The organism is Bradyrhizobium algeriense, from assembly GCF_036924595.1.
GTDB classification, from domain to species: domain Bacteria; phylum Pseudomonadota; class Alphaproteobacteria; order Rhizobiales; family Xanthobacteraceae; genus Bradyrhizobium; species Bradyrhizobium algeriense.
The window spans coordinates 6340022-6396233 of sequence record NZ_JAZHRV010000001.1 but is presented as its reverse complement, the minus strand read 5'-3'; the positions used below and the strand labels follow the sequence as shown (position 1 = coordinate 6396233).

55 protein-coding genes and 3 pseudogenes (2 of these 58 cut by a window edge) are annotated in these 56212 nt (G+C 63.6%); 37 read left to right on the top strand and 21 right to left on the bottom strand.

Going from position 1 to position 56212, the window contains the following annotated elements; all coding sequences use genetic code 11:
* From V1286_RS30840 to V1286_RS30810, 7 genes are all read left to right on the top strand, one after another.
* Window positions 1-328: the 3' portion of an acyl-CoA dehydrogenase gene (locus V1286_RS30840; protein ID WP_334486066.1), read on the top strand. Its footprint begins 920 nt before the window's first position; only the last 328 of its 1248 coding nucleotides appear in the window; its start codon lies off the left edge, out of view; its stop codon occupies window positions 326-328.
* A 104-nt stretch (window positions 329-432) separates the two neighbouring features.
* Window positions 433-1677, top strand: a complete 1245-nt coding sequence (locus V1286_RS30835; RefSeq protein ID WP_334486064.1) for an acyl-CoA dehydrogenase — start codon at window positions 433-435, stop codon at window positions 1675-1677.
* A 2-nt stretch (window positions 1678-1679) separates the two neighbouring features.
* Window positions 1680-2387 carry a nitroreductase gene (locus V1286_RS30830; RefSeq protein ID WP_417021200.1) on the top strand — a complete coding sequence of 236 codons (708 nt, stop codon included), beginning with the start codon at window positions 1680-1682 and terminating at the stop codon, window positions 2385-2387.
* 202 nt (window positions 2388-2589) lie between these two features.
* Window positions 2590-2859 (top strand): hypothetical protein, encoded by a 270-nt coding sequence (locus V1286_RS30825; protein WP_417021199.1) that lies wholly within the window; start codon window positions 2590-2592, stop codon window positions 2857-2859.
* 13 nt (window positions 2860-2872) lie between these two features.
* Window positions 2873-3079, top strand: a complete 207-nt coding sequence (locus V1286_RS30820; protein WP_108512192.1) for a DUF6494 family protein — start codon at window positions 2873-2875, stop codon at window positions 3077-3079.
* Window positions 3080-3274: 195 nt separating this feature from the next.
* Entirely contained in the window at window positions 3275-3493 is a 219-nt protein-coding gene (locus V1286_RS30815; RefSeq protein ID WP_334486059.1) for an alkylphosphonate utilization protein, read from the top strand.
* A 64-nt stretch (window positions 3494-3557) separates the two neighbouring features.
* Window positions 3558-3818: a SemiSWEET transporter gene (locus tag V1286_RS30810; protein ID WP_247517153.1), complete on the top strand. Its 261-nt coding sequence runs from the start codon at window positions 3558-3560 to the stop codon at window positions 3816-3818.
* Window positions 3819-3909: 91 nt separating this feature from the next.
* Here the strand turns inward: V1286_RS30810 and V1286_RS30805 are convergent.
* Window positions 3910-4029 (bottom strand): annotated as a pseudogene (locus V1286_RS30805) (DUF1013 domain-containing protein); the annotation flags it as partial.
* 185 nt (window positions 4030-4214) lie between these two features.
* On the opposite strand from V1286_RS30805, the gene V1286_RS30800 reads away from it, so the two are divergent.
* Entirely contained in the window at window positions 4215-6680 is a 2466-nt protein-coding gene (locus tag V1286_RS30800) for an ATP-binding protein (protein ID WP_334486055.1), read from the top strand.
* Window positions 6681-6745: 65 nt separating this feature from the next.
* On the opposite strand, the gene V1286_RS30795 is transcribed toward V1286_RS30800, so the two are convergent.
* Window positions 6746-7444 (bottom strand): DUF1013 domain-containing protein, encoded by a 699-nt coding sequence (locus V1286_RS30795; protein ID WP_334486053.1) that lies wholly within the window; start codon window positions 7442-7444, stop codon window positions 6746-6748.
* Window positions 7445-7663: 219 nt separating this feature from the next.
* On the opposite strand from V1286_RS30795, the gene ispH reads away from it, so the two are divergent.
* Genes ispH through rnhA form a run of 3 tightly spaced genes read left to right on the top strand, consistent with a single transcriptional unit; the run spans window position 7664 to window position 10094 of the window.
* Window positions 7664-8647 (top strand): 4-hydroxy-3-methylbut-2-enyl diphosphate reductase, encoded by a 984-nt coding sequence (ispH, locus tag V1286_RS30790; protein WP_108512190.1) that lies wholly within the window; start codon window positions 7664-7666, stop codon window positions 8645-8647.
* A 5-nt stretch (window positions 8648-8652) separates the two neighbouring features.
* Window positions 8653-9633, top strand: a complete 981-nt coding sequence (locus V1286_RS30785; protein WP_334486050.1) for a homoserine kinase — start codon at window positions 8653-8655, stop codon at window positions 9631-9633.
* Window positions 9630-10094, top strand: a complete 465-nt coding sequence (gene rnhA, locus V1286_RS30780; RefSeq protein WP_065752206.1) for a ribonuclease HI — start codon at window positions 9630-9632, stop codon at window positions 10092-10094. Before V1286_RS30785 ends, rnhA begins: the two co-directional genes overlap by 4 nt.
* A 137-nt stretch (window positions 10095-10231) precedes the next feature.
* Here rnhA and V1286_RS30775 read toward each other — a convergent pair whose 3' ends face one another.
* The 6 genes from V1286_RS30775 to V1286_RS30750 all read right to left on the bottom strand — a co-directional run bounded on the left by V1286_RS30775 (window position 10232) and on the right by V1286_RS30750 (window position 17810).
* Window positions 10232-10717 (bottom strand): peroxiredoxin, encoded by a 486-nt coding sequence (locus tag V1286_RS30775; RefSeq protein WP_108512187.1) that lies wholly within the window; start codon window positions 10715-10717, stop codon window positions 10232-10234.
* Window positions 10718-10826: 109 nt separating this feature from the next.
* Window positions 10827-11378, bottom strand: a complete 552-nt coding sequence (locus V1286_RS30770; protein WP_334486042.1) for a DUF924 family protein — start codon at window positions 11376-11378, stop codon at window positions 10827-10829.
* 22 nt (window positions 11379-11400) lie between these two features.
* Window positions 11401-13083 (bottom strand): long-chain fatty acid--CoA ligase, encoded by a 1683-nt coding sequence (locus V1286_RS30765; protein ID WP_334486040.1) that lies wholly within the window; start codon window positions 13081-13083, stop codon window positions 11401-11403.
* A 175-nt stretch (window positions 13084-13258) separates the two neighbouring features.
* Window positions 13259-14680, bottom strand: a complete 1422-nt coding sequence (locus tag V1286_RS30760; RefSeq protein ID WP_417021198.1) for a D-alanyl-D-alanine carboxypeptidase family protein — start codon at window positions 14678-14680, stop codon at window positions 13259-13261.
* Window positions 14681-14891: 211 nt separating this feature from the next.
* Window positions 14892-16670 carry a glucan ABC transporter ATP-binding protein/ permease gene (locus tag V1286_RS30755; RefSeq protein ID WP_334486038.1) on the bottom strand — a complete coding sequence of 593 codons (1779 nt, stop codon included), beginning with the start codon at window positions 16668-16670 and terminating at the stop codon, window positions 14892-14894.
* Window positions 16671-16820: 150 nt separating this feature from the next.
* Window positions 16821-17810 (bottom strand): ABC transporter substrate-binding protein, encoded by a 990-nt coding sequence (locus V1286_RS30750; protein ID WP_334486036.1) that lies wholly within the window; start codon window positions 17808-17810, stop codon window positions 16821-16823.
* A gap of 352 nt (window positions 17811-18162) precedes the next feature.
* Here V1286_RS30750 and V1286_RS30745 point away from each other — a divergent pair, with 352 nt between their 5' ends.
* From V1286_RS30745 to V1286_RS30725, 5 genes are all read left to right on the top strand, one after another.
* Entirely contained in the window at window positions 18163-18588 is a 426-nt protein-coding gene (locus V1286_RS30745; RefSeq protein WP_108512182.1) for a hypothetical protein, read from the top strand.
* Window positions 18589-18711: 123 nt separating this feature from the next.
* Window positions 18712-19170 carry a phosphoribosyl-ATP diphosphatase gene (gene hisE, locus V1286_RS30740; protein WP_334486032.1) on the top strand — a complete coding sequence of 153 codons (459 nt, stop codon included), beginning with the start codon at window positions 18712-18714 and terminating at the stop codon, window positions 19168-19170.
* A 63-nt stretch (window positions 19171-19233) separates the two neighbouring features.
* A complete protein-coding gene (locus V1286_RS30735; protein WP_334490017.1) occupies window positions 19234-19815 on the top strand; it encodes a YqaA family protein in 582 nt (193 codons plus the stop codon).
* Between the two features lie 95 nt (window positions 19816-19910).
* Window positions 19911-20441, top strand: coding sequence for a hypothetical protein (locus V1286_RS30730; protein WP_334486030.1), 531 nt, complete (start codon window positions 19911-19913; stop codon window positions 20439-20441).
* A 234-nt stretch (window positions 20442-20675) separates the two neighbouring features.
* The gene (locus tag V1286_RS30725; protein WP_108512180.1) at window positions 20676-21644 is read left to right on the top strand and encodes an NAD(P)H-dependent flavin oxidoreductase; all 969 of its coding nucleotides are present in this window, start codon (window positions 20676-20678) and stop codon (window positions 21642-21644) included.
* A gap of 94 nt (window positions 21645-21738) precedes the next feature.
* On the opposite strand, the gene V1286_RS30720 is transcribed toward V1286_RS30725, so the two are convergent.
* Window positions 21739-23226, bottom strand: a complete 1488-nt coding sequence (locus V1286_RS30720) for an aldehyde dehydrogenase family protein (RefSeq protein WP_334486025.1) — start codon at window positions 23224-23226, stop codon at window positions 21739-21741.
* Between the two features lie 111 nt (window positions 23227-23337).
* Here V1286_RS30720 and V1286_RS30715 point away from each other — a divergent pair, with 111 nt between their 5' ends.
* From V1286_RS30715 to V1286_RS30705, 3 genes are all read left to right on the top strand, one after another.
* Window positions 23338-24426: a substrate-binding domain-containing protein gene (locus tag V1286_RS30715; RefSeq protein ID WP_334486023.1), complete on the top strand. Its 1089-nt coding sequence runs from the start codon at window positions 23338-23340 to the stop codon at window positions 24424-24426.
* Between the two features lie 97 nt (window positions 24427-24523).
* On the top strand, window positions 24524-25261 hold the full coding sequence (locus tag V1286_RS30710) for an SDR family NAD(P)-dependent oxidoreductase (RefSeq protein WP_334486020.1): 738 nt from the start codon (window positions 24524-24526) through the stop codon (window positions 25259-25261).
* 127 nt (window positions 25262-25388) lie between these two features.
* Window positions 25389-26162, top strand: a complete 774-nt coding sequence (locus V1286_RS30705) for a thioesterase family protein (RefSeq protein WP_334486017.1) — start codon at window positions 25389-25391, stop codon at window positions 26160-26162.
* 52 nt (window positions 26163-26214) lie between these two features.
* On the opposite strand, the gene V1286_RS30700 is transcribed toward V1286_RS30705, so the two are convergent.
* Window positions 26215-27783 carry an ABC transporter substrate-binding protein gene (locus V1286_RS30700; protein WP_334486014.1) on the bottom strand — a complete coding sequence of 523 codons (1569 nt, stop codon included), beginning with the start codon at window positions 27781-27783 and terminating at the stop codon, window positions 26215-26217.
* Between the two features lie 66 nt (window positions 27784-27849).
* Window positions 27850-28533 (bottom strand): hypothetical protein, encoded by a 684-nt coding sequence (locus V1286_RS30695; RefSeq protein ID WP_334486011.1) that lies wholly within the window; start codon window positions 28531-28533, stop codon window positions 27850-27852.
* Window positions 28534-29029: 496 nt separating this feature from the next.
* On the opposite strand from V1286_RS30695, the gene minC reads away from it, so the two are divergent.
* The 4 genes from minC (at window position 29030) to V1286_RS30675 (ending at window position 31414) form a co-directional block, all read left to right on the top strand.
* Window positions 29030-29731 (top strand): septum site-determining protein MinC, encoded by a 702-nt coding sequence (gene minC / locus V1286_RS30690; protein ID WP_334486008.1) that lies wholly within the window; start codon window positions 29030-29032, stop codon window positions 29729-29731.
* A 19-nt stretch (window positions 29732-29750) separates the two neighbouring features.
* The gene (gene minD / locus V1286_RS30685; RefSeq protein ID WP_108512175.1) at window positions 29751-30566 is read left to right on the top strand and encodes a septum site-determining protein MinD; all 816 of its coding nucleotides are present in this window, start codon (window positions 29751-29753) and stop codon (window positions 30564-30566) included.
* Window positions 30563-30859: a cell division topological specificity factor MinE gene (gene minE / locus V1286_RS30680; protein ID WP_334486003.1), complete on the top strand. Its 297-nt coding sequence runs from the start codon at window positions 30563-30565 to the stop codon at window positions 30857-30859. The genes minD and minE overlap by 4 nt, the downstream gene beginning before the upstream one ends.
* 66 nt (window positions 30860-30925) lie before the next feature.
* Window positions 30926-31414 carry a GFA family protein gene (locus V1286_RS30675; protein ID WP_334486000.1) on the top strand — a complete coding sequence of 163 codons (489 nt, stop codon included), beginning with the start codon at window positions 30926-30928 and terminating at the stop codon, window positions 31412-31414.
* Between the two features lie 151 nt (window positions 31415-31565).
* Here the strand turns inward: V1286_RS30675 and V1286_RS30670 are convergent.
* Window positions 31566-32008 (bottom strand): annotated as a pseudogene (locus V1286_RS30670) (AMP-binding enzyme); the annotation flags it as partial.
* A 159-nt stretch (window positions 32009-32167) separates the two neighbouring features.
* On the opposite strand from V1286_RS30670, the gene V1286_RS30665 reads away from it, so the two are divergent.
* Together V1286_RS30665 and V1286_RS30660 are read left to right on the top strand one after the other, a co-directional pair.
* A complete protein-coding gene (locus V1286_RS30665; protein WP_334485997.1) occupies window positions 32168-33148 on the top strand; it encodes an NAD(P)H-dependent flavin oxidoreductase in 981 nt (326 codons plus the stop codon).
* A 241-nt stretch (window positions 33149-33389) separates the two neighbouring features.
* Window positions 33390-35720 (top strand): mechanosensitive ion channel domain-containing protein, encoded by a 2331-nt coding sequence (locus V1286_RS30660; RefSeq protein ID WP_334485994.1) that lies wholly within the window; start codon window positions 33390-33392, stop codon window positions 35718-35720.
* 25 nt (window positions 35721-35745) lie between these two features.
* Here the strand turns inward: V1286_RS30660 and pdxR are convergent, their stop codons facing one another.
* A complete protein-coding gene (pdxR, locus tag V1286_RS30655; RefSeq protein WP_334485991.1) occupies window positions 35746-37179 on the bottom strand; it encodes a MocR-like pyridoxine biosynthesis transcription factor PdxR in 1434 nt (477 codons plus the stop codon).
* Window positions 37180-37274: 95 nt separating this feature from the next.
* On the opposite strand from pdxR, the gene V1286_RS30650 reads away from it, so the two are divergent.
* Entirely contained in the window at window positions 37275-38198 is a 924-nt protein-coding gene (locus V1286_RS30650; RefSeq protein WP_334485988.1) for a DMT family transporter, read from the top strand.
* Here the strand turns inward: V1286_RS30650 and V1286_RS30645 are convergent.
* Entirely contained in the window at window positions 38195-38848 is a 654-nt protein-coding gene (locus tag V1286_RS30645) for a hypothetical protein (RefSeq protein ID WP_334485985.1), read from the bottom strand. The genes V1286_RS30650 and V1286_RS30645 overlap by 4 nt on opposite strands.
* Before the next feature lie 151 nt (window positions 38849-38999).
* On the opposite strand from V1286_RS30645, the gene V1286_RS30640 reads away from it, so the two are divergent.
* From V1286_RS30640 to V1286_RS30630, 3 genes are all read left to right on the top strand, one after another.
* On the top strand, window positions 39000-39248 hold the full coding sequence (locus tag V1286_RS30640; RefSeq protein WP_334485983.1) for a hypothetical protein: 249 nt from the start codon (window positions 39000-39002) through the stop codon (window positions 39246-39248).
* A 128-nt stretch (window positions 39249-39376) separates the two neighbouring features.
* Complete coding sequence (locus tag V1286_RS30635) at window positions 39377-40072, top strand: hypothetical protein (RefSeq protein WP_334485980.1); 696 nt, start codon at window positions 39377-39379, stop codon at window positions 40070-40072.
* Between the two features lie 109 nt (window positions 40073-40181).
* Window positions 40182-40898 carry a hypothetical protein gene (locus V1286_RS30630; protein ID WP_334485978.1) on the top strand — a complete coding sequence of 239 codons (717 nt, stop codon included), beginning with the start codon at window positions 40182-40184 and terminating at the stop codon, window positions 40896-40898.
* 141 nt (window positions 40899-41039) lie between these two features.
* Here V1286_RS30630 and V1286_RS30625 read toward each other — a convergent pair whose 3' ends face one another.
* On the bottom strand, window positions 41040-41282 hold the full coding sequence (locus V1286_RS30625) for a cysteine rich repeat-containing protein (RefSeq protein ID WP_334485975.1): 243 nt from the start codon (window positions 41280-41282) through the stop codon (window positions 41040-41042).
* A gap of 243 nt (window positions 41283-41525) precedes the next feature.
* Here V1286_RS30625 and V1286_RS30620 point away from each other — a divergent pair, with 243 nt between their 5' ends.
* Window positions 41526-41816 carry a hypothetical protein gene (locus V1286_RS30620; RefSeq protein ID WP_334485972.1) on the top strand — a complete coding sequence of 97 codons (291 nt, stop codon included), beginning with the start codon at window positions 41526-41528 and terminating at the stop codon, window positions 41814-41816.
* A 9-nt stretch (window positions 41817-41825) separates the two neighbouring features.
* Here V1286_RS30620 and V1286_RS30615 read toward each other — a convergent pair whose 3' ends face one another.
* The gene (locus V1286_RS30615; RefSeq protein WP_334485970.1) at window positions 41826-43784 is read right to left on the bottom strand and encodes a sensor histidine kinase; all 1959 of its coding nucleotides are present in this window, start codon (window positions 43782-43784) and stop codon (window positions 41826-41828) included.
* A complete protein-coding gene (locus V1286_RS30610) occupies window positions 43781-44458 on the bottom strand; it encodes a response regulator (RefSeq protein ID WP_417021197.1) in 678 nt (225 codons plus the stop codon). The genes V1286_RS30615 and V1286_RS30610 overlap by 4 nt, the downstream gene beginning before the upstream one ends.
* Before the next feature lie 162 nt (window positions 44459-44620).
* On the opposite strand from V1286_RS30610, the gene V1286_RS30605 reads away from it, so the two are divergent.
* Complete coding sequence (locus tag V1286_RS30605) at window positions 44621-45886, top strand: threonine ammonia-lyase (protein ID WP_334485968.1); 1266 nt, start codon at window positions 44621-44623, stop codon at window positions 45884-45886.
* Window positions 45887-45934: 48 nt separating this feature from the next.
* Here V1286_RS30605 and V1286_RS30600 read toward each other — a convergent pair.
* Window positions 45935-46101, bottom strand: a pseudogene (locus V1286_RS30600) (transposase); the annotation flags it as partial.
* A gap of 288 nt (window positions 46102-46389) precedes the next feature.
* On the opposite strand from V1286_RS30600, the gene V1286_RS30595 reads away from it, so the two are divergent.
* Together V1286_RS30595 and V1286_RS30590 are read left to right on the top strand one after the other, a co-directional pair.
* Entirely contained in the window at window positions 46390-49725 is a 3336-nt protein-coding gene (locus tag V1286_RS30595) for an adenylate/guanylate cyclase domain-containing protein (protein WP_334485965.1), read from the top strand.
* A 173-nt stretch (window positions 49726-49898) separates the two neighbouring features.
* Window positions 49899-51284 carry an FAD-binding oxidoreductase gene (locus tag V1286_RS30590; protein WP_334485962.1) on the top strand — a complete coding sequence of 462 codons (1386 nt, stop codon included), beginning with the start codon at window positions 49899-49901 and terminating at the stop codon, window positions 51282-51284.
* A gap of 166 nt (window positions 51285-51450) precedes the next feature.
* On the opposite strand, the gene V1286_RS30585 is transcribed toward V1286_RS30590, so the two are convergent.
* Window positions 51451-51846, bottom strand: coding sequence for a hypothetical protein (locus tag V1286_RS30585; protein WP_334485960.1), 396 nt, complete (start codon window positions 51844-51846; stop codon window positions 51451-51453).
* Between the two features lie 155 nt (window positions 51847-52001).
* Complete coding sequence (locus V1286_RS30580; protein ID WP_334485957.1) at window positions 52002-52889, bottom strand: helix-turn-helix transcriptional regulator; 888 nt, start codon at window positions 52887-52889, stop codon at window positions 52002-52004.
* 88 nt (window positions 52890-52977) lie between these two features.
* Here V1286_RS30580 and V1286_RS30575 point away from each other — a divergent pair, with 88 nt between their 5' ends.
* The 4 genes from V1286_RS30575 to V1286_RS30560 all read left to right on the top strand — a co-directional run bounded on the left by V1286_RS30575 (window position 52978) and on the right by V1286_RS30560 (window position 55966).
* Window positions 52978-53670: an ABC transporter permease gene (locus V1286_RS30575; RefSeq protein ID WP_334485955.1), complete on the top strand. Its 693-nt coding sequence runs from the start codon at window positions 52978-52980 to the stop codon at window positions 53668-53670.
* Between the two features lie 2 nt (window positions 53671-53672).
* On the top strand, window positions 53673-54395 hold the full coding sequence (locus V1286_RS30570; protein ID WP_334485954.1) for an energy-coupling factor ABC transporter ATP-binding protein: 723 nt from the start codon (window positions 53673-53675) through the stop codon (window positions 54393-54395).
* Between the two features lie 19 nt (window positions 54396-54414).
* On the top strand, window positions 54415-55242 hold the full coding sequence (locus tag V1286_RS30565; protein WP_417021291.1) for an ABC transporter substrate-binding protein: 828 nt from the start codon (window positions 54415-54417) through the stop codon (window positions 55240-55242).
* Window positions 55243-55378: 136 nt separating this feature from the next.
* Window positions 55379-55966, top strand: a complete 588-nt coding sequence (locus V1286_RS30560; RefSeq protein WP_334485952.1) for a hypothetical protein — start codon at window positions 55379-55381, stop codon at window positions 55964-55966.
* A 22-nt stretch (window positions 55967-55988) separates the two neighbouring features.
* On the opposite strand, the gene V1286_RS30555 is transcribed toward V1286_RS30560, so the two are convergent.
* A protein-coding gene (locus V1286_RS30555; protein WP_334485950.1) for a patatin-like phospholipase family protein crosses the window boundary here: on the bottom strand, window positions 55989-56212 show its 3' portion. 952 nt of this gene lie beyond the right edge of the window; only the last 224 of its 1176 coding nucleotides appear in the window; the start codon falls outside the window, past its right edge; it ends in the stop codon at window positions 55989-55991.

Below are 56212 nucleotides of genomic sequence, written 5' to 3'. Positions count from 1 at the left end.
GCGCGCGATCTCGGCGCTGTCGAAAGGCGAGCGTCCGGGGCCGGAAAATTCCATCGGCAAACTGGTTGCGGGATCGATGGTCCAGGAAGTCGCGATGTATGCGCTCGACCTGCAGGGCGCCGCTGGCGTGCTGAGCGGGCCTGAAGAGGCCGAGGTTGCAGGCAAATTCCAGGCGATGCTGCTGCGCGCGCCGGGCACCCGCGTCGAGGGCGGTACCGACGAGATCATGCGCAACATCATCGCCGAGCGCGTGCTTGGCCTGCCCGGCGACATCAGGGTCGACAAGGACGTGCCGTTCAACAAGATCCCGACCAAGGGAAGAGCGTAAAGATTCGTAGGGTGGATAACGCGCAAGCGTTGCCCACCGCGTCACACTCAGATGGTGGGCTCGCTTCGCTTAGCCCACCTACGAAGAACAAAAAGGAAGCCGCCATGAACTTCGATGACACCCCGCAGGAAGCCGAATTCCGCACTACCGCGCGCAAATGGATCGACGCCAACGCGCCGAGGCAATACGAGGCGGAGCTGTCAAAGTCCTCGCTCGGCCGTATCCGGCTGGAGAAGGAAGAGATCGTCGATGTCGGCAAGGCCTGGCAGAAGAAGAAGGCCGAAGGCGGCTGGGCCTGCCTGCACTGGCCGAAGGAATATGGCGGCCGCGGCGCGACCCCGATCGAGAAGGTGATCTGGCAGCAGGAAGAGGGCGTCTACGGCAAGCTGACGCAGCCGTTCCAGATCGGCGAGGGCATGTGCGGCCCCACCGTGATGGCGTTCGGCAGCGAGGAGCACAAGCGTCATTATCTGCCGAAGCTTGCTTCCGGCGAACATATCTGGTGCCAGCTGTTCTCCGAGCCGGCCGGCGGCTCCGACGTCGCAGGCTTGCGCACGCGAGCGGAAAAGCAGGGCGACAACTGGATCGTCAACGGCCAGAAGATCTGGACCTCGGGCGCGCACTACTCTGATTACGGTCTTCTGATCACGCGCACCGATCCCAATGTGCCGAAGCACAAGGGCCTGACGATGTTCTTCCTCGACATGAAGAGCAAGGGCGTCGAGGTGCGGCCGATCAAGCAGGCCAACGGCATGCAGGAGTTCAACGAGGTCTATTTCACCGATGTGGTGATTCCCGATCACCAGCGTCTCGGCGCCGTCGGCGACGGCTGGAATGTGTCGCTGACCACGCTGATGAACGAGCGCATGTCGATCGGTTCGCGGCTCGCGACGGGTTTCCCCGAAATGTTCGAGTTCTGCTCGAACCTGATGACCGATGACGGGCTCGCGATCGACGATCCGGCGACGCGTTCGAAGCTTGCGGGCTGGGCGGTGAAGGCGAGCGGCTTGAAATACACCAGCTACCGCGCGATTTCGTCGCTCTCCAAGGGCGAGCGTCCGGGCCCGGAAAATTCCATCGGTAAACTGGTCTCCGGTTCGATGCTGCAGGATATCGCGACTTACGCGATGGATCTTCAGGGTGCGGCCGGCGCGCTGACCGGCGCTGACGAGCAGGAGGCGAGCGGGCAGTTCCAGCAGATGCTGCTGTCTTCGCCCTCGATGCGCATCGCCGGCGGCACCGATGAAATCCTGCGCAACATCATCGCCGAACGGGTGCTCGGCCTGCCCGGCGATATCCGCGTCGACAAGGACGTGCCGTTCAACAAGATCCCGACCAAGGGGCGATGACCATGGACGCTGCGGCAAAGGCGCGTTACGAGACGGACGATCGCATCGGCGTGCTCAAGGAGCTCTTGAACGAACGCTATTCCGTTCGCGCCTTCCTGCCGCAGGAGGTACCGCGCGAGACCATTGAGCACGTATTGAACGTGTCGCAACGCACGGCGTCATGGTGCAACAGCCAGCCCTGGCAGGTGCTGATTGCGAGCGGCGAGGCCAAGGAGAAGTTTCGCAAGGCGATCTATGCCGAGGCCGCCTCCGGCGCCAAGGACGATCATGATTTCGCGCCGCCGCGCGAATATCTCGGCGTCTATCTGGAGCGCCGCCGCGAGAGCGGGTTTCAGCTCTACAACACGCTCGGCATCGCGCGCGGCGACAAGATGGCGTATGCGAAGCAGGCGCTGGAGAACTACAATTTCTTCGGCGCGCCGCATGTCGCGATCATCCACACCGACGAGCCCCTCGGTATCTACGGCGCGGTCGATTGCGGCGCCTATGTCTCCAACTTCATGCTGGCGGCGCAGGCGCTCGGCCTCGGCACTATTCCGCAGGCCGCACTGGCGCGGCATTCCGGGCTGATCCGGCGGCACTTCAAGCTCGCCGACGATCGCAAGGTGGTTTGCGGTATTTCGTTCGGCTACGCCGACCATTCCCACAAGGTGAATAGTTACCGCACCTCGCGGGCGAGCGTTGCCGATACCGTGACGTTCATCGATTAGAGGGCAACAAAAAGTGGAACACAGAAGAATCAACGTCATGCGCCTCGTCTGCAAACATTAAAACAGGACAGCCGCGGGCTTGACCCGGGCATCCATCGGCTTCAAAGCAGGCTGCCATCTTTTCGATGGATTGCAGGGTCATCCCCGATCAGGTCGGGGACAGGTGCCCGGCAATGACGAGATGAAAAACGGAAGGCCTGCAATGAAATTTGGACCCGCAAAGCACTTCATCGCGCTCCTGCTGGCAGCCCCATTGCTCACCGGTTGCCTCGAACGCGGCCAGCCGACCATGGTCGACACCAGCGCCGACGACGACGCATTCTGCCGCGCCAACAATGTCGCCGCAGGTTCAAACGATTATGTCATCTGCCGCAAGAACCGCGACGTGCAGCGCGGCAATGCCAACGCCCGCACCGATCGTGCCCAACGCAATCTCGCCGAGCAGATGCTGAACAATCCGACCAGGCCCTAACCAGGAGGCCCTCATGAACGAAGACGTCTTCAATGCCAGCCTGCGCGGTTTCCTCAAGAAGGTCGGCATCACCTCGCAGCGCGAAATCGAAAAAGCCGTGCGCGACGCCATCGAGGCCGGTAAGCTCAAGGGCAATGAGAAGCTGCCGGCGAAGATGGTGCTGACGATCGGAGGCGTCAGCCTGTCGCATGAGATATCCGACGAGATCGAATTGGGTTGAGGAGGGTCCCTTCCCCTCTTCCCTTGTGGGAGAGGGGTGGATCGAATGAGCGTCAGCTCATTCGAGACGGGTGAGGGGTCTGTCTCCGCGGATAGAGACCCCTCATCCGCCTTCGCTCTCGCGAAGGCACCTTCTCCCACAAGGGGAGAAGGAAAGAAGCGAGCGCCTCGCGATCATTCCAAAAGAAAGCATCACATGGACATCAAGGTCAGGGATTCCAACGGCGCGCTGCTCGCCGAAGGCGACAGCGTCACGCTGATCAAGGATTTGAAGTTGAAGGGTTCGTCCACCGTGCTCAAGCGCGGCACCGTCATCAAGAACATCCACCTCACGGACGATCCCGACGAGATCGAAGGCCGCACCGACAAGGTCAAGGGCCTGGTGTTGCGCACGGAGTTCTTGAAGAAGGCGTGAACCGTATCGGCTCACCCGGTCGTCGTTCGCAAATCCATCTTCGAATCGATGCTATAAGCGCGGCATGGAACAACTTGCTATCAAGCTGCTGGGGTTTGCGGCTGCAGCGTGCACGACCCTCGCTTATGCGCCGCAGTTCGTGAAAGTCTGGAGAACCCGCTCCACCGAAGACATTTCGCTTGGAATGTTCCTCGTCATGGTGCTCGGCATTCTGCTTTGGCTGTTGTACGGCCTGCTTTCCGGAGATGCGCCGCTGATCGTCGCGAATGCGGTTACGATCGTCCTGGCCGGCGGAATCCTCTGGATGAAGTTGAAGTACGGTTGAAGCGCGGCCAGCCGGCGGTATTCGCCGCAAACAAAACGCGGCGGGATGAACCGCCGCGTTCGAAATCTGGCAACCCGAATAGGGGCAGCCGTTGTTCCTCGTCGCCCTGCTTCTCGCCGCCGATGGTCTTGAACTTGGCGAACACAGCGTCGACGTTGAGATCGTCGCGCTGCTTTTCGGTCGGCCCCAATTCCGGTTCCTTCTTCGTGGTAACGCGCTACGGCGCGCGTGAACTGCACCAGCAGCTGGATTGCACTTGTCAGCCCACCACAGACACTGGATACTGAGCGGTCAAGCCATTTAATTACAAGGAGCGGTCGAACGAAGAAGCGAGACTCGAGCGGCAATTTAAGCTGAATTGCGTATGCTTGGCGGGTATGCACGATGAGCTTGGATATGGCCACAAGTGATGCGCCTCCAACGCACTCGACTCTGGCGTGGCCGCCGTGGGCCATCTCCATCTCAGTCGTGATTGTTTATTTCCTCGCCGCGCGCCTTAGCCTCGCTCTGATCGACAAGGCGGACGGCGTCGCAGTGTTCTGGCCTGCAGCGGGCGTAGCCACCGGTATCCTAGTGGCGTTCGGGCCGACCGTTCGGTGGCCGGTCGTCATCGGCGTGGTCGTTGCCACTTTTGCAGCCAATCTGCTCGGCGACCGCAATCTTGCCAGCACGACGTTTTTTGCCGTGGCGAATGCGGGCGAACCCGTCATCGTCGCAGGGCTTATCCAGCGATTCTATGGCGCACCATTTGAGCTCAATCAGCTGCGTCGTGTCTTTGGATTGTTCGGCGCCACGATAGTTACAGCCTTTATGAGCGGTATCGTAGGCACGCTTGGATTTATGTACTTTCACCCCTCAGCCTCATCCGCCGTAACGATATGGCGTCACTGGGTCGCTTCCGAAACACTGGGTACTATTACGGTCGCACCGCTGGTGATTGGGCTCGCGTCGTTCTTGCGCAAGGCTCCGCCACGGCGCGAAATTGCGGAGGGGACCTTCGCGCTTGCGATCGTGGCTACGCTGTGTTTGCTCCTGGTCTTTCTGCCCCATGAGCCGTGGACTCGCGAACTGGCGATTGCCTCGCTCTGTCCGCTGTTTGTGTGGATCGCCGCCCGCGTTCGCGCCGCCTTTACAGCTGTGGCAACGTTCATGTGCGCAATGACGATTGTATGGACGACAATATTTGCCATTGGCCTCTTCGGCGATACCCGCTTGCCGCTTGAGGAGCGTATCCTGTCTGCTCAGGCGACCATTCTGGCCACTTCGTTCGGCGCGCTTGTGCTGGCGGCTCTGTTCAGCGAGCGACGGACACACGAACTCGCGATCCTCGAAAGAGAGCATCGACTGGAAGAAGCGCTTCGGGCCGGCGGTGTGATAACCTTTGATTGGGACCTTCGCATCGGCCTGATACGGCTGAGCCAGAACGCGGCCGAAATCCTGGGTCTTGGCCCGAGACAATCTCTCAGCAGCGCGGAATGGGTAAGACAAATCCATCCCGATGATCGCCCGTCGGTCACCACTCGCTTGAACACGGCCCGTCCGGACGAGCATTCACATTCGATGACGTTCCGATTTCTGCGGCCGGATGGACGCGGCGAAGTGTGGCTGGAGCAAATTGCAGTTACGCATTTTGACGCAAGCGGAGTGCCCACGCGTATCAACGGCCTGACGACCGACGTCACGGAGCGGATGCGATTTGAGGAAGAGATTTCCCGTGCCTGGAAATCAGCGGCGTTGGCAGATCAGGCAAAAACCAGCTTCCTGTCTGCCGCCAGCCATGACCTGCGACAACCGCTGCAAACGTTGAGATTCCTGCAAGCGGCACTTGAGCCGCGCCTCCCGGATGGAGAGGGACGCAACCTTGTCGGCGGAATAGCGCGATCTCTCGACACCATGTCCAGCATTCTGTCGAGCCTGCTCGATGTCAATCGTCTGGAGGCCGGGGACCTCCGTCCGTCGAAGCGCGACTTCGCGATCAATGAAGTGTTTGATTCCCTGGCAGCCGATTTCCTCGATTCCGTTGCCGAGAAGGGGGTGCGGTGGCGCCTGGTCCGTTCGAAACTCCTGGTCCGTAGCGACAAGGGAATGCTCGAAGCAATGTTGCGAAATCTGCTGTCGAACGCGGTGCGATATACAGATCGGGGAACAATTCTGCTGGGCTGCCGCCGCGCGGGCGACAAAATTCGGATCGAGGTCTGGGATAGCGGCGTCGGCATCTCGCAGGATCAACTGCCTCATATATTTCAGGAATACTATCAGGGCGCGCATGGTGCGGAGCGCGGCGGTTTCGGATTAGGTCTGGCCATCGTCAGACGTATGGGGAAGATACTGGAGCACAGGATCGATGTGCGCTCTACCTCCGGCAGGGGCACCGTGTTTTCGATTGAGGTTCCGCGCGGAGACTCAAGCCGCGATACGATGGAAAGAGCGCGGACGCCTAGATTTGAAAGGGAGGACTTCCCCGATATCATTCTTGTCGTTGAAGACGAGAAGAGTGTCCGGGCCTCGCTAAGTCGCCTGCTGAAAACGAAAGGCATAGACGCGATCGTGGTCGCCACTGCGAATGACGCGCTGGCGCGAATCAACCGGCAAGAAATCCGTCCCGACTTGCTGATATGCGACTACAATCTTCGCGGATCGGCCAACGGCGTTGATACTGTTAATGCCCTGCGCGCAGCACTTGGCTGGAACATCCCGGCCATTGTCATGACTGGCGACATCCGGTCGGAGGTCGTGGACTCGGTTACTGCACATGGCATTTCTGTCCTGATCAAGCCGTTCCTGGCGGACGAACTGCTGCAGCACATTACGCGGCTTTACCGGAGATCCAATCCCGACAATCCAACTGGCCCGGCCTCCTAAACAAAAACGCGGCGGGATGAACCGCCGCGTTCGAATTCTCTCCAGCCGAAGCCGCCGAGAAATCTTTACTCCTCTTCGTCGTCCTGCTTCTTGCCGCCGATCGTCTTCAGCTTGGCGAACACGGCGTCGACGTTGAGGTCGTCTTCCGTCTTCTCGCTCGGCTCGAATTCCGGCTCCTTCTTGGTGGTCTCGGAGGCCGGCAGCAGCGTCGCGCCGCCGTAGGCCGCAGGCACCGGCTTTTCCTTGGCGGCGCGCTGCACCTCGAAATCGAGCTCGATCTGCGAGCACAGGCCGAGCGTCACCGGGTCCATCGGGGTCAGCGTGGAGGCATTCCAGTGGGTGCGGTCGCGGACGCTCGCGATGGTGGTCTTGGTGGTGCCGACCAGGCGCATGATCTGCGCGTCCTTCAATTCGGGGTGGTTGCGGACCAGCCACAGGATCGCGCTCGGCCGCTCGTGGCGGCGCGACACCGGGGTGTAGCGCGGGCCCTTCTTCTTGGCAGCCGGCGGCAGCACAACCTTGCTCTCGCCGAGCTTGAGGCGGTAATTCGGGTCCTTTTCGCCCTTTTCGATCTCGTCCCGGGACAATTGGCCGGTCGAAATCGGGTCCATGCCCTTGATGCCCTGGGCGGCGTCGCCATCGGCGATGGCACGGACCTCAAGGGGGTGCATTTTGGTGAAATCGGCCACTTGGTCGAAGGTCAGCGCGGTATTGTCAACCAGCCACACGGCAGTCGCTTTTGGCATCAGCGGTGCATTGCTCATGGCAAATCTCCTTTGTGCCTCGCCCACCTCTTTTGGAGGCGAAGCCTATGGTCATCGGTGATGACGGGAATTAGGGCGCTATATACGCCTTCCCGGGGTATTGGCGCAATGGTCTGCTAAAGTGCCTTGACAGAGCCCGAAAGCAGTCCCAAGTCCTTATGCGAATTGGCCGTTCCCAGCCCGCCGGCTAGGGGTGATTCGGTCTCCGAGATAGCCCCGATGCCTTCTGTGTCAACGTCAGCGAAACCAGATCTCAGAATCGTGCTTTGTTCCCCCCGAGGCTTCTGCGCCGGGGTGGTGCGGGCCATCGATACCGTCGAACGGGCGCTCGCCATCTATGGCGCCCCGGTCTATGTCCGCCACGAGATCGTGCATAACCGCTACGTGGTCGACAGCCTGAAGACCAAGGGCGCGATCTTCGTCGAGGAACTCGCCGAAATTCCCGACAATACCAACGCCCCGGTGGTGTTCTCGGCCCACGGGGTTCCCAAATCGGTTCCGGCCGACGCCCGCGCCCGCAATTTCTTCTCGCTGGACGCGACCTGCCCGCTGGTCACGAAGGTGCACCGCGAGGCGGCGATTCATTTCAAGCGCGGCCGCGAAATCCTCCTGATCGGGCATTCCCACCACCCCGAGGTGGTCGGCACGCTCGGCCAGTTGCCGGCCGGCGCGGTGACGCTGATCGAGACCGCGGAAGACGCCAAGACGTTCACGCCGAAGGATCCCAACAACCTCGCCTTCGTGACCCAGACGACGCTGTCGATCGACGACACCGCCGAGATCGTGGCACTGCTCAAGGAGCGCTTCCCGAACATCAACGGGCCGCACAAGGAAGACATCTGCTACGCCACCACCAACCGCCAGCTCGCGGTCAAGAAGGTGGCGCCGGTGGTCGATGCGCTGATCGTGGTCGGCGCGCCGAACTCGTCGAACTCGCAGCGGCTGCGCGAGGTCGCCGAGCGCGAGGGCTGCAAGATTGCGATCCTGGCACAGCGTGCCTCGGATCTCGACTGGTCGCGGTTCGAGGGCATCAAGAGCCTCGGCATCACGGCGGGTGCATCCGCGCCGGAAGTGATCGTCGAGGAGATCATGGGCGCCTTCGCCGAGCGGTTCGAATTGCATGTGGAGACGGTGTCGGCCGCGGAGGAGAACGAGTTCTTCCCGCTGCCGCGTTCGCTGCGGCCCGAAGCTGCCGCCGAGTAGTCGCGATGGCGGTTTACACCGACGTCGCCGCCGAAGACCTCGCGGAGTTCCTTAAGGGCTACGACATCGGCGAGTTGCTCTCCTACAAGGGCATCGCCGAGGGCGTCGAGAATTCCAACTTCCTGCTGCATACCAGCAAGGGCGCGTTCATCCTCACGCTCTATGAAAAGCGCGTGGCGGTGGACGATTTGCCGTACTTCCTGTCGCTGATGGCGCATCTGGCCGAGCGCGGTGTGCGTTGCCCGCAGCCCGCCCGCAATCGCAAGGGCGAGGTCTATAGCGAGCTTGCGGACCGTCCCGCGGCGATCATCAACTTCCTCGAAGGCGTGTGGCCGCGGCGGCCCAACGCCGCGCATTGCACCGGCGTCGGCGAGGCGCTGGCCAGGATGCATGTGGCGGGACGGGACTTCCCGATGTTCCGCAAGAACCCGCTGTCGGTCGAGGGCTGGCGGCCGCTGTTCGATCTCGCCGCGCCGCGTGCCGATAGCGTCGCGCCCGGCTTGCAGGATTTCATCGCACGCGAGCTCGATCACCTCGAAGCGTGCTGGCCGAAAGACCTGCCGCCCGGCGTCATCCATGCCGATCTGTTTCCCGACAACGTGTTCTTCCTCGGCGATAAATTGTCGGGGCTGATCGACTTCCCGTTCTCCTGCAACGACATGCTGGCCTACGACATCGCGATCTGCCTGAACGCGTGGTGCTTCGAAGCGGATCATTCCTTCAACGTCACCAAGGCCCGCGCGTTGCTCAACGCCTATGGCCGCGAGCGCCAATTGTCTGAAGCCGAGCAGGAGGCGCTGCCGCTGCTGGCGCGCGGCGCGGCGCTGCGTTTCCTGCTGACGCGGCTGGTCGATTTCCTCAACGTGCCGCCGGGCGCGCTGGTCAAGCCCAAAGACCCGCTCGAATATGTCCGCAAGCTGCGCTTCCACCAGAACGTCGCGAGCGTGCGCGATTACGGCCTGACCCAGCCGGGATGCGTCGCTTGAGCGAACTGCCCCACGTGACGGTCTTCACCGATGGCGCCTGCTCGGGCAATCCCGGCCCCGGCGGCTGGGGCGCCATCCTGAGATTCGGCGACAAAGAGAAAGAACTGAAGGGCGGCGAGGCCCACACCACCAACAACCGCATGGAGCTGATGGCGGCGATCTCGGCGCTGGAAGCGCTGAAAAAGCCGTGCGTGGTCGACCTCACCACCGACAGCCAGTATGTGCGTCAGGGCATCACTGGCTGGATCCACGGCTGGAAGAAAAACGGCTGGCGCACCGCCGACAAGAAGCCGGTCAAGAATGTCGAACTATGGCAGCGGCTCGATGCCGCGCTGAAACCGCACCAGGTGCGCTGGCACTGGATCAAGGGCCATGCCGGCCACGCCGAAAACGAGCGCGCCGATCAATTGGCGCGTGAGGGCGTGGCGATGGCGCGGTTGCAGGAGAGGGTGGGGAAGTAGGCCCGCCGGGCGACGACAGCTTTGATAGGCGCGAGCGCCAACAACCGTCATTGCGAGGAGCGTAGCGACGAAGCAATCCATGCTTCAGCACACCCGGTGAAATGGATTGCTTCGCTTCGCTCGCAATGACGTAGAGCTCAGAGCTGCCCCAGCAGCGTATCGCCGCCGGAAACCTCGACCTTGCCGGGCGCCGGCTCGAGGTTGAGCTTCTTCACCACGCCGTCGTCCACCAGCATCGAGTAGCGCTTGGAGCGGATGCCCAGCCCGTTGCCGGAGGCGTCGAGCTCCATGCCGATCGCCTTGGTGAAGTCGGCATTGCCGTCGGCGAGGAATACGGCTTCGTCGCGCTGGTCGGTGTCGCGCTTCCAGGCGTTCATGACGAAGGCGTCGTTGACGGAGACGATGGCGATGGTGCTCACGCCCTTGTCCTTGATGGCATAGGCGTTGAGGAAGATGCTCGGCAGATGCATCTTGTGGCAGGTACCGGTATAGGCGCCGGGCACCGCAAACAGCGCCACCTTCTTGCCCTTGAAAATATCGTCGGTGGTTTTGACCTGCGGCCCTTCCGCCGTCATCACGCGAAACTTGGCTTCCGGCAGCTTGTCGCCAACTTGGATCGTCATCGTCAATTCTCCCTCAATGAGCAGATAGTTTCTTAGACCGGGCAGGCGGCCGGTACAATATTCAGAGCAGGCGAAACGGCAACGGTTGAGGCCGTTCACGCTTCCGTCATCACGGCGAAAAGCCCCCTTCGTCCAGGAAGGCCTGCTCGTCCGGCGTGGTCGCGCGGCCCAAAATGTGGTTGCGGTGAGGAAAGCGCCCGAAGCGGCGGATGATCTTGGCGTGGTGCTCGGCCCATTTCAGGCTTTCGGTATGGCCGGCCGCGCGCGACAGCTCAATGCAGCGCAAGTGGTCGACCAGATGCTCCGAATGCATGAACGGCAGATAGAGGAATTCACGTAAAGCGCCATCGATCCGCGCGTCCACGCCGCGTTCGATGGCGCGATGCGCCACCTCACGCGCCTCGGCATCGCTGGCATAGGTCCTGATGTCGCCGCGGAACATGTTGCGGGGAAACTGGTCGAGCACGATGACGAGCGCGAGCGCGCCGTCATCGCTTGCTTCCCATGACGACAATTCGCCGGCTGTCGCGTGCTGCCACAGGCTGAAAAAGCGCCGGCGCACCTCTGCGTCGAACGCTTCATCGGGCGTGTACCAGCGCTTGGGACCGGCGTCACGCCAGAACGCCAGAATCCCGGCCGGCGTGACGGAATCTTCGACCATTGACAGCAAGTCCGTACGGCTTTTAGGCCGCGGCCTTCTTCTCGTCGCGCAATTCGCGGCGCAGGATCTTGCCGACATTGGTCTTGGGCAGATCGGTCCTGAACTCGATCTGCTTGGGGACCTTGTAGGCCGTGAGCTGCGTGCCGCAATATTTGATGACGTCGTCGGCCGTGAGGTTTTGATCCTTCTTGACGATGAAGGCCTTCACCGCTTCGCCCGATTTCGAGTCGGCTACGCCGATCACGGCGCATTCGAGCACGCCTGGATGGCTCGCGATCACTTCCTCGATCTCGTTCGGGTAGACGTTGAAGCCCGAGACCAGGATCATGTCCTTCTTGCGGTCGACGATCTTGGTGTAGCCCCGCTCATCCATCACGCCGATGTCGCCGGTGCGGAAGAAGCCGTCCGCGGTCATCACGTTGGCGGTCTCTTCCGGCCGGTTCCAATAGCCGGCCATCACCTGCGGGCCCTTGGCGCAGATCTCGCCCGGCTCGCCGAGCGGCACCTCCTTGCCGTCGTCGTCGCGGATCGAGATGTAGGTCGAGGGTACGGGAATGCCGATCGAGCCGGAGAACTGGTCGGTGTCGGCGGGGTTGCAGGTCAGCGCCGGCGAGGTTTCCGACAGGCCGTAGCCTTCCGCCAGCGGGCAGCCCGTTATCTTCAACCACTTCTCGGCAACCGGTCTTTGCACCGCCATGCCACCGCCGTTGGAGACTTTCAGCTTGGAGAAATCGACCTTGTCGAAGCCCGGCGTGTTGAGCAGGCCGTTGTAGAGCGTGTTGACGGCCGGGAAGAAGCTGACCTGGTATTTCATCAACTCCTTGACGAAGCCGGCCATGTCGCGCGGGTTGGGAATCAACAGATTGGTGCCGCCGGCGCGCACTCCCAAGAGGTAGCACGCGGTCAGTGCAAAGATGTGATAGAGCGGCAGCGCGCAGACGATGATCATCTGGTCGACGATCGGCGGCTTCTTCAGCGCCGGCTGCAGCCAGGCGTCGTTCTGCAGCACGTTGGCGAGGATGTTCTTGTGCAGCAGCGTCGCGCCCTTGGAGACGCCGGTGGTGCCGCCGGTGTATTGCAGGAAGGCGACGTCATCGAGCGTGAGCTTCGGCTTGTCGAGCTTCTTGCCGCGGCCGGCGGCGAGCGCATCGTTGAACGAGACCGCGCCCGGGATCGACCAGGCCGGCACCATCTTCTTCACCTTGCGGACCACCAGATTGACGATCACGCCCTTGAAGCCGAGCAGGTCGCCCATGCTGCCGACGATCACGTGCTTGACCGCGGTCCTCGCGATCACCTGCTGCACGGTGGTGGCGAAATTCTCCAGAACGATGATCGCCTCCGCGCCGGAATCCTTGAGCTGATGCTCGAGCTCGCGCGGGGTGTAGAGCGGGTTGACGTTCACGACCGCATAGCCGGCGCGCAGCACGGCGGCGGTCGAGACCGGATATTGCAGCACGTTCGGCATCATCAGCGCGACGCGGGCGCCCTTTTGCAGGCCTTTGCCCTGCAGATAGGCGCCGAGCGCGGCCGACATATCGTCGAGGTCGCGGTAGCTGATCGACTTGTCCATGCAGATGAACGCCTTGCGGTCGGCGAACTTCGCAAAGCTTTCTTCCAACAGCTCGACCAGCGATGAGTACTGGGTGACGTCGATATCGGCTGGCACGCCGGCCGGATATTGCTTGAGCCAGATCCGCTCCATGGTATTCCCCTCTGCTTGTTTCCCTGTTTCCTAGCCGGGCTCGCCTTGTTTTGGGCAGTATTGTGAATGCCGCCGCCGATGGCAAGCGGCTGCGCGTTATCGACGCATTCAGCGATCTGGAATAGTTCGGCCGAACGGCAGGAAAGCTGCCTAATTACGGTGGCTTCGCGGCCCGTTAACCAGCCGGCTTGGTTTCGCCTTTGGGCTTCGCGGTGGCCTTCGGCTTGGCCGGCTTCGGCGCGGGCTTGTCTCCGACGGCAGCAGGCTTGGCGGCTGGCTTTCTATCGGCCGCGGCGGCTGGCTTGGTGGCGGCAGCCTCCGGCTTGGCGTTCGCATGCCTGACCGTCGCAGGCTTGGCGGCCGGCTTCGCGCTGGCTTCAGCCTTGGGTGCTGCCGCGGCGTCGGGCTTCTTCGCTGCAATCTTCGACTTCTTGCCGCGCTTTGCCGAGGCCTGCTTCTGGGCCTCCGCCGCAACGGCCGCGATCAACGCGGCGCCGGTCTTGGTCGGACCGGTATAGACCGGGACGGGCTCGGACGGCACCGCCGCGGCAGCCATCAAGTCCGCGGGCTTGGCCATCGGCGGCTGCAGCCCGGCGGCGGTGAAGAACGTGACCGCGGTCTCGCCGCTCGACGCGCTGCCGTTGGTGGCGACGACGTCGGCGTCCTCGTCGGTGGCCGGCCGCTTGCGTTTGCCGTTGCACATCTCTTCGCGCAGGTTCGGCGGCGTCGCATCGATCGGAACCAGACTGTCGACGGTACCGAGCGAAGGCTTCAGCCAGCCCAGTCCGTTGCCGAAGCCACGCTCCAGCAACTGCGCGGCGCGCACCGCGCGTGCCTGGCCCGAGGACGCGCCGAGCACGACGGCGATCAGCCGCTTGCCGTTGCGCGTCGCAGACGCAACCAGATTGTAGCCGGAAGCGCAGATGAAGCCGGTCTTGAAACCGTCGGCGCCGGGATAGCGCCCGATCAGCTTGTTGAAATTCTGCGTCACCCTGCGACCGTAGCGGATCGAGGGAATGTGCATGAAGTATTCGTATTCCGGCAGGTCGCGAATGACGGCGCGCGCCAGGATCGCAAGATCGCGCGCCGAGGTGATCTGTCCATCCGCCGGCAGGCCGTTCGGATTGACGTAGCTCGTCTGCGTCATGCCGAGCCTCGCGGCGGTCTGGTTCATCATCGCCGAGAAACCGTCGATCGATCCGCCGACGCCTTCGGCAAGCACCACAGCCATGTCGTTGGCCGACTTCACCATCATCATCTTGAGCGCGTTGTCGACGGTGACCTGGGTGCCCGGAGGAAAACCCATCTTGGACGGCGATTCCGAGGCTGCGACCGGCGACACCGTCAGCAGCGTGTCGAGCGACAGACGCCCGTCCTTCACGGCCTTCAGCGTGACGTAGGCGGTCATGATCTTGGTCACCGAGGCGGGGTACCAGGGCATGGTGGCGTTGTCGGCCTGCAGCACCTTGCCGGTGTCGGCTTCAACGACCAGCAGCGCTTCGGCTTGCACGGCGCGCGGCGTCACGACGGCTAGCGCCGCCACGAGGAGAATCCAGTTCATCGACGAATGGCGTGGCAGCAGGCGAAGAAGTTGCACTTTTCCGTTCCGGTCCTTTGAGACCCGCCTTCGAAAAGGAGGTCCTTGAGAAGCTAACGTTCGGGTTTCAAGCGTGTCCGGCGCCGTCGCTTTGCGGCAGGCGCAAACCTATACCGGCTTGGCCGGCCAGAACAGAGCCCGGGCGATTAAATGGTGGACGAAATCGTCGCAAATTCGGCGATGTCCAAACCGTGATCGCGCTCACGCTAGCCTATTTGGCCTCGATTCCGGCGCGCGCATTCTCCTGCACCATGAACTGGGCCTTCGCGAGTTCCGCAAAGCGTCCGCCTTTGGCCACCAGTTCATCGAAAGTTCCGCTTTCGATCACGCGCCCATTGTCGAACACCAGGATACGGGTGGCGTTGCGAATGGTTGAAAGCCGGTGCGCGATCACGAAGGTGGTGCGGCCCTTCATGACCTCGTCGAGGGCGGCGTTGACCTTGGCTTCGGTGACGGCGTCGAGCGCGCTGGTCGCCTCGTCGAGGATCAGGATCGGCGGGTCCTTCAGCAACGCGCGCGCGATCGACAGGCGTTGCCGTTCGCCGCCGGACAGCATGCGGCCGCGCTCGCCGGCGTGGGTCTCGAATTTCTTTTCGCTGCGTTCGATGAATTCCAGCGCCTGCGCGCGGCTTGCGGCGATGCGCATTTCCTCGTCGGTGGCGTCCGGCTTGCCGACGCGGAGGTTGTCGGCGAGCGAGCGGTTGAACAGCAGCGCCTCCTGGAACACCACGCCGATGTTCCGCCGCAGCGCGGTCAGCTTCAGGCCGCGGATATCCATGCCGTCGATCTTGATAATGCCGGATTGCGGGTCGAAGGCGCGGTGCAGAAGCGCGATCGCCGTCGATTTGCCGGCGCCGGTCGGGCCGACCAGCGCGATGGTCTGGCCGGGCAGGGCGGTAAACGAAACGTCCTCGACCGCGGGCCGCTTGCCGTCATAGGAAAACGAGACGTCGTTGAATTCGACGAGGCCGGAGAGGCGGCCGGTATCCATCGCGCCGGGCCGGTCGCGCACCGCGGGCACCGCGTCCAGCACGTCGAAGAATTCCTGCAGGCGCGGCGCCTCCATGAACACGCTGTTGATGAAGCTCACCACCTGTTCGAGCTTCTGGATCAGCATGGTCGCAAAACTCACGAACATGACGATCTCGCCGACCGTGGTCTGCCCTTGTCCGTGCAGGTAGATGCCGACGGAGAAGATCGCCAGCACCGTGATGGTGGTGGAGGCGCGGGTGATGATGGTGACCAGCGCCCACCAGCCAAGCACCGGCATCTGAGCGGCGAGCAGCTTGTCGGCGACGAAGCGCAGGCCCTGAACTTCCGCATCGATCCGCACGAAGCTCTGCACCAGTGCGACATTGCCGAGCGCGTCGGAGGCGCGTGCCGAAAGGTCGCTGTATTGCGCTTCGACTTCGCTCTGCATGCCGTAGGTCTTGCGCACCACGAGCGTGGTCAGCACCGTGAACACCACGCACAGCACGAACAGGAGGATCGCCAGCCGCCAGTTGATGTAGAGCGCGAGCGGCAGCAGCACGACCAGCGACAGGATTGCGGCAAAATGCTCGCGGAAGAAACCGAGCCAGAGCCGCCACAGCGCATCGGTGCCGTTCAGCATCACCTTCATCAGCCGGCCGGAATGGGTGCCGGAATGAAAGGTCAGCGGCAACTGCATGATATGCTCGAAATAATCCGTCAGCACCACCTGGCGCTGGCGGTGCGCCAGCTTGTCGGCGTTGAGCGCGACCGCCGCGCTGCAGAGGATCGTGAACAGGCCGAACGCAACCCAGGCCGCGAGCAGCGGCCACGCCGAATTCGACGCCAGCGGCCCGGCCTGCGGTTTGCCGGAGAGCACGTCGACGATCTTGCCGAACAGCACCGGCTCGGCGAATTGCGCGCCGGCCAGCAGCAGGTTGGCGAAGGCCAGAATCCAGCCCAGCCGCGCCTCCTTGCCGAGCAGCTCGAGGACGCGGGTGTAGAGGCGCAGCATGGACATTCGGATCAAGGACTCAAAGGAAGCGATCAGCGGCCACTATACTAATCAGGGATCGCGGCGGAGAACCAGAGCGGGATGAATTTGTTCAATCGCTTTTATCTCTAATCGCTTGCGGATAACACGCCCACCTCTCCATGAAGGGGCACTGCCTCAATTGATCAAGCGGCCGTTGAGCGGCGGCAGGTACTGGTCGTCAAAAATGTCGGAGGCCTGCGGCCGCTTCTGAAACTTGAAATCTTCCGAGACCTGGTCGATCGAGCGTTCGAAGCGTGCCGGATCGATCGCGCCGATGCCGTTGCGTTTCACTTCGCTGGTCAGGATGTTGTCGCGCAGGATGGCTTGCAGGCGTTCGAGTTCGAGGTCCTTTGAGCCGCCGTCCATGCGATTGGCGACTTCGGTCGCAGCGCCTGCAGGGTCCTTGACGGTGAGATTCAGGCCGCCGATCGCGGCCCGCACGAATCCCTTCACCGTCTCGGGCTTGGCGGCTGCCAGCGCCGGATTGGCGATAACAGCGAAACCATAGGCCTCGCAGCCATAGTCGGCGAGTTTCAGCACCGCCAGATCGTCGGCCGGCACGCCGCGGTCCTTCAAATTGATCGCCGACAGATAAGAGAATCCGGTCACGGCGTCGATCTGGCCCGCCGAAAGCATCGGCTCGCGTACTGCGGCGCTGATGCTGCTCTGTTTCACGGTCTTGATCTTGATGCCGTTCTGGTGGGCTACCGCCGGCCACAGCCGGACCGACAGGTCGCCTTCGGCGACGCCGAGCGTCTTGCCCTCGATGTCAGTCAGCGCACGGACGCCGCGGCTTCTGCGGGCGATGATGGAATAGGGCGCCTTGTTGAACAGCACGAACACCGCCTTGATCCTCGGGCCGCCCTGCTTGTCCTTGTCGCGAAACCGCATCAATGCGTTGATGTCGACGAGGGCAAAATCGCTGGTGCCGGCCGCGACGCGCGCAATCGCATCCTGCGATCCGCTGGCGATGTTGGTCGTGACCGCCAGCGCTTCCGCGCTGAACAGGCCGCCGGTTGAGGCCATTACGAACGGGGCGGCTGCGGCATCGATCGGACGATCGAGCGAAAACTGGATCGCGAGGGGAGGCCGGGGTTCATCCGCGGCCAGGACATTGCTCGCCATCAAGCCCGCAATTGCGCACAGCCCGGCAAGGGAAGCCAAGAGAACCCTCGAGCGAACGCTCAAGAGAGCGCTCAGGCGAGAGCGGATGACGTTGGTCCTGACAGCACGCATCGAGGTTACATCAGCACGAGGTGGGACAAGTTGCCGCGCCGGCGATGACTGTTTCGTGACATCGCCAACGGCATGAATCGCTCTTGGGCGAGCCATTCTGCAGCATCTAACCTGAACGGTCGATGACTGCCATGATTTTGCCAGGGATCGTTCAGCTGCCGTTCGGATTCGGGAACCTAGTATCTGCTCAGTGGTTAGCCATCGGAGGCCTGTCGGGCCAGCTCCCACGGAGGATGTCGAGATGTTTGCGCGAAAGGGTTTGTTTTCATCGATCGGCCGCGCCGGCGCGGTGGCGACGATCGCGGCGGTGGCGCTGACGGCGGTCCAGCCATCGATGGCCTTCGCCGGCTCCGCGACTTCAGGCAAGGGCGTCACGGCATCGGCAGGGACCAGCGATGCGACCGATATCAGCGCGCGCCGCAGATATTATCGCGGCGGCGGTGGTGCCGCGGCAGCGGCGGCTTTTGCTGGCATCGTCGGCACGGGGCTTGCGATCGCGGCCGCCCAGAACCGGCGCGACTATTATTATGACAGCTACGGCTACTACGGTGGCGCGCCGGCGTATTACGGCGGACCGGTCTATTACGGAGGCGGCCCCTACTATGGCGGCGGTTATTATCGATCGGGCGTGCCCCACTATCGCGGGCATCCCCTCGCTAGCTGGTAATTGTGACCGCCGTTAAAGCAGTCGTTAAAGATAAATCCACCGGCCGTCCGGCCGGTGGATTTTTTTCTGGTTGCAGGCCTGGCCGTTAACACGCTCGCCACGGCTTTGCATTAGGTTGGCATGATGAGTGATTCGCTCGAACGGCTTTATCAGGCTGTCATCGCGGCCAGGGATCTCGATCCGGCCACGTCGCGAACGGCCCGGCTGTTTCAGCGCGGTCCCTCCAAGATGGCCAAGAAGCTCGCCGAGGAAGCCATCGAAGTCGTCATCGACGCCGTCAACGGCAAGACCGACGCGGTGGTCCGCGAGAGTGCCGATCTGCTCTACAACCTGATCGTCCTTTGGGCTTCGGCCGGCGTGAAGCCGGAGGATGTCTGGCGCGAAATGGGGCGCCGCGAGGATATGCTCGGCATCGCCGAGAAGCTGCCGAAGTCGGCGGTCAAAATGCCCAAAGTTCTCGCGAGCAAGGCACTACCCGCCAAGCCGCTATCTGCCAAGGCGTTGTCCAAGGCGACGGCGTCCCCCGCGGTCCGGCGGCGAATTGTCGCGCTGGAAGGCCGCTCTTCGCATAAACGGCACTAATTCCCCTCCAATTTCGTCCTTTTCCGGCATGGACAAATCCGCCGCATGATGGTTCATGCGGCCATGCTGAAACGGACCTACGATTGGTGCATCGACGCCGCTGACAAGCCTTACGCGCTCTGGATCATGGCGGCCGTATCCTTCGCGGAAAGCTCGTTCTTCCCGATTCCGCCCGACATCATGCTGTTGCCGATGTCGCTGGCGCGGCCGAAGAAGGCGTGGTGGTTCGCGACCGTGTGCACGATCTCTTCCGTCGCCGGCGGCGTGGTCGGATACGCGATCGGCGCGCTGCTCTACGATTCGATCGGGCACTGGCTCATTACCCTTTACGGCCTCAGTGACAAGGTCGAGACCTTCCGGGCCTCCTATGCCGAATGGGGCGCGGTGATCATCCTGGTGAAGGGCCTGACGCCGATCCCCTACAAGCTCGTGACCATCACCTCGGGCTTCGCGGGCTACAACATCTGGCTGTTCATCCTGTGCTCCATCGTCGCGCGCGGCGGGCGCTTCTTCGTGGTCGCCGTCCTGCTCAACCGCTACGGCGACGTGATCCGGAGCGAGCTGGAAAAGCGGCTCGGCCTGTGGGTCGCCATCGGGGCGGTTGTACTGGTGCTCGGTTTCGTCGTTGCGTTCAAGCTGGTCTAGCCGCTTTGCCGGCATGCCGGCTTCAGGCTACGTTCCGCGCCATGTCCGATCGAACCGGCCGTTTATTCAAGCTATTCGGGGCGCAACGCGCGGCCATGGGCCTCGTTGCATCCATGCTGGCGATCTCTCCCGAAGTTGCCTGGCCGCAGGCCGCGCCCCAGTCCTCGCTTGGCCTGCAGTCGCCGGCCCAGCAACCGGTGTTGGCTCAGCCTCGGCCGCAGCAGATCGAGCCGGCCCCGCCGCGACGCGAGGAAAATCCGGGGCTGATCAACGAAATCGAAAAACTGTTCGAGAAATCCAAATCGCTGCTACCGCTGAGGAGCCCGAGCGAGACCATCGACGATTTCAACGCGCGCACCAAGGACGCCGGCCAGAGTCTGTCGAACATGGCCAAGCCTTCGATCATGGTAAGCGGGCGGGCGGCGTGTCTGGTGTCCTCCAACGGCGCGCCGGACTGCAAGGCCGGCGCCGACCGGCTGTGCCAGAGCAAGGGCTACAAGGAAGGCAAGAGCCTCGACACGGATGCTGCCGAGAAATGCTCGCCGAAAGTGTATCTGCCGGGCTACAAGCGCCAGCCGGGCGACTGCAAGAACGAAAATTACGTGACGAGGGCGCTCTGTCAGTAGTGCATGATCCGGAAAAGTGGGCACCGGTTTTCCCTCGCGACAAACGCGGAACGCGTTTGCGCGGAGATCATGCGCAAACAAAAAGCTGGCGTGGAATGAGTTTTCGCAGAAAAGTCATTCCAAGCTAGCGACAAAACGCAATACTTGACACTGGAAAGATTGCCTTGTTGGTATGACGTCTGGCATCTCTACGGCGATGCCTCACCGCTTGAATAAACCGAAGGATCGTTTCGAATGTCCATGCCTGCCTTGTTCAAGGGCCGTTTGTCGCTACCCGTGATCGGTGCGCCGCTCTTCATCATTTCCGTGCCGGATCTCGTGATCGCGCAATGCAAGGCGGGTGTGGTCGGCTCGTTCCCGGCGCTCAACGCGCGCCCGCCGGCGCTGCTCGACGAGTGGCTGGCGCGGATCAAGGAAGAACTCGCCGCTTACGACAAGGCGCATCCCGAGCGGCCGTCGGCACCGTTTGCGGTGAACCAGATCGTGCACAAGTCGAACAACCGGCTCGATCAGGATCTGGCGCTTTGTGAAAAACACAAGGTGCCGATGATGATCACCTCTCTCGGCGCGCGCGAGGAACTCAATCAGGCCGCGCATGGCTGGGGCTGCATCGTTTTCCACGACGTGATCAACCAGAAGTTCGCGCACAAGGCGGTCGAGAAGGGCGCCGACGGATTGATCCTGGTCTCGGCCGGCGCCGGCGGCCATGCCGGCGAGATTTCGCCGCTGGCCTTCGTGGCGGAGACGCGGGCCTGGTTCGACGGTCCGATCGCGTTGTCAGGCGCGATTGCCAACGGCCGCGCCATCCGCGCCGCGCGCATACTGGGCGCCGACTTTGCCTATATCGGCTCCGCCTTCATCGCCACCACCGAAGCCAATGCGGTGGAGGGCTACAAGCAGATGATCACGGCCTCGGCTGCGGAAGACATCGTCTATTCCAACCTGTTCACAGGCGTACACGGCAATTATCTGAAGCCGTCGATCGTCGCGGCCGGCATGGATCCCGACAATCTCCCGACCTCGGATCCCTCAAAAATGAGCTTCGGTACGGACGCGTCGGGCGAGCGCGCCAAGCCAAAGGCCTGGAAGGAAATCTGGGGCTCCGGCCAGGGCGTCGGCAGCGTCGCCAAGGTCTTGCCGGCTGCCGAACTGATCGCGCGGTTCAGACGAGAATATGACGAGGCGGTCGACCCGGCATTGTAACGGCGGCCAGCGCCCTCTCCCTTACGAGGAGAGGGCGGCCAAGGTGAGGCCTTGAAAGTCGCCTTCGCGGTCCCTCGGCAGTCGCGTGTGGCGCTCACACGTTCAGATTCATCCAGACGGCCTTCGGCTCGGTAAAATTCTCCAGCGCGGCCGTGCCGTGTTCGCGGCCGAATCCTGAATCGCGCACGCCGCCCCAGGGCAGCCGCACGTCCGTGTAGCCATAGGTGTTGATCCAGACCGTTCCGGCCTTCGCCTGCTTGGCGAAACGCTGCACCCGTCCGATGTCGCGGCTCCAGACGCCGGCCGCAAGGCTGTAGGCCGTGCCGTTAGCGATGCGGAGCGCTTCGGCTTCATCTTTGAACTTGATGACGCTCACCACGGGCCCGAAGATTTCTTCCTGCGAGATGCGCATCTGGTGCTCGACGTCGGCAAACACGGCGGGGCTGATGAAATAGCCGCGGTCGCCAACGCGTTCGCCGCCCGTCGTCAGCCGCGCGCCTTCGTTGCGGCCGATATCCACGTAGTCGAGAATGCTCTTCATCTGCTTCTCGGAGATGACCGGCCCCATCGCCGTGGCGCGATCGGCGGGATCGCCGATGCGGATGGCCCTGGCGCGCTGCGTCAGCCGCTCGACCACCTCGTCATAGACCTTCTCATGAGCCAGCACGCGCGAGCCGGCCGAGCACACCTGCCCGGCATTGAAGAAGATTCCCGACGCCGCCGCCATGCTGGCCGTCTCGATATCGGCATCGTCGAAGATGACGTTGGCGGACTTGCCGCCGAGCTCGAGCGACACGCGTTTGAAATTGCCGGCGGCGCCGCGCAGGATGCCGCGGCCGACGCCCGGCGATCCCGTAAACGTCACCTTGTCGACGTCAGGATGATTGACCAGCGCGTCGCCGACCACCCGTCCGGGGCCGGTAACGATGTTCAGAACGCCGGGCGGCAACCCGGCTTCGAGTGCCAGCTCACCGATGCGCAATGCGGAAAGCGATGTCAGCTCGGCGGGCTTCATCACGATGGTGCAGCCGCAAGCCAGCGCCGGCGCCAGTTTCCACATCCCGATCATCAGCGGGAAATTCCACGGCACGATGGCGGCAACCACGCCAACCGGCTCCCGCATGGTGTAGGTGAGCGCGTCTTCCCGCGTCGAGACCACCTCGCCGCTGATCTTGTCGGCCCAGCCGGCATAGTAAGTCAGCGTATCGATGGCGGCGGGAAGATCCTGCCGCAGCACGCCCGCGATCGGCTTGCCGGCATCGAGGCTTTCAAGGGCTGCGATCTCGTCGGCGTGCTGTTTCATCAGTTCGGCCAGACGGAGCAAAATCTGGCCGCGTTCGGAGGCGCGCATGCTGCGCCAGGGGCCCTCGAAGGCGCGCCGCGCCGCCGCCACTGCGCGATCGACGTCGGCCTCGTTGCCTTCGGCCACCGTCGCGATGACCTGTTCGTTGGCCGGATTGAGGGTCTTGAACGTGCGGCCTGAGGCGGACGGGACGTGCCGGCCGTCGATCAGCAGCAGCCGGGGCTTGCCGGATGCGACGGCGGGGATGGATTCGCGGCCGTAATCATATGCAATAGACATCATATCCTCCGGTTGTTGTGCCTGAAATTAGGAGGAGATAGCGCTTTGTAAATATGATATGGTGTGCCTATGGTTTGCATGGATATGCAGTCGACTTCATAAGTTAGCGCGATGCATCACGTCGAGATCGAAACCGTCTGGCGATTTCACAAGGAAGGCAGCCCGGAGACGGCGGTGGTGATGCTCGGCGTTCTCAATGAAATCCGAAAGACCGGGAAACTCACCAGCGCGGCGAAGCACGCCCAGCTCTCCTATCGGCATGTCTGGAATCTGGTCGAGCAATGGTCCGATTTCTTCGGCGTGCCGCTGGTCGAGACCCAGCGCGGCAAGGGCACGGCGCTCACTGCCTTCGGCGAAAAACTGGTCTGGGCCGGAGAGCGCATGCAGGCGCGGCTCGGTCCGCAGCTCGAAAATCTTGCGCAGGAACTCGTCACCGAGATCAAGCCGTTCCTGCATCAGCGCCCGTCCGTTATCCGCGTACACGCCAGCCACGGTTTTGCGGTGTCGAAATTGCGCGAATTGCTGGACCGTGAACCCGGCATCGGCGTCGATCTGCGTTATGTCAGCAATCAGAATTCGCTGGTGTCGCTGGCGCAGGGCGCGTGCGATCTTTCCGGCGTGCATCTGCCGCGCGGCGAATTGCGCGTGCAGGGCATTCGGGCGTGCAGGGAATGGCTCGATCCGCGCGAGGACCGCGTGATCAGTTTCGTGACGCGGGAGATGGGCCTGATGGTCAAGCGCGGCAACCCGCTGAAGATCAGCTCTCTCGAGGATGTCGTCGAGCGCAAGGCGCGCTTCGTCAACCGCGACCATGATTCCGGCACGCGGCTGCTGTTCGATCAGTTGCTGGCGCTGCACAAGGTCGACGAGGCCAAAATCAACGGTGCGCAGCAAATGGAGTTCACCCACGCCGCCGTCGCGGCCTATGTCGCCAGCGGCATGGCGGATGTGAGTTTCGGCGTCGAGGCCGCCGCCCGGCAGTTCGGGCTCGATTTCATCCGGTTGCTGACGGAAGACTATTTCTTCGTCTGCAAGCGGGCATTTCTGGAAACCGAGCCGATGCGGCGCATCATCGACATCATGAAGGGCCGCGAGTTCCAGGAGGGGGTTGCGAGCCTGCCCGGTTATGTCGCGACCAACACCGGCAAGGTCAGTACCGTGAAGGAGTTTCTGGAGAGCGTGGGGTCGAACGCGATCTGATGTTCTGCCGGGGCGCTGTTCACATCGTCAGCGTTTCGACTCCCGCTCTTCCGCAGTGATATGATTGCATCCGCATTTGACGTCAGATGAGGTTTCGATGGCGACCGGACAGGATTTGAGCGGGCGTGTCGCGCTGGTGACGGGGGCGTCCCGCGGCATCGGTGCGGCGATTGCACACGTGCTGGCCGAGGCCGGCGCAGCGGTTGCGGTGAATTACCGCGAGCGGGCCGATGATGCCGATGCCGTCGTGGCTAAAATCAAATCCGGCGGCGGCCGTGCGATCGCAGTCGCGGCCGATGTCTCGCAGGCGGTGGCCGTGGCGGCGATGGTCGAGCAGGTCGCTTCCGCGCTCGGGCCGATCGACATCCTCGTCAACAATGCCGGCATGGCGATCGTGCGCGGCGTCGATGACCTCACCGAGGACGATTTCGACCGCACCATCGCGGTGAACCTGAAATCGGCGTTCCTGTGCACGCAGGCGGTGCTGCCCGCGATGCGCGCGCGCAAATGGGGTCGCATCGTCAATATCTCGTCGGGTGCGGCGCGCGGCGCCGGCGCCATCGGCGTGCACTACAACGCCTCCAAGGCCGGCATGGAAGGGCTGACGCGAGGCTATGCCGCGCGGCTGGTCAAGGAAGGCATCACCGTTAACGCGGTGGCGCCGTCGCTGATCGCAACCGACATGATGGGCGGCCGGACCGATCTCGCGCGCAACATCCCGCTCGGCCGCATGGGGCAGGCCGACGAGGTGGCGCAAGCGGTCGCGATGGTGCTGGGCAACAGCTACATGACCGGGCAGACCATCGTCCTCAATGGCGGCATGGCGTTCATTTGAAGCCTGCTGCTGTCCTGCTCTGCGTATCCCGCGAATGGCGCACGGCGCTCTGCCCGCCACGGCCTCGACTCGTTCCGCCGAAGCAGGCAAGAAGCTGTTCCCTTTGATCGACAGGACCTCCCACCCGATGGATGCCATCTTTCGTGTTGACGGCAACGACGTCGTCACCAGCCCCTTTGCTGCGGGTCCCTGGGACCCGAGCATGCAGCATGGCTCGCCGCCGGCGGCGCTGGTGGTGTGGGCGGCGGAGCGGATTCCGACGGCCATCCCGATGCGGATCGCCCGCGTGACCGTCGACCTGATGCGCCCCGTGCCGGTGGGGCCGCTGACCATCGAGAGCGAAGTCTTGCGCGAGGGGCGCAAGATCCAGCTCTGCGCCGTCAGGCTGCTCGCCAAAGGCGTCGTCGTGGTCGGGGCGACCGTGCTGAAGATCAAGGTGCAGGCGAACGAATTGCCGCCCGAGGCTGCCATCCTGCCGGTCGAGCTACCGGGGCCGGATCAATCGCGGGTCGAGCGGGTGGATTTTTCCTCCAGCCCATTCGTGACCGGCATGTCGCTGCGTGCCGCCCGCGGCCAGTTCGGCTCGCCCGGCCCCGGCGCGATCTGGTATCGCGTCGACCGGCCGATCGTGGAAGGCGCAGCCGTTTCGCAGGCGATGCGAGCGATGGCAGCGGCGGATTTCTGCAACGGCACCTCCGCCGTGCTGGATTTTCGCGAATGGACCTTTCTCAACGCCGACCTGACCGTGAATTTTTCCCGCGAACCGGCCGGCGACTGGATCCTGCTCGATGCCGAATCCTGGATCGGTCCCGACGGCGCGGGGCTCGCGATGGCGCGGCTCGCCGACGCGCGCGGCTATTTCGGCCGCGTCATCCAGAGCCTGGTGATCGAGAAGCGCTGAGCGCAGGCAGACGGCGTGGTGAGGCCGCGACACTGATATCGCGGCTGCCTGATCATTCGAGCTCGAGCGGCTGATAGCGTCCGCTCTCATCGAGCGCCGTGCCCCACACCTTGTTCGAGGCCTGGTGCTCGGAGCGGCCGAAGCTCAGCTGGGTCCCGAGACCGAGGTCGAGATTGCGCATGTTCTCCAGCGTGTCGATCAGCCTCTCGGTGTCGAGCTGGGGCCCGGCCCGCTTGATGCCCTGGATCAGGACGTTGGCGGCGACATAGCCCTCGAGCGAAACGTAGTCGGGCGCCTCGCCAGGGAAATATTTGGCGAGCGCGTTCTTGTATTCGAGCACGGCGGATGAATAGCCCGACACCGCCGGCACTACCTGCGTCACGATCACGCCGTTGGTGTAGCGCGGTCCCAAGAGCTTCAGTTCTTCGGCAAGCGCGGTGGAGCCGACGAACGAAACGTTGGAGTAGATCATCCCGGGATAGAGGTCGCGCGTCTTCTCGATGAACCTTGCCGCGGCCCGGTAGGTCGCGACCATGACGACCGCCTTGATCGGCGGCTTCGCGAGCTTCAACTGATTGATCGCGTCGTCCACGTCGACGGTGTTTCGCGCATAGTTGAGCCGGAGGATCGCGCCGTCGTTCACGCCCATCGAGCGGAACGCCTTTGCGACGCCCGCAAATCCGGAATCGCCGTAGGAGTCCTGTTGCGCAAAGACCGCGATCTGCCGGGGCTGCAGCCGGCGTATCTTGACGAGGTAACGAACGACCGCGTCGGTTTCCTGAACATAGCTGGCGCGATAATTGAAGACGTAGCGATCCGGCGGATCGTTGCGCAGGATATTGGCGCCGGTGAAGGCCCCGAAGAACAGCATCCGGCGTTCGAGCGCATAGGGGACCGCCACCGCCGAGGTCGGGGTGCCGACATTGCCGACGATGCCGAACACCTGGTCCTTTTCATAGAGCTGCTTCATGGCCTCGGCGGTGCGCGAGGGCTCGTAGCCGTCGTCGGCGGCGAACAATTTCAGCATCCGGCCGTCCACGCCGCCGGAATCGTTGATCCGGTTGAAGGCGGTTTCGATTCCGAGTTTCATCTGGCGGCCGAGCTCGCGGGCCGAGCCGGAGAAGGGGGCCGCGATGCCGAAGCGAATTTCCTTTTCGCCGATGCCGCGCGGCAGCGGGCCGGCCGGCACATTGGCTGTCGGCGCGGTCGCCGCGTTGGCGGCGGTCGCAGCGGCGGCCGGCGACGGGCCGATGACGCTGGAGAGGCTCGGTCCGGAGATCGAGCGTTCGAGATCGGCCAACTGACGGTCGGCCCGGATGCAATCGACCCTGCCCGAGGACACGGCGGCGCGTCCTTCGGCCACGGTGCGATCGAATGTCTGGGTGAGATCGGAACGCTCCGCCTCGTTCGACGAGGCTTCCCGGATCACCTGTGAAAACTTGTCGATAATGGTCTGGATGCGGGGCCGCGCAATATCGCGGCAAGCCTGTGCCGAGCCGATCACGGGGCCGACGCGGCCGGCAAGGTCGCGCACGATGGTGATGTCGCCGGCGGCCTGGGCACTGCCCGCGATGCCGAAGAGCATGGCCCCGACCAATAAGGTGACGCGGAGCGAGGTCATGGCAGACTCCTTGGGAACAAGATCGCCGAAAGTCGGTTCTCGGGCATGGTCAGCCCTCCGTCTGAATTATGGGTTGGTACGTTGTGGCGCGGCCGAATCCGGCTTCTCGCGCCACTGCATGAACTGCTTGAGCAATTGGCTGTCCTGCTCGGACGCCGCCGGAGCGCTCGGCGGGGTGGAGGCGAGCAGAGCCTGGAATTCGTTGATCGCAGGCTTTTGCGAAGCCTCTCCGGATTGAGACAGCGCGTTCTTGATCGACTGTGTGACGTTGGTGAATGTCGACGTCGACGGCTCACCATCGCCTTGCCGCGAGCCGGGCACGGCGACGACGAAGAACAGCGCCACGAGAGCCGCGACGCCGATGGCGGCAGCGAAGCGCGCTGCGATGGTCCACAATGCCTTTTTCGACTCCAGGTCGGGTTCGTGCATGAGCTCGGGATCGAGCGGATGGCGCAGCGCATCGGATACCGCGCTCTCGAGCTGGGAGTCGAACGACACCGGAGAAAACGGCGTCTCCGGGATTGCACCGCGGGCCGCCGACCGCTCACGGAGCGAGCGCGGCGCGTAGTACAGCGGATCGCGGGGATTGAGATGTTCCTGCTCACTGACACTACTCATACGCTTACTCCTCATGACACTTGGCGGATTGGCACTCGGCGGATGACCCGGCGGATTGGTTGGCGGCGAAACGGATGCGGACGTATTGGACAGGAGTTCCAGCTCATGGAGCAAGCGCGCGGAGGAATCCACGTCCGCTCCCCAGCCGCCGCTAAGTTTAGTCGGAAGATTTGAATCAAAATGTGGGGCGTCGTCCCTGCGTCCGACGACACCTTTCTGCGAGATCACTTCTCGCTGCGAGATCATGTCTCGCGGCCACACCTTCCCCACGGCTTCCACTGCCTTAAGTCCCCTGCCGGCAAATGTCCGTCTGCCCGACGGAATGGACTGCCAGACCCTTACAGCTGCCAGCACACATAAGTTTGTTGGAACCGCGCGAGGACTAATTTAGGTCGGAAACGTGACGAAAGTAAGTTGAGGTCTTGTTAACTACAACTCGCAAGACCCCTATAGGGATAGGGTTTGACGTGCGCTCCGCGCGGTTGGCAGCAAGAAACAGCCACAAATGCGCCGGATTCGCCGCCCGTTGCGGGCTTTTCTGCGCGTAGCGCGGGTTGCCGCATTAATTACTCGTTAACCAAGTTGGCCGATTGTTAACCATTCACTAAGAAAGGCGAGTCGAAACATCATGGACGTACGAGCGGATCCCACGCGTCAATTGGTCCGGCTGCGCGGCCGTTCCTATGTCGCGTTCGTATTCAGCCCTGTCGTGCCGATCGTGGAATGGCTCGCCGAAATCGACGCCACGCTGGCGCGCTCGCCGGGCTATTTCGTCGGCAAGCCGATCGTGCTCGATCTCGCATCCGTCGACCTCTCCGGCGCCGCCATCGCTCATCTCGTGAACAGCCTCAACGAGCGCGGCATTCGCGTCCTCGGCATCGAGGGCGTGGACGAAGAGCGGCTTGCGGCGAACATGCCGCCCTTGCTGACCGGCGGCCGCGCCTGCGTGATCACGCGAAACGAGCCGGTGCAGAAGCCCGAGCCGGAGGCCAAGCCGAAGCCGACTTCGCTGCTGCTCGATAGCCCGGTGCGTTCGGGCCAGTCGATCGTCTTCATCGAGGGCGACGTCACCGTGCTGGGCTCGGTCGGGTCAGGCGCGGAGATCGTCGCCGGCGGATCGATCCACATCTACGGGACGCTGCGCGGCCGCGCGATGGCGGGCGTCAACGGCAATTCCAATGCGCGGATCTACTGCCAGAAGATCGAGGCGGAGCTGCTCGCCATCGACGGCTACTACCAGACTGCAGAAGAAATCGACATCTCGCTCCGCAACCGCCCGGCGCAAGCCTGGCTGGAGGGGGACACCATGAAAATTACCCCGCTGAATTAACCGGTTAAGGAGATCGCGTATGGCCAAGGTGCTGGTCGTTACCTCGGGCAAGGGAGGCGTTGGAAAGACCACCTCGACGGCTGCGCTCGGCGCGGCGCTTGCGCAAAGCGGGCAGAGCGTTGTGGTGGTCGATTTCGACGTCGGCCTGCGCAACCTCGACCTCGTGATGGGCGCCGAACGCCGCGTAGTGTTCGATCTCATCAATGTGGTGCAGGGCGTCGCGAAGCTGCCGCAGGCGTTGATCCGCGACAAGCGGCTGGAAAATCTCTGGCTGCTGCCAGCCTCGCAGACAAGGGACAAGGATGCGCTGACCGACGAAGGCGTCGGCCGCGTCATCGCCGAGCTCAGGAGCCGGTTCGACTGGATCCTGTGCGACAGCCCGGCCGGCATCGAGCGCGGCGCGACGCTCGCCATGCGCTATGCCGACGAAGCCGTCATCGTCACCAATCCCGAGGTTTCCTCGGTGCGCGATTCCGACCGCATCATCGGCATGCTCGATTCGAAGACGGTGAGGGCGGAACGCGGCGAGCGCGTGGAAAAGCACGTGCTGATCAGCCGTTACGATCCGGCACGCGCCGCGCGCGGCGAGATGCTCACGATCGACGACATCCTCGAAATCCTCGCCACCCCGCTGCTCGGCATCATCCCCGAGAGCCAGGAAGTACTTAAAGCGTCAAACGTCGGCACCCCGGTGACGCTCAACAATGCCGAGAGCGCGCCGGCGCGCGCCTATATCGATGCCTCGCGCCGCCTGATGGGTGAGGAAGTCGCCATGGTCGTGCCCGCCGAACGCAAGGGCTTCATGGACCGGCTACTCGGACGGAGGGCTGCATGAGCATGAGGCTGCTGCGGCTGTTCGGCAGCCGCGCTGCAACCGCCCCGGTTGCCCGGGAGCGGCTGCAGATTCTGCTGTCGCACGAGCGCGGGCTGCTCGGCCAGTCCGACCTGCTCGTCACGCTGCGGGAGGAAATCCTCGCGGTGGTGTCGAAACACGTGCAGCTCGACCCCGACAAGGTGATCGTCAAGCTGGAGCGGGGCAAGACCGTCTCGACGCTCGAAGTCGACATCGAAGTGCCCAACAATTTCGACAAGGCGAAGGCGCTGGTGGAAAGGCGCATGGCCGGCTGAAGGGCGGTATCGATCGAGGATGGATTTACCGGTAGGATGCGGCGATCGTTTCGCTCGAGTCCGACCATGAAATCGACCCGACCTTCGCTTCCGATGACCGGCGGCTGTCAGTGCGGCGCGATCCGTTACGAGATCACGTCGTTTCCGTTGCTGCTCTACACCTGCAACTGCACGGATTGTCAGCGCCAGACCGGCAGTGCGTTTGCACTCAACATGCCGGTGAGGTTCAAGGACTTTCGGATTCTGAAGGGTGAGCCGCATGGCTGGCATCATACCTCGCCCAACGGCACGCCGGTCATTTCGCGGTTTTGCGGCAACTGCGGCACGCGGCTCTATGGCGAACGTGACGGACGGCCCGAAACCGTCAGTCTTCGTGCCGGAACGCTCGATGACACATCATGGCTGATGCCGGCCGCGCATTTCTTTATGCGGAGTGCGCAGCCATGGGTGCAACCGGCGCCCGGGGCGCAGTGCATCGAAACCCAGCCGAACGGCTGGGGAAGCCTGTTGCCGGCATGGCGTGCGATGTGGCCGGAGTTCTTTGCGTCGAAATAGCGTTCGTGTCCCGGATGAGGCGCAATGAGCCGCGATAGCGGAGTGGTGCGCTGCTGATCCGGGATCCAGCAAGCAACTCGTCGCCATTGTAGGTCCCGGCTCTGCGGAGCAGCGCTCCGCGCTGCACCGCGTCCGGGACACGAAGCAGTACCTACCCCATCATCCGTTCTCGGCCGGTCCAGAAGCCCGCCTTCAGCACCTTCTTGTCGACCTTGCCGACGCCGGTCATCGGCAACTCGTTAACGAACTTGGCGTGTTTTGGCGCGTGCGCCGAGGCCTTCTTGGCTTTCACCGGATTGATCAATTCGTCCGCGTTCGGCCGGGCACCTTCGCGCGCGACGATCACGGCGGTGACGGCCTCGCCCCATTTGTCATCGGGCACGCCGACCACGGCGACCGTCGCGACGTCGGCATGCTGCGACAACACATCCTCGACCTCGCGCGGGAGATGTTGAAGCCGCCGGAGACGATCATGTCCCTCTTGCGGTCGAGGATGAACATGTAACCGCGCTCGTCTGATCGTGCGATGTCGCCGGTGTGCAGCCAGCCGCTCCTCAGCGTCTCCGCCGTCGCGTCCGGCCGCTTCCAGTATTCGCCAGCGCCCGCAACGTCTGTTCGCATGCCGCCGGAAACGCGTAGAGCGGATTGCTCATCTTCTTCCTCCCGCTTGCTTTTGTAATTGGCCTTCGCCCGTGCCAATGTTCCGGCAACGCCAACACAACAAGAAGTCCGCTCAAGTCGGGAAGAAGCACTTTGCCAACAATCGATCCCCTCGCGCGCTTTCGCGACCGCCTCAGCCTGCCGCTGATCGCGGCACCGATGTTTCTCGTCTCCGGTGTTGAACTGGTCGTGGCCGCCTGCCGCAACGGCGTGATCGGTTCGTTTCCCACGGTGAATTGCCGCAGCTCCGAACAACTGGACCAATGGCTGACGGATATCGACATCAGGTTGAAGGCGCATGCGGATGCAGGCGGCAAGCCGTCGGCGCCGGTCTGCGCCAACCTGATCGTGCACCGCTCCAATGCGCGGCTGGAGCAGGATCTAATGGTGCTGCTGCGGCACCGGCCCGAAATGGTGATCACCTCGGTTGGATCGCCGGCGCCGGTAATTGGACCGTTGCATGATGCCGGTGCGCTGGTATTTGCCGATGTCGCCTCCATCCGCCATGCCGAGCGTGCCGTTGCTGCCGGCGCCGACGGCCTGGTGCTGCTGACGGCCGGCGCGGGCGGCCAGACCGGCTGGCTCAATCCCTTCGTGTTCGTGCGCGCCGTGCGGGCGTTCTTCGATGGACCATTGGTGCTGGCGGGCGGCATCTCCGACGGCCACGCGTTGCGCGCCGCGCAGGCGCTTGGCTGCGACCTTGCCTATATGGGCACAAAATTCATCGCTACCCGCGAGAGCATGGCGAATATCAGATACAAGGAGCTGTTGGTTGCCAGCACAGCCGACGATGTCCTGCTGACGTCGGCGTTCACGGGCCTGCAGACCAACATGCTGCGCCCATCGATCGAGGCCGCCGGTCTCGATCCGGATAATCTGCCGCTGCGCGGCGCGATCGATATCGGCAAGGATATCGACATCGGCGCGCGCGAAAGTCGTCCAAAACGCTGGAAGGATATCTGGAGCGCGGGGCATTCCGTTTCGGGGGTGACGGAGCTGCTTTCGGTCGATGAGCTTGTGGCGCGCACATCAGCGGAGTTTCGCGAGGCCGCCGCGCGCGTCAGGCCTGGCTAGGGCGTTACCGCTTCGCGCCTCTCGTCTTGCAGCATTTGCATCTTGCAGCATTTGCGAAGTTCCATGCGCTTGATCGCAGTCGCGTCGCTGTGATGCGAGCAAATGCCAAGAGAAAACCGTCGCAATGGCAAACTTCCGACACAGGAAGGCGGCGAAAACAGGCAATCCGACATGACGCAAGCACGAGGGCAAGGCCGATCCCGGTTTTGCCGTCGGGCGCATTTTTTCCAAAGAGGTCTTCGTGTCGCTCAAGCTCCTGCCGTCGATCCTTTTCGCCAGCGTCTTGTTCATCCTTCCGGCTTTCGCCCAGCCCGGCGGCGCGCCGACTGCGCCTGCCGCCGATAAGGCTGACGTGCTCTCGCCCGAGCAGGCGAAACGGGCGCTTGAGACGCTCTCCGACGACAAGAAGCGCGCGCAGGTGATCGAGACGTTGCGCGCGATCGCCAATGCCTCGCCGCAAGCGGCGGCGCCTGAGCCGAAATCCGCGATACCGCTGACGGCGGACAGCCTCGGCGCGCAGCTTTTGCTTTCGGTGTCCGAGCAGGTCGGCGAGATCTCGCGCGAGGTCGCCGATGTGGTGCGAACACTGACGCATTTTCGGGCGTTCTATTACTGGTTCGTGCGGACCGCCAACGATCCGTCCGCCTATCATCAACTGCTCGATATCGCCTGGAAACTGGCGCTGGTGTTCATCTGCGCTCTTGCTGTCGAGTGGCTGGTCTTCCGCCTCATCAAGCGGCCGGTGGCGCTGCTGGAAGCGCGGCTTCCGCAAACCGCGCGCGCCCCGGTGCAGACGCTGGCCGTGGTCGATCCGCCGTCGTCGGCGGCGGATGTCGTTGCGGAACCCAAGCTGCAGCAACGGCGCCTCAGCCTGGCGCGCACCTGGCAGTCGCTGATCAGGCTGCCCTTCGTGCTCGGACGTCTCGCGCTTGAATTGTTGCCGGTGCTCGTCTTCATCGGGGTGGCCACGATGTTGCTGGGCACAGGGATCGGCGATCTCTCAACCACCCGGCTTGTGATCCTCGCGGTCGTCAATGCCTATGCGCTGTCGCGCGCGCTGATTTGCGTCGTGCGGGCGCTGGCCGGGCCGTTCGGCCTGTTTCGGGTTCGCGCCGAAACGGCAGCCTATATCGAGATATGGGCGCGCCGCATCGTTACCGTCGCCGTCGCTGGGATAGCCTTCGCCAATGTGGCCCTGCTGCTCGGCCTGCACCGCGCCGGCTACGCAACGGTGCTGCGCCTGGTGATGCTGGTCGTGCATCTCTTTGTCGTCGTCGTCATCCTGCAGTGCCGCCGCCAGGTCGCCGACGCCATTCGCGCGCCGGCGGGCCGCGACGGCGCTGCGGCCAGGATACGCAACCGCGTCGCCGGCCTCTGGCATTATCTCGCGATCGCGCTCGATCTCGCTCTGTGGGCGGTGTGGGCGCTGAACATCCGCAACGGCTACGCGCTGCTGCTGCAATATTTCGTCGGCACCATCGCGGTCGTGCTGATCATGCGTCTCGCTACTATCCTGGTGTTGAGCTTGATCGACCGCGGCTTTCGCATCAGCCCGGATCTCCTGCAGCGTTTTCCGGGCCTGGAGACCCGCGCCAACCGCTATCTGCCGCTGTTGCGCAACATCGTCTCTACAGTGATTGCCTTCATCGGCCTCGTTGCGTTGCTGGAGGTATGGGGCGTCGACGCCGTCGTCTGGTTCTATGGCGGCCAGATCGGCAGCCGGTTGCTGTCGGCGGTGGTGACCGTCGGCATTGCCGCGCTCGCTGCGGCGGCAATCTGGGAAGTCAGCAACGCGTTGCTGGATCGCAAGATCAATGCGCTGTCGCGCGAGGGCCATTACGCGCGCGCGGCGCGGCTGCGCACGTTTCAGCCGATGCTGCGAACCGCGCTGTTGTGCGTGATCGTCATCGTCGTCGGCCTCACCGCGCTGAGCGAAATCGGCGTCAACGTCGCGCCACTGCTGGCCGGCGCCGGCATTGTCGGTATTGCCATCGGCTTCGGCTCGCAGAAGCTGGTGCAGGACCTCATCACCGGGCTGTTTCTGCTGCTTGAGAACACCGTCCAGGTCGGCGACAACGTCACGCTGTCAGGCTTGTCGGGCGTGGTGGAAAACGTATCGATCCGCACGCTTCGTCTGCGCTCCGGCGACGGCTCGGTGCACATCGTGCCGTTCAGCGCGGTGACGACGATCACCAATTCGAGCCGCGGCGCCGGCAACGCGGCCGTCAGCGTCAACGTCTCCTACAAGGAAGATACCGACCGCGCCGGCCAGATATTGAAGGACATCGTCGCCGAGATGCGCCGCGAGGCGGAATTCCAGCACCTGATCCGCGGCGATCTCGAACTGTGGGGCGTCGACAAGGTGGACGGCTCGATGGCCTCGATCGTCGGCCAGATTCGCTGCACCGATGCCGGCCGCTGGCCGGTGCAACGCGAATTCAACCGCCGCATGAAGCGGCGATTCCAGGAGTGCGGCGTCGAAATCGCGCCCGGTGCTCAAACCATTCTTGTGCAGGTGCCGGCGCCCGCCGATGTCGCCGCAACTGCAACGCCGAGGCGGGCGGCTGGCTAGTTCGCCACGAGTACGGCCATGAGACCTAGCGAACGATCCGGCCGAGGATGCGTGCGGCCTGATCGATCTCCTTTTCATTCCACGCCGCGAAGCCGAGAAACAGGCCCTGCTCACCCGTCTTGTGATACAGCATGCCCGATAGCGGACGGCTGACAACGCCGGCTTCGAGCAGCCGCGCCGACAATTGCCGGTCGTTGGCCTGGCACCTTGCCAGTAGTTGCATGCCGCCGGCCGGCGCTTCGATGCTGAGCCGGCCGCCGGCTTCCGCGGCAAGCGCCTGCAGCATGCGGTCGCGCCGTCCCTTGTAGAGGCGCATCATCCTTCTGATGTGGCCGAGATAGGCGCCCGCGCTGATGAATTCGGCCAGCGCATCCTGCATCGTGATCGACGCCAACATTCCCGTGTGGCGCTGCGCGATCTCGAACACATCGATCAGCGCTTCGGGAACGACGAGATAGCCGAAGCGGATGTCCGCATAGGTCGCCTTCGAGAAGGTGCCGAGATAGAACACGCGCGGCGACGCCGCGAGCCCCTGCAGCGCGGCCACCGGGCGCGCCTCATAGTGGAATTCGCCGTCGTAATCGTCCTCGATGATGCAGGCGCCCACAGCGTCGGCGAAGCGAAGCAGTTCAAGACGGCGGCCGATCGGCATCAGCCGCCCGGTCGGATACTGGTGCGATGGGGTGACGAAGATCAGCCGCGGCGCATCCTTAGGCGGGGAGATGGCCATGCCTTGCGCGTCGAGCGGGATGGCGGAAACGACGGCTCCGGCGGCATGCAATGCGACGTTGGCGCCGCCATAGCCCGGGCTTTCGATCCAGGCGTGGTCGCCGCGCTCGAGCAGCGCATTGGCGGCCAGCGTCAGGCCGGCTTGCGCCGTCGGCACGATCAGGATCTGGCCGGCTTTGGCCTTGATCCCGCGATGAACCACGAGATGCCCGAGCAGGGCTTCCTGCAGCGGTGGATGGTTGATCGGCCGGTCGCGGCGCAGCGGTGCATTTCGCGCCGCGCGGCGGAGGCAACGGCTCCACGCATCGTGCGGAAACTCGCGTTCGTCCGCCAGTCCGGGCTGAAACGGCCGCGGCGGTCCGTCATGAACAGGCGGCCAGTCGGCCCGGTGCAGGCCGCCTGCCCAGGCCGACAGGTTTATCCGCGGGCTTCCGGCGCGGTTGCTTCGCGGCGAAGTCCTGCGATCGAGTGACAGGCCCGCGGCTACCTCCGGACGGCGTCCGGCGGAAAGCGCGAGGTAGCCTTCCGCGGCCAATTGCTCGATCGCAAACGAGACGGTGTTGCGCGACACATCGAGCGACTGCGCAAGCTGCCGGCTCGACGGCAGGCGCTGGCCGGGCGCAAGGCGTCCCCTGGCGATGAGCCCTCGCAACTGATCGGTCAGTTGGCGCGTCAGCGTTTCGCTGCCGTCACGGGCGAGGTCGAGCATTCCGGGCAACAGGTCGTCCATAACTGGCACCACAAATCTGCCAAGACTGGTTCTTTCATTAGGGCCAGTCGAAGGGCTAGGCAATGCGGATCACTTCGTGACGGGACGCGTTCGAGATGGCCAGTGGACTTTCAACCCGCAGCGCAGCGGTGCTGCTCGCCGGTGTCGTGCTGGCGTGGGGAACCAACTGGCCGGTGACCAAGATGATCGTGCAGGACGTGCCGCCATTATGGGCGACGGCACTGCGCTGCATGATCGCCGCCGCGATGCTGGCGCCGATGTTGTGGGCGCAGGGGCAATTCATCGTTCCGAAGCGCGGCGACCTGCCGGTGGTATTCTGCACCTCGATCCTGCATCTGGTGGCGTTTTCGGCGCTGGTCGCGGCCGGTCTGCAGTTCGTGCCGGCGGGCAGGGCGATCGTGCTCGGCTACACCACGCCGCTATGGGTAGCGATCGGCGCAGCCATGTTGCTGTCGGAGCCCATCACGCGAAGGCGCGCCATCGGTATCGGCTGCGGCCTGGCGGGGCTTGCGGTCATCTTCAACCCGCAGACGCTGAACTCGGGCGACCGCGACGCGCTGTTCGGCAGCGGCCTGATTCTGCTCGCAGCGTTCTGCTGGGCCGGCAACATCGTCTACGTCCGGGCGCATAAATGGATTTCGACGCCCTTCCAACTCGTGTTCTGGCAGGTATTGCTGGCGGCCGCGCTGCTTTCGGCCATTGCCTGGATCACCGAAGGCGCGCCGCACATCGTGTGGACCGCGCGTCTTTCCGCCCTGATGCTCTATAGCGGAATCGTCTGCACGGCGTTCGCCAACTGGGCGATGACGATGGTGAACCGGAGCCTGCCCGCCGTCACCACGTCGCTGTGCCTGCTGGCGACGCCGCTGCTCGGAATCATCAGCGCGACCGTGATGCTGAACGAGCCGCTCGAGCCGTCGCTGTTTCTGGCGATGGCGCTGATAATCGGCGGCATCGCGCTCGGCACCGTCGCGGGCGGGTGGCCGCGAGCGACGATGCGCGTCAAGCCATCGTCCTAATTCGCCACGAAATACCAGTCCTTGTCGTAGTAGACGAGTTGGCTCGGCGGTTTGTCCTCGAACTCGAAGAATTTTTTGGCATCGCCGCCCGGCGGCACGTGCAGGAAGCCGGTGAAATAGCGTTTCAGGCCTCGCGAGGTCAGAAACAGCACGTAGGTGCCTTCGTCCGTCTCGTCGACGACGATGTCGTTACCGCCTGCGGAAACGTTGGGTTCGCGGGCGCCGAGCGCGATCAGGTTCTTGTTGTAGGAGACGTTGGGCTTCAGTTCGCCGGCCTCGACCTGCGCCACGATCCGTTCGCGGACCTGCCGGTGCCAGCGGAAATTCTGCTCGAGGGCGATCTTGTGCAGCGGTGCGTAGGCGAGAATGGCGAGAGTCAGCGCGCAGATCAGGAAAGGGAGGGCGAATTTCGCGCCGCCCGAGCGGATCTTCAAAAGCAGCGTCGCCGACCACACGATGCCGCCGAAGAACACGAGCGCTACCAGCGGCACGACGACGAGCAGGACGAAGCCGGACGGCCAGTCCGCCATCGACAGCTCGAATGTCGCGACCGACAGCGTGAAGGCTGAAATCGCGATGGCCGCCACCAGCGCGGCGCGAACCGACGGCCCGGTCGTGGCCGTTGTCGTCTGAGGCATCGCTGCGGCCATGCCGGGCTGTTCCGCTCCGCTGTTCGCTAAAGGTTCCGGCCCGTGCCCTTGCGAGGCTTAACGCGCCGTTAACCATATCGGCCCCAACAATAGCCCCAGAGGATGGTCGGCCGCCATGGCCGGCCGGACGGCAAATCGAAGGGGTAAAGGAATGGATCTCGATCAATATCTTGCTGCCAAAACCCCGGCGACCCTCCACGAGATCACCCGGCGGGTGATGTTTGCGCTCGATCGGCATCCGCTGTGCCGCGGTATCGAATTCGAGGTCGTCAGCCTGCCCCGCAGCCGCAAGAGCAACTGGACCGTCACCCTGCAGGCGATCGAGGCCGACGCCCTGTGGGAGGCGTCCGATATCGTTGCTGACATCCAGGAGGCCTACGAATTGGCCGCGGTGGCCTGATTCCGGCTGTTTCGGGACGATTTCCCCCGCTTTTTGATCGCGTTACGGCGCCGATTGGCATCGTAACGCCTCAATTGTCATCCAGTTTTCGACAAAAGGGCCAGACGTCGGCGGGAATGGAGACCTTTTTGACCAAAACGATGACCATCGTTGCGCTGATCTGCTTTCTCGTGGTCGGCGCTGCCGCCACGGCCATTCTCGGCCGCGACAGCGTACCTGCGGCGTCGCCCCAGCTGGCTGCCGCTTCCACGGCTGCCGTCCAGGCGCCGGTTTCGAACAGGGCCAACAAGAAGGACCGGCTGGCTGTCGTGACCTATGCGGTGGCCGCCTATGAGCCGCCGCAGACCACCGCGGCGCTGAGCGATTCGTTGCGCCAGGCCTATGCCTCGACCGGCCCCGCCGATACCGGGCTGCCGAAGGAAGTCGCGCCTGCCGCGCCGATGGCGCCCGCCGCATCATCGCCTGTGGCGCCGCCGAAGCCCAAGGCCGTTGCCAAGCCGCAGCCGCAACCCCAGAAGAACTACGCGCTCCTGAGCGACGTCCAGATCGCCGGAATCAAGGATCGCCTGAAACTGTCCGCGTCGCAGGAATCCTACTGGCCGCCGGTGGAGAGCGCGCTGCGCGCCGTCGCCCGCAAGATTCATGCGGGCCGGCAGGCCAACCCGACCGCTGCGGGCGTGCCGATCGATCCCGAATCCGCAGAAGTCCAGCAGTTGAAATCGGCGGCGATGCCGCTGCTGTTCCAGTTGCGTGAAGACCAGAAGAGCGAAGTCCGCTCGCTCGCCCGCATCATCGGCCTGGAAAAAGTCGCCGCGATGATTTGAGCGGCGAACACTGCGATTGCAGCGCCGCCAGTTCCAATTCCCTCACGCTGCCGTGCAGGAACATCGGCCCATGCCACGCGTTGCCCGCGTGGATTGAGGGAGTCGAGCCATGCGGATATCGACGGCTTATTTTGCCGGCGCGGGAACCGTGATCGTGGCAGTCGCCGCCGGTCTCGGTGGTGGCTATCTGGCTGCCAACATTACCAGCCCGCCCTTGCAGACGGTGTCCAAGCTGGAACGGAGGATGTCGGCGGAGCCGATACACGTCTCGACGGCGCCAGCGGAGCCGGTGCCGCACGTCGCGGCGACGACGAATACCGCTTCCGCGCCGCCACAGGAACAGCCGCAAGCGCAGCAGCCGCAGCAACAGCAGCCGCAAACGCAGCCACAGCTGCAAACACCACAGCCGCAGCCGCAGACAGAGGCGGCAGCGCTATCAGCCAATAACGCGCACGCCGAAGAGAAGACGGCCGACAACCTAGCGGCCGCGCAGCCCGTACAATCGCCGCCGCAACCTGCAAAACCTGCCGAACAGGCCGACGAAAAGACCGCCGCGCCTCGCGACGCCTTCGCCAGGAACCGCGATGCCGACATCAAACGCGCGGACGCCGAAAAGCGGCGCGCCGAGCGGCGCCAGCGCTGGGCCGACAAGCGCCGCTTCCAGCAACCGCGCGAGCAGGAGCTCGAGGCGGTCGAAGGGAGCGTACGCGAAGTGACCGAGCCGCGGCGGATCAGGATCCGGGAAGAAGGCGAGCCGAGAGAGATGTTCGCCGCGCCGGCGAGAGGCGAAATGCCCCGGATCCGGCTGTTCGATCAGGATGACTGATTGTTTTCCGGCGTTCGTCGCTACCTCTTGGGAGCGTGATGACTTTGAAACGTTATCGCGCTCCAACTTATATTTGAGCCCGATCTCCGGGCAATCGCTACGCGTTGGCGAACACCGGTGACGACTTTTCCAGATGCGGCATTATCCGCCGTGCGATTCCACCACCTTGCGGCAGCCATCCGACAGCTTCGGCTTGTTCGCGCGCAGGCAGGCATTCATCTGCGGCGGCTTGCCGATATGTTCGGCGCAGAATTTTCCGGCATCCGAGCGGCAGGCCATCTGCTCCTGCGGGGTGGGTCCGGATTGCGCTTGAGCCAGCGAGCCGGCGGCGAGCGACAGGATCAGCGCGGCGACTGCTGTGGCAGGGACGTGGATTGATTTCATCGTGGATCACCTTTGGACGGGAATCTGAGGGTTGAAAGCGCGCGGAAGCTCGTCGAGGTTGCGCCCCTGGTCCATGCCATGTTCATGGCGTCGGAAATCGGCCCGCAACTCCCGCGCGCACGCTCACACCATTTTCATGGGATGTTGCCGCGCGCATCAATGGACCATGTACATCTCGCGTCGGCTGCGGTGACCGATCGGCACATCGCAAAGAGCTGCACGCCCAATTTTCGGAGATGACACATGTTGAAGAAGACAGGTTGGCTGAGCGCTGGTCTGACGCTAGCGGCGTTCTCGGCCGTGGCTTCGTTCGCGCCGGGCGGTGTGGGTTCGGCCCAGGCCGCGGTGGTTTACTGCAAGACGGTCGGCGTGCCGAAGGGCTGCGTGGTACGGCCGACGCCGGTTGCGGCAGCGGTGGTCGCTACACCGGTCGTCGGCGTCGCCCGTGTCGGCGTCGGTGCTCCCGGCGTCGGCGTTCGTCCCGGCACCCCCATGAACCGCGGTGGCCCGGTCAATCGCGTCGGCCGTCGCTGAGGTAAAAAGCTAACCAGCAACGCCGTCGCTGTCGGGAAAGCGGTGAGGCAATGTCAGTCTCACGCGCGTGCCTTGATGGCTCTCTTGATCAGTCCCTTGGGCGCAGGAGCTCAGTTCCAGCTCCGCGCCACAGCGCGCAGCGCGGCTTCGCATGTTGCGCAAGCCGCGCGCCGCTTTTATCGCGCCTGCGGCCGCTCCATCCGATGTGATCTCAAAACCCTGGCCGTCGTCCTCGACGGTGATGCAGCCGCGGTCGAGGCCATCGGCGCCTGCGAGCGTTTCGATTCTTACCGTGATACGCCGCGCATTGGCATGCTTGACCGCATTGGTCACGGCCTCATCCAGCAGCCGCACGATCTGGATCACATGCCACGGCCGCAGTTCGGGATGCACCGGCAGGCCTTGCGCCGTGACCGCGCGCCAGTCGAGCGCGATGTCATGCGGACGCAGCTGCGCCGTGGCGCGCTCGCGCCACGAGCCCAGCGCCAGCATCAGATCGCCGCCGATGTCGTCCATCGAGTCGATGACGAGACGCAGATCCTTCAGCGCGGCGCGCGCCGCATCGCCGATTCCCGCGCTGCCATTACCGCGCTCGCTCAAGGCCACGATGCTGACGAGCTGGCCGCCGAGCCCGTCATGCAGGTCGCGCATCAGCCGCGTGCGCTCCCGCGCCAGCGCCGCAGCACGGGCGCGCTCCTCCTCGCGGACGAAACTGGCCTTCAGCTTTTCCTCGGCATCGCGCACCTGGGTGACGAGGTGGCCGGCAAAACCGTCAACCTCGTTCAGCGCGCGGGCGAACCGCCAGGTCAGCCCCGCGCCGATCGCAACCAGCATCGCTGAGTAGGACAGCCGCGCGGTGAAGATGCGATTGGGCATCATCTGGAATACCGAGAGCAGGTCGACAACCCAGCAGGTCAGCATGATCGTGACCGCGCAGCCGAGCAGGAGGCTGGCGACATTCCGCCGCTCCAGCATCGAGCGGGCGGTGACAACAGCTATGATGAGAAGGGATACGCCAACCATCGGCACGGCGAGATACAGGAACAGCGCGCGCACCATCGCCTGATTTCCGAACAGTCCGGCTAGCGCCAGCAGCACGCCGGGAATGAAAATGATCCAGCCGTAGCGCTGCCATTTCCAGCCCGAGAACAACAGCGCAAATGTCAGCACCAGCCCGCTTTCAATCGGCGCCGAAGAAATCAGGATCACGTTGAGTCGGGAAAACGGCGTCTCGCCCATCGGCGTTTGCAGGAACGCCTGCCCGACACCCACCGCCATCGCCGCGGCCAGAACGCCATAGGCCGGCTCATGGCGCCGCATCACCCACATGATGCCGAGAATGACCGCGAGGATCGCCTGCCAGGACGAGAACACCACCGGCAGGGTGACAAAGATCAAAGTTCTCAGATCATAGGTCGGACGCAACAATTCGTCCGGGCCGACCCAGATGCGATCGAGGAAGCCGGTAATCGGGCCCCAGATGAACAGCCGGATTGCAATCGCGTTGTCGCCGTCGCGCAGCACTGACGCCGGGATCACCGCAATCGCCGGCGTGTTGCGGTCGGGGCGGTTGGCGGCGGGATCGCGCCGGCTGTCGAGGATCACCACGTCGTTGACGCTGACCTCGACGCCGTTGGTGAAGCGCGGCAGGAACACCGACCAGGCGCGCGCTTCCCCGGCCGGGCGGACGAATTGTCCGCTGAAGCGGGGCGGATCGTTCATCGCATTCCGCAACGAGGAGAAATACGGCAGCGTCACCGCGCGCTCGACACGTGCTTCGGTGAGGTTGAACGCCGTGACCTGATACTGGGCGGGAGGTCCGGGAAGCGACTGCAGCAGCGCCAGGACGCAGGCGCCGGCGATCATCGCCTGCAGCAGGAGGTACTGGATCAGACGCGACGACTGCAGCCGCCGCCGTTCGCGGGCGGGCAGTTGTTCCGCCGTCGCGTCCTCGTCGTGGTCGTTCACAACTTTATCAAGCCTTGCTGGACCGCCTCGAACACCGCTTCGCCCCGGGTATGAACCTCGAGCTTGCGATAGATGTTCTTGATATGCCCGGGCACGGTCTGGCGCGACAGGCCGAGATGGCTGGCGATCTCGGCGTAGCTGAAGCCCTTGGCGATACCCCAGAGGATATCGATCTCGCGCGGCGTCAGCTTGGCGGTGTTGAGCGCAGGGCCGGGCGGCGGCTCGGGCGTGTTCTGGGTCCGCCGCACGATGAAGCGCGCGATCGAGGCCGAGATCGGCGAGTGCCCGGCGACGAGATCGCGCACGGTGGCGGCGATATCGGTCGGGAAGGCGTCCTTGAGCAGATAGCCGGTCGCGCCGACGGTGATCGCGGAGATCACGCTTTCCTCATCGCCGAGGATCGAGATCACCATGATCTCGGTGTCGGGAAAGCGCTGCCGTGTTTCGCGGATCAGATCGACGCCGTGGCCATCGGGCAATTGAAGATCGGTCAGCAGCACCCTTGGTGCGCCTTGCGCGAGACAGGCGCGGGCTTCCGTGAGCGTGCCGGCGGCCCTGACCTGATATCCGGCCTTGGTCAGCGCGTCCTGCAGCCGCCAAAGCGTCGGCGCGTCGTCCTCGACCAGCACGACCGTGATGGCCTCCACCTTCGGCTCATCGTTCAATGAATTCATCTGAAAACTCCGGCCGCCTGTCCCTGCGGCCCTTGGCCAAGTGTAACGCCGCGGCGGCTTTTTGCGACACCCATGTTCATGGGGCGGGAGTTTTACGAGATTCGGGGGAGGCACGGCGGGCGGAAAAGGCCTATACGATTGCCTCCCAACGAGGCCGCCGAAATGCCGAAAGCTCCCAAAAACGCTCCGCCAGACCCGCACGCTTCCGAAGCAGGTCTTGCCGTCACGCCCGGCGACGTCACATCAGCGGCGGCTGCGATTCGCGGTTCCGTCATGGTCACCGAATGCGACCAGAGCCGGACGCTGAGCGAGATCTGCGGCTGCAACCTCTGGCTCAAATTCGAGAACCTGCAGTTCACCTCGACCTTCAAGGAGCGCGGCGCGCTCAATCGGCTGCTGGCGCTGTCGCCGGACGAACGACAGCGCGGCGTGATCGCGATGTCGGCCGGCAATCATGCGCAGGGCGTGGCCTATCACGCACATAGGCTTGGCATTCCCGCCGCGATCGTGATGCCGATAGGCACCCCGATGGTGAAGATCGAGAACACCAGGCGTCATGGCGCGGAGATCATCATCTCCGGCAAGACGCTGGAGGAGGCTGCCGAGTTCGCGCGCGCGCATGGCAAGGCGAAAAACCTGACCATGATCCATCCCTATGACGATCCGCAGGTCATTGCGGGGCAGGGCACCATCGCGCTCGAAATGCTCGCTTCGGTGCCGCAGCTCGATACGCTGGTCGTTCCGATCGGCGGCGGCGGACTGATTTCCGGCATGGCGGTCGCAGCCAAATCGCTGAAGCCGGAGTTGCAGATCATAGGCGTGCAGGCCGAGCTCTATCCCTCGATGTATAACGCCATCAAGGGCGAGAGCCTGCCGATGCGCGGCGACACGCTCGCCGAAGGCATTGCCGTCAAGACCCCAGGTCGGATCACCACCGAAATCATCCGCCGTCTCGTCGACGACATCATTCTCGTCACCGAGGATCAGATCGAGCGTGCGGTGGCGATGCTGATCGCGATCGAAAAGACGGTGGTCGAGGGCGCGGGCGCCGCAGGCCTCGCCGCGGTGCAGGCCGCGCCGGAGCGTTTTTCCGGGCGCAATGTCGGCCTCGTGCTCACCGGCGGCAACATCGACACGCGGCTGATTGCCTCGGTGCTGACGCGCGAACTCGCGCGCGAAGGGCGGCTGACGCAGATCGCCATCGATATCGTCGATAGGCCCGGCCAGTTGGCATCGGTCTCGGCTCTATTGGCCGAAGCCGGCGCCAACATCATCGAGGTCTCGCATCAGCGCACGTTCTCCGACCTGCCCGCCAAGGGCACCCTGCTCGAAGTCGTGATCGAAACGCGCGACCGCGCGCATCTGGACGACGTGATGAAACGGCTCGGCGAGGCCGGCTATACCGCATGGTTGCCGGGGCGGCGGTAGGTGCAGCATTTCGAGCGAAGCAGATGCCGGTTCGCGTAAAGAAAACCGTTCCGGATCGATCGAAGGCCGGCCAGTGCAGCTATAGAATGGCGCCAAATGGCTTCGAAAGTCCGAAAGATCGACAAAGCGGTCGATTGACCTCAGTAAGTGACTGGCGGGACGTACCGCCCAAGCGAGAACTCGTAGAACAGCGCCGCCTGATCGACCTGCCGCAAGGCGGTACTGAATCCGGGGTCGATAACTGGAGCATTGGCTGTCAGGACGGTCACAAATATTCGATAAATGTTAACCCAGACGCGCAGGGCTCAGTCTGCACTCGAGACACATTCACCCGAAGTGCTGAATAGCGCCTGTTCTTTCAGCGCGCAGCGATACCGCCTTCAGATACCATCAGCTACGCCTTCACGCCCTCGTGTGCGCTGACATTTCACAGCGCCTGTTGTGAATTTGAGGTAGACTGAGGGTCCTGGTGCTCTGCCGAAGAATCTGACCAGGAGGCACCCATGAACGTTGCGGCTTGGCTGCACGGTCTGGGGCTGGGGCAATATGAGAAGGCGTTCCGCGAGAACGACATTGACGCCGCTGTCCTTGCCCGCCTGACCGCCGACGATCTGATCGGTATTGGCGTCACCTCGGTCGGCCATCGCCGCAAACTGCTTACTGCGATCGCGGAGTTGCGTGACGGGATGACGTCGACGCCTCCTCCTGCCCCGAGCGCACCGGCCTCAGTATCGGGGCGGGCTTCGCCGCTGCCGGAGGCTGAGAGGCGGCAGGTGACAGTGCTGTTCGCTGACATCGCCGGCTACACGAAGCTCTCCGACGAACTCGACGCTGAGGAAGTCCACGCCCTGCTCGGAAGCTTCTTCGATCTTGCCGACGCAAGCGTCGTCGATCACGGCGGGACTGTTGACAAGCACATCGGTGATTGCGTGATGGCGGTCTTCGGTGCCCCGGTGGCATATGGCAACGACCCTGAGCGATGCGTCCGGGCTGCCCTTGATATCGGGAGCCGCATGCCCCTGGTCGCGGCCGATCTCGGCCGCACTATTGGCGTGCACATCGGCATTGCCAGTGGCGAGGTTATGGCCAGCGGCACCGGCAGCGCGCGTCACGTTGAATACACTGTCACCGGCGAGTCCGTGAATCTGGCCTCACGCCTGAAGGATAAGGCCGCCGCGGGCGAGATCTTCATTTCGGATTCAGTCTACCGGGCGCTCGCCGAACGGGTCGACTGCTCCGAGGTCGGTGAGCTTGCCATCAAAGGGCTCGCAAAGCCGGTCAGGGCGTGGCGACTGCGCGCCTTTCGTGAGCCGGCCCGCGCAGCCCGCCAAGCCTTTGTTGGACGGACCCGCGAACTGCGGCAGCTCGAAGCGGCGCTGGCCCAGTGCCGTGACACGAGACGCGGCCGTGCCATCTACATCCGCGGGGAGGCCGGCATCGGCAAAACCCGCCTGCTCGAGCAGTTCCAGGCGAAGGCTGAAGGGGAAAACTTTGCCTGTCACAGCGCGCTGGTGCTCGACTTCGGAATGGGCTCCGGTCAGGACGCAATCCGCTCGCTGGTCCGCAGCCTGCTCGGTCTGACGGACGAAAGCAGCCGGGAAGAGATCGGCGCAGCGGCTGAGAAGGCCCGCAACGATGGCATGCTTGCTGACGAGCGGCGGGTGTATCTGAACGACCTCCTGAACCTGCCGCAATCAACCGAGCTGCGTACGCTCTATGATGCGATGGACAACGCGGCCCGTGACCGGGGCAAGCGAGCCACCGTCGCCGAGCTCGTCACCCGCGCGAGCGGCCGTCGTCCTCGGCTGCTGGCGATTGAGGATCTGCACTGGGCTGACCAGACCACACTCGATCACCTAGCGAGCCTTGCCGAGACAGTCCTTGGGTGTCCCGCGCTTTTGGTCCTGACCTCGCGAATTGAGCGCGACCCGGTCCATGAGCTCTGGCGCCCAACGATTGCCGGTGAGCCGATCCTGACGATCGACCTCGGCTCGCTCCAGCCGCGCGAGGCAAACCAGCTCGCCGGGGCCTATCTTGACGCACTCGGCGAACTCGCCCAGCGCTGCATCGAACGGGCCGCTGGCAATCCGCTGTTTCTGGAGCAACTGTTGCGGCATGCCGAGGAGAGCGCCGATGGCGGCGTCCCGGGATCGATTCGGAGTTTGGTACAGGCGCGCCTGGATCGACTCGCGATGCCCGACAAGCGGGCGCTGCAAGCAGCCTCCATTCTCGGCCAGCGTTTTACTGCCGAAGCGTTGGCAGCTCTGCTCGATCAACCCGGGTGGAATTGCGCTGACTTGATGCGGCATCGCCTGGTGCGCCCGCAGGGCGATCACTTCCTCTTTGCCCACGCGCTGATCCAGGAGGGCGTCTACGACACGCTGCTCAGGAGCCGCCGCCGCGAGTTGCACCGGCGGGCGGCAGAATGGTTCAGGAGCCGTGACCTGACGTTGTGCGCACAGCACCTCGACCGGGCCGACGACGAGTACGCTCCTCGGGCCTACCTGGAAGCGGCACGCGCGCAAGCAGCGGAGTACCGCACCGAACGGGCCCTGCGTCTTGTCGAACGCGGGCTGGTCCTGGCCAGGAAGCGGACCGATGTGAGTGCACTATCGCTGCTCCGGGGTGAGATCCTGCATGACCTCGGTTCGATCTCGGAATCGATTGCTGCTTTTGAACAAGCCCTCGCAGTCGCCGATGTTGACATCGAGCGGTGTCGAGCCTGGCTTGGGCTCGCTGCCGGCCTGCGTGTGACGGATCGTTTCAACGAGGCCTTTACGATGCTGGACAAGGCCGCGACGGCGGCGGCTACCGACGACCTTGCCGCGGAGCGCGCACGGATCCACCACCTGCGGGGCAATCTCTGCTTCCCGCTCGGAAGGCTCGTCGAGTGCCTGCAGGAGCATGAGCGGGCGCTCGACTGCGCCCAAAGAGCTCGTTCGCCAGAGATGCAGGCGCGCGCGCTTGGCGGGCTGGGTGATGCGGAATACGCACGCGGCCGTATGGCCAGCGCCCATCGGCACTTCAGCCGGTGCGCGGAGCTGTCGCGCGCGTCCGGCGCCGGCCGTATCGAAGTCGCTAATCTCAGTATGGTTGCCCACACTCAGGTGTACCTCAACGATTTCTCCGGCGCGCTCGCGACCGCCCAAATGGCGGTCGAGTTGGCGGCGCGGGTTGGGCATCAACGGGCGGAAATTATCGCCCACAACGCGGCGTGCAACGTGTTTCGCACGAACGGGGAGTTTGCACGTATGAGGATGCCTGCCGAGCGGGCGCTGATGCTCGCTCGGCAGCTCGGCGCCAAGAGATTTGAGGCGATCAGCCTCAATGATCTGGCCATGGTCGCTCGTGCCGAGGCGAGCAGCACGAAAGCGATGGACCTGCTGTACCGTGCCTTGGCGATCAGCCGGGAGACCGGGGTCAGCTTTGCGGGCCCGTGGATCCTCGGCCACCTTGCGATCACGACTGAGGATCCGATCGAACGTCAAACGGCGCTGACGGAAGGCGAGGAGATTCTCCGCAAAGGCGCGGTGAGCCACAATCATTTGTGGTTCTTCCGGTACGCGATCGATGCTTCGCTGGACTCTCAGGATTGGGACGGAGCGGAGCACTATAGCGCGGCGCTTGAGGACTATACGCGGCCAGAACCGTTACCCTGGGCCAGCTTCTTCGTCCGATATGGACGCGCCATTGGTTCACGTGGTCGGTGCCGGCCCGGACAGGAGACGGCTTGCAAGCTTGGCGAGCTGTTGGCCGAGGCCGAGCGCGCCGGCATCGGTCCGGCGCTTGGGCCATTGCTGCGTCAAGGCACCAGCCCCCCTCGGCGACAAGAAACGTGATGTGAATGTAGACGGAGTTTTTTTAGCGGAGATCCGCTCCGCATCAAGGAACGCCATTTCTGCGATGACGTTCGCGGGCTCTCTCCCGGTCTATTGAGCGACCGCCGGGAGCCCAACAATGGGAGTAACCTCAGGCCCAACTGGCCGATCATTGCGTAGAACAGGAGGAGATCATGCAAGCCATCGCCACTGAAACCTTTATCGGCAGTATGCGTGGCCCGGTCATCAGGCAAACGGATGCCGATTATGACGGTGTGCGGAGCCTCTACAACGGGATGATCGATAAGAGTCCCGTGATGATTGCGCGATGCACCGACGTCGCTGACGTTGTCACTGCGGTCAATTTTGCAAGGCAGAACGATCTCAAGGTGGCGATCCGCGGAGGCGGGCACAACGGGCCGGGCCTTGGTAGTGTCGACGACGGGCTGATGATCGACATGTCGCTGATGAAAGGCGTGCGGGTCGATCCCACCGCCTGCACTGTCCGCGCCGGTCCCGGCTGCACGCAGGGCGACGTCGACCACGCCACCCACATATACGGGCTCGCCGTGCCGGCCGGCATCGTCTCGACGACCGGTATCGCCGGCCTCACGCTCGGCGGCGGCACCGGATACCTGACCCGCAAGCATGGCCTCACCATCGACAATCTTCTCGAGGCGGATGTCGTGCTCGCCGACGGTCGCATTGTCACCGCCAATAAGTCTGAGAATGCTGACCTCTACTGGGGGCTGCGCGGCGGCGGCGGCAATTTCGGCATCGTCACGAGCTTCCTGTTCCAGGCTCATCCGGTCAACTTGGTCTATGCCGGTCCAGTCTTCTGGGATCTCGAAAATGCCCGGACCGTCATGCAGAAGTACAGGGATTTCCTGCCTGGCGCTCCCGAGGAGCTCGGGGCCTTTGTAGGTCTGAAGACTGTTCCACCGGTGGACCCGTTCCCAGCAGAGCATCAGGGCAAGCGCGCCTGCGCCATCATCGCATGCTACACTGGCCCAACAGAAGACGGCCAAGCGGTCATGGCCAAGTTGCTCGGTGAACTGCCCGCGCCGCTTTTCAACTGGATGGGCGAAATGCCCTATCCGGCTCTCCAGTCTATGTTCGATCCGTTCTTCCCGAAGGGCTTGCAATGGTACTGGCGTGGCGATTTCGTGAAAGAACTGACCGACGAAGCAATTGATGCTCATATCGCCCAGGCACAGAAACTGCCGAGCACGCTCTCGCTCATGCATCTTTATCCGATCGACGGCGCTGTCCGTCGCGTGGGCAAGAGCGACACCGCCTGGAACACGCGCGACGCGACCTGGTCGATGGTCATCGCCGGAATCGATCCCAATCCGCAAAAGGCGGGCGAAATCACGCGCTGGACCAAGGGCTATTGGGAGGCCGTGCACCCTTACTCGGCTGAAGGCTGCTATGTGAATTTCATGATGGACGATGGGGACGCCAACAGGCTCAAGGCCACCTATGGCGACAACTACGACCGCCTTGTCGCATTGAAAGCCAAGTACGACCCGACAAACTTCTTCAGCATCAACCAGAACATCAGGCCGCTCAACTCGTAGAGGAACAAGTCTGCCGCGCGGTTCAATCGCGCCAAGGAATCTTATCGGAGCGTTCTTTCGCTTCATGGAACGAAGGAGCGCTCAGGGGTTTGCCAAACCATCATTACGCGATGCATCCAGAGTCCACCGCAGCCAGCAAGTATCGCTGAGCGGCACCTCTCCGTTGCTATCCGACGCGATTGCGTTGCTCGATGTTGGCCGCCGGTCCCCCCGCGCGCACGTTGCGGGCGCCTGATGGATGCGCTTGTGAGCCCGCCATGCTTTTCCACGGACCAATAGTTTCGACGATGATATTTATTCCGGCCACCGCGCTGTCGATTTGACGCTGCACGCTTTCGACCTCGGACTTCAGGAATTCCTGCATTTTCTGGAGTTCAGAAGCCAGCTTGTGAAGTTCGTCCATCGAATTTGAGGTCAACCGGGCGACGGACGCGTTGAATCGCTCGGTGGTGATCTCCAACGGACCAGCGGGATTCGATTTCTCTTTGCCGGGTTGTGTCGCCAGCGTCTCCTCCGGCGGAGGCGTTTTCTCGTCGGGTGCGGCAGACGTTGGGGTATCCATCAGCTCCTCCCTTCGTGCCCCCCGGCTCGCTGCAATAGTCGTCATTGAGTCGTTGGGCGATTTGGTGGCGCGGCGGTGGCGATCCATGGCCAGGCTCGAGTTTCCGGTTTACCCCGGTTAAACTTCGATCATATGGCACTGAGAACGCTGCGCCCCTAATTCACCAGCCGCACCTCGCCTGTGTCGCTGACATCATAGCCGCCGAGTTCGGTGGCACGGTCGCGGAAGCCCGCCTCGCGCATGAAGTCGAACAGCGCCTGCGGCCCCTTCATGAAATAGTCGCGCTGCCTCATCACGAGGTCGAAGCGTTCCCAGGCGAGCGGCAGGAAATCGAGCCCGGCCGATTTCGCTACGCTTCGCGTGGCGATCCCGCAATCGATGCGGCCGGCGCGGATCGCCTGGGCGATGTCGGGGCCGGTCGGAAAGGCAGGCTTTGCCAGTTTCAAATCGTCGAGCGCAATGCCGCCGCGCGCCAGTAGCGCGAGCAGCAGCAGTTGCGCGCCGGCGCCGGCGGGACGTTGCGCCATGCGCGCGCGCGACGTGGCGATCGAGGCCATGTCGCTCAAGCCCAGCGGATTGCCCGGCGCAACGAGAATGCCTTGCTCACGCCGTGCAAAACTCAGCACCACCGCATCGTGCAATCCCGGCGCATCGGTGACCGCGTCAAGATTAGCCGTTTCGTCATCGCCATCGAGCCGGTGCAGATGGATGGCAGCGACCATCACCTCGGCCTGCGTCAGCCGCCGCAGGCCTTCCTCGCTGCCTTCGGGCAGGCTGGCGAGGCCGGAATTGCTTTCGCGCAGCGCCCATTCCAGCAGCGGATCATGACTGCCGCCAATGATCGGCGGCGCTGCCACCTGCGCCAGCGCCGCGGGCGCGATCAGGCCGGCGGACACCCAGCGGTCCAGCGCGGTGCGCGGAAACAGCCAGCGTCCGGTCACCTTGCTGCAAGGCACGGCGCGCTCGGCCACCAGCTCGTAGAGCTTGCGCTCCGAGAGCCGCAGATACTCGGCTGCCTCGTCAGTGGTGAGCAGTTCCGGCATAGGCACCTATATGCATATGAGTGCAGATGTTACGATAATTGACCATATTGATCCTATCTGCGCAAGATGTCTGCCGAACGGAATTTCCATGCCCAGCGACGCAACAGCCCTTCACCTCGTGCTCAGTGGCGATCCCGCGCTGTTCGCCATCGTGCGGCTGTCGCTCTATGTGAGCCTGTCAGCGGTGGTGCTGGCCGCGCTGATCGGCATTCCCCTGGGCGCCTGGATTGCGCTGACGAAATTCCCCGGGCGCCAGGGCCTCATCGTCCTGCTCAACGCCCTGATGGGTCTGCCGCCGGTCGTCGTCGGCCTTGCGGTCTATCTGATGCTGTCGCGCTCCGGGCCGCTCGGCGCGTTCGGCCTGTTGTTCACGGCGGGCGCGATGATCATCGCGCAGACCGTGCTGGTCACCCCGATCATCGCCGCGCTGACGCGCCAGACCATCGAGGATCTCTGGATCGAATACCGCGACGAACTCACCGCGATGAATCTCGGCCCCGTTGGCCGCGTCACGGCACTGATCTGGGACGCGCGCTTCAGCCTCGTCACGGCGCTATTGGCCGGCTTCGGCCGTGCGGCGGCGGAGGTCGGCGCCATCATCATCGTCGGCGGCAATATCGAAGGTTTTACCCGCACGATGACGACGGCGATTGCGCTGGAAACTTCCAAGGGCGACCTGCCGCTCGCGGTCGGCCTCGGCCTCGTGCTGATCGCGATCGTGATCGCCGTCAACGCGCTGGCGTGGACTGCCCGTCGTGCCGGCGAACGACTGGCGGGATGACCATGCGCGCGCCCTCGAGCGAACTGCCGATTGAATTCAATGGCGTCACGGTGACGGCAGGTCCCGTCACGATCCTCGACAATATCTCGCTCACTTTGCTCTCGGGCCTGCCGACGGTGCTGATCGGGCCGAACGGCTCGGGCAAATCCACGCTGCTGCGCGTGGCGATGGGGCTGCTCACGCCTTCGCGCGGGCGCATCACCTGGGGCGGCCTGGAACATGTCCCGCCGCTCAAACGCGCGATCGTGTTTCAACGCCCGGCGATGCTCCGCCGCAGCGCCGCCGCCAATATCCGCTTCGCGCTGCGCGCCGCCGGCATCCCGCGCGCGGAGCATGCTCGCCGCACCGGTGAGCTTCTCGAACTGGTCGGCCTCGGCCAACTGGCCGATCGCGCCGCGCGAAGGCTTTCCGGCGGCGAGCAGCAGCGGCTGGCGCTGGCGCGGGCGCTCGCGCGCGATCCCGCGGTGCTGTTCCTGGACGAGCCGACCGCGAGCCTCGATCCGGTAGCCACCAAGGCGGTGGAGGACATCATCCGCGCGGTCAGCGAGCGAAACATCAAGGTCGTGATGGCGACCCACGATCTCGGCGAAGGGCGCCGGCTCGCCGGCGACATCGTCATGCTTCACCGCGGCCGTATCGTGGAAACCGGCGCCGCCGCGTCGTTCTTCGATCGGCCGCAAACCGCCGAGGCCAGGACGTTCCTCGCGGGCGAACTATTGGTTTGATGGGAGAAAACCAATGAACATGCTTAGGCGCCGTTTGATCATGGCGGTGACCGCCAGCTTCGTATTCGCAGGCCACGCCGTCGCACAGGATAAATCGATCGTGGTGGCCTCGACCACCTCGACGCTGGATTCCGGCCTGTTCGGCCACATCCTGCCGATGTTCAAGGCCAAGACCGGCATCGATGTGAAGGTGGTGGCGCAGGGCACCGGACAAGCGCTCGATACCGCGCGCCGCGGCGATGCCGACGTCGTGTTCGTCCACGCCAAACCTGCAGAAGAAAAATTTCTCGCCGAAGGTTTTGGCGTCAAGCGTTACCCCGTGATGTACAATGACTTCATCCTGATCGGCCCGAAGGGCGATCCGGCCGGCATCAAGGGCTCGAAGGACATCGTTGCAGCGCTCACGGCGATCAAGGCCAAGGGCGCCGACTTCATTTCCCGCGGCGACAAGTCCGGCACCCATCAGGCCGAGCTCAACCTCTGGAAGGTCGCCGGCGTCGACATCGCCAAGGACAAGGGCCCCTGGTACAAGGAGATCGGGCAGGGCATGGGCGCGGCGCTCAACACCGCATCCGCCTCCAACGCCTATGTGCTCGCCGATCGCGGTACCTGGCTGTCGTTCAAGAACCGCGGCGATCTCGCCATCGTAATCGAAGGTGACAAGCGGCTGTTCAACCAGTATGGCGTCATGCTGGTAAACCCGGAAAAACATCCGAGCGTCAAGAAGGATCTTGGCCAGCAGTTGATCGACTGGCTGGTGTCGTCGGAGGGCCAGAAGGCGATCGCCGACTACAAGATCAACGGCGAGCAGTTGTTCCATCCCAACGCCAGCGATTCCGGCGCGTGATGCGGGCGCGGCTTTCGGTTACCCTTGCGGCCCTCGCGATCATGATGGCGCCCGCGATGGAGGAAACAATCTTGCTTCACGCCGCCGGCAGCTTCTCTGTTAAAACAGGCCGTCAGCGCAAGGTGAGGGCTCAGTGATGGCATCTCAAGCTTCGGGCGAGATCAAACCGCGCAAGGTGCTGCTTTTCAGCGGCCACATGATCGATAGCCCGACCCGTGAGGAGCCCCGGTTCCCGGCAGACAAGGAGCCGATCGCCGCCAAAGCGATCGAAGATCTGCTCGATCAGATCGCCGTGGAGCGCGGCGATCTGGCGATTTGCGGAGGCGCGTGTGGCGGGGATCTGCTGTTCGCCGAGGCAGCGCTGGCCCGGCAATTGAGCCTTGCGATCTATCTTCCGTTTGAGGAGGACAAGTTTCTTGCGAAATCCGTCGACTTTGCCGATGCGGACTGGCGTTCGCGCTATTTTGCAGCGAAGTCACAGGCCGTATTGCACATCGCGCCCGAAGAGATTGGCCCGCTCCAGGCTGACGAAAATCCCTACGAACGCAACAATGTGTGGATGCTGCAAGTGGCCACGGGATACGGTGCCGAAAAGGTCGATTTTCTCTGCCTGTGGAATGGAGCCGGCGGCGACGGCCCGGGCGGAACCCAGCACCTGATGCAGGAGGTGCAAAAAAAGGGTGGCCGGACCCATTGGCTGGACACGAGGCAACTGTGGTCATGAGGCGGCCGTTGCCTTTGCTCCGTCAGTCCTTCGTCACGAATCGCTGGAATGGCGTCATGTCCACGAACTTCGCGGCATACTCTCGTCCTACAGACTGCATCTCGCCGATGTATTTGATCTGATCCAGCGCCCGGACGTGATCCGGATCGATCTTCTTCAGCCCCAAAGCGTCGAGGCCGCCTCGGCTCACATCGGGATTGTAGCGGGCATACAGGAATTGGCGGCCGCAATCTTCTTCGAGCGGAA

Bases quoted from the DNA above. Each gene is read 5' to 3' on its own strand.
- V1286_RS30835 (WP_334486064.1), top strand. From the start codon at position 433: ATGAACTTCGATGACACCCCGCAGGAAGCCGAATTCCGCACTACCGCG.
- V1286_RS30830 (WP_417021200.1), top strand. From the start codon at position 1,680: ATGGACGCTGCGGCAAAGGCGCGTTACGAGACGGACGATCGCATCGGC.
- V1286_RS30825 (WP_417021199.1), top strand. From the start codon at position 2,590: ATGAAATTTGGACCCGCAAAGCACTTCATCGCGCTCCTGCTGGCAGCC.
- V1286_RS30820 (WP_108512192.1), top strand. From the start codon at position 2,873: ATGAACGAAGACGTCTTCAATGCCAGCCTGCGCGGTTTCCTCAAGAAG.
- V1286_RS30815 (WP_334486059.1), top strand. From the start codon at position 3,275: ATGGACATCAAGGTCAGGGATTCCAACGGCGCGCTGCTCGCCGAAGGC.
- V1286_RS30810 (WP_247517153.1), top strand. From the start codon at position 3,558: ATGGAACAACTTGCTATCAAGCTGCTGGGGTTTGCGGCTGCAGCGTGC.
- V1286_RS30800 (WP_334486055.1), top strand. From the start codon at position 4,215: ATGGCCACAAGTGATGCGCCTCCAACGCACTCGACTCTGGCGTGGCCG.
- V1286_RS30795 (WP_334486053.1), bottom strand. From the start codon at position 7,444: ATGAGCAATGCACCGCTGATGCCAAAAGCGACTGCCGTGTGGCTGGTT.
- ispH (WP_108512190.1), top strand. From the start codon at position 7,664: ATGCCTTCTGTGTCAACGTCAGCGAAACCAGATCTCAGAATCGTGCTT.
- V1286_RS30785 (WP_334486050.1), top strand. From the start codon at position 8,653: ATGGCGGTTTACACCGACGTCGCCGCCGAAGACCTCGCGGAGTTCCTT.
- V1286_RS30775 (WP_108512187.1), bottom strand. From the start codon at position 10,717: ATGACGATCCAAGTTGGCGACAAGCTGCCGGAAGCCAAGTTTCGCGTG.
- V1286_RS30770 (WP_334486042.1), bottom strand. From the start codon at position 11,378: ATGGTCGAAGATTCCGTCACGCCGGCCGGGATTCTGGCGTTCTGGCGT.
- V1286_RS30765 (WP_334486040.1), bottom strand. From the start codon at position 13,083: ATGGAGCGGATCTGGCTCAAGCAATATCCGGCCGGCGTGCCAGCCGAT.
- V1286_RS30755 (WP_334486038.1), bottom strand. From the start codon at position 16,670: ATGTCCATGCTGCGCCTCTACACCCGCGTCCTCGAGCTGCTCGGCAAG.
- V1286_RS30750 (WP_334486036.1), bottom strand. From the start codon at position 17,810: ATGGCGAGCAATGTCCTGGCCGCGGATGAACCCCGGCCTCCCCTCGCG.
- V1286_RS30745 (WP_108512182.1), top strand. From the start codon at position 18,163: ATGTTTGCGCGAAAGGGTTTGTTTTCATCGATCGGCCGCGCCGGCGCG.
- hisE (WP_334486032.1), top strand. From the start codon at position 18,712: ATGAGTGATTCGCTCGAACGGCTTTATCAGGCTGTCATCGCGGCCAGG.
- V1286_RS30735 (WP_334490017.1), top strand. From the start codon at position 19,234: ATGCTGAAACGGACCTACGATTGGTGCATCGACGCCGCTGACAAGCCT.
- V1286_RS30730 (WP_334486030.1), top strand. From the start codon at position 19,911: ATGGGCCTCGTTGCATCCATGCTGGCGATCTCTCCCGAAGTTGCCTGG.
- V1286_RS30725 (WP_108512180.1), top strand. From the start codon at position 20,676: ATGTCCATGCCTGCCTTGTTCAAGGGCCGTTTGTCGCTACCCGTGATC.
- V1286_RS30720 (WP_334486025.1), bottom strand. From the start codon at position 23,226: ATGTCTATTGCATATGATTACGGCCGCGAATCCATCCCCGCCGTCGCA.
- V1286_RS30715 (WP_334486023.1), top strand. From the start codon at position 23,338: ATGCATCACGTCGAGATCGAAACCGTCTGGCGATTTCACAAGGAAGGC.
- V1286_RS30710 (WP_334486020.1), top strand. From the start codon at position 24,524: ATGGCGACCGGACAGGATTTGAGCGGGCGTGTCGCGCTGGTGACGGGG.
- V1286_RS30705 (WP_334486017.1), top strand. From the start codon at position 25,389: ATGGATGCCATCTTTCGTGTTGACGGCAACGACGTCGTCACCAGCCCC.
- V1286_RS30700 (WP_334486014.1), bottom strand. From the start codon at position 27,783: ATGACCTCGCTCCGCGTCACCTTATTGGTCGGGGCCATGCTCTTCGGC.
- minC (WP_334486008.1), top strand. From the start codon at position 29,030: ATGGACGTACGAGCGGATCCCACGCGTCAATTGGTCCGGCTGCGCGGC.
- minD (WP_108512175.1), top strand. From the start codon at position 29,751: ATGGCCAAGGTGCTGGTCGTTACCTCGGGCAAGGGAGGCGTTGGAAAG.
- minE (WP_334486003.1), top strand. From the start codon at position 30,563: ATGAGCATGAGGCTGCTGCGGCTGTTCGGCAGCCGCGCTGCAACCGCC.
- V1286_RS30675 (WP_334486000.1), top strand. From the start codon at position 30,926: ATGAAATCGACCCGACCTTCGCTTCCGATGACCGGCGGCTGTCAGTGC.
- pdxR (WP_334485991.1), bottom strand. From the start codon at position 37,179: ATGGACGACCTGTTGCCCGGAATGCTCGACCTCGCCCGTGACGGCAGC.
- V1286_RS30650 (WP_334485988.1), top strand. From the start codon at position 37,275: ATGGCCAGTGGACTTTCAACCCGCAGCGCAGCGGTGCTGCTCGCCGGT.
- V1286_RS30645 (WP_334485985.1), bottom strand. From the start codon at position 38,848: ATGGCCGCAGCGATGCCTCAGACGACAACGGCCACGACCGGGCCGTCG.
- V1286_RS30640 (WP_334485983.1), top strand. From the start codon at position 39,000: ATGGATCTCGATCAATATCTTGCTGCCAAAACCCCGGCGACCCTCCAC.
- V1286_RS30630 (WP_334485978.1), top strand. From the start codon at position 40,182: ATGCGGATATCGACGGCTTATTTTGCCGGCGCGGGAACCGTGATCGTG.
- V1286_RS30625 (WP_334485975.1), bottom strand. From the start codon at position 41,282: ATGAAATCAATCCACGTCCCTGCCACAGCAGTCGCCGCGCTGATCCTG.
- V1286_RS30620 (WP_334485972.1), top strand. From the start codon at position 41,526: ATGTTGAAGAAGACAGGTTGGCTGAGCGCTGGTCTGACGCTAGCGGCG.
- V1286_RS30610 (WP_417021197.1), bottom strand. From the start codon at position 44,458: ATGAATTCATTGAACGATGAGCCGAAGGTGGAGGCCATCACGGTCGTG.
- V1286_RS30605 (WP_334485968.1), top strand. From the start codon at position 44,621: ATGCCGAAAGCTCCCAAAAACGCTCCGCCAGACCCGCACGCTTCCGAA.
- V1286_RS30595 (WP_334485965.1), top strand. From the start codon at position 46,390: ATGAACGTTGCGGCTTGGCTGCACGGTCTGGGGCTGGGGCAATATGAG.
- V1286_RS30590 (WP_334485962.1), top strand. From the start codon at position 49,899: ATGCAAGCCATCGCCACTGAAACCTTTATCGGCAGTATGCGTGGCCCG.
- V1286_RS30585 (WP_334485960.1), bottom strand. From the start codon at position 51,846: ATGGATACCCCAACGTCTGCCGCACCCGACGAGAAAACGCCTCCGCCG.
- V1286_RS30580 (WP_334485957.1), bottom strand. From the start codon at position 52,889: ATGCCGGAACTGCTCACCACTGACGAGGCAGCCGAGTATCTGCGGCTC.
- V1286_RS30575 (WP_334485955.1), top strand. From the start codon at position 52,978: ATGCCCAGCGACGCAACAGCCCTTCACCTCGTGCTCAGTGGCGATCCC.
- V1286_RS30570 (WP_334485954.1), top strand. From the start codon at position 53,673: ATGCGCGCGCCCTCGAGCGAACTGCCGATTGAATTCAATGGCGTCACG.
- V1286_RS30565 (WP_417021291.1), top strand. From the start codon at position 54,415: ATGCTTAGGCGCCGTTTGATCATGGCGGTGACCGCCAGCTTCGTATTC.
- V1286_RS30560 (WP_334485952.1), top strand. From the start codon at position 55,379: ATGGCATCTCAAGCTTCGGGCGAGATCAAACCGCGCAAGGTGCTGCTT.